Origin of the sequence: Streptomyces sp. NPDC048612, from assembly GCF_043199295.1 — a bacterium.
In the GTDB taxonomy this organism is placed as follows: Bacteria; Actinomycetota; Actinomycetes; order Streptomycetales; family Streptomycetaceae; genus Streptomyces.
On record NZ_JBICVV010000001.1, the window covers coordinates 10,861 to 68,531 of the forward strand.

Genomic DNA, 57,671 nt, shown 5'->3' on the forward strand with positions numbered 1-57,671 from the left:
CCCCGGGGCCCCCGCCCCCCCCCGGGGGGGGGGGGGGGGGGGCGGGGGGGGGGGGGGGGGGGCCCCCCCCCCGCCCCCCCCGGCCCCCCCCGCCCGACGAGCCCGTGGCGATCGTCTCCATGAGCTGCCGCTACCCCGGTGGTGTGGAGAACCCCGAGCAGCTGTGGGACCTGGTGGCCTCCGGCGCGGACGCGATCGGGAACTTCCCGACCGACCGCGGCTGGCCCATCGAGCAGCTGATGGTCGCAGGCGCCTCCGCGACCGCGCGCGGCGGGTTCCTGTACGACGCCGCCGCGTTCGACCCGGATTTCTTCGGGATCTCGCCGCGCGAGGCCCTGGCCATGGACCCGCAACAGCGGCTCCTCCTGGAGATCTCCTGGGAGGCGTTCGAGCGGGCCGGACTGCGGCCGGACTCGATGCGGGGCACGCGTACGGGCGTCTTCGCCGGCGTCATGTACCAGGACTACGCCACCACCCTCGGCTCCGTGCCCGAGGGCGTGGAGGGCTACATCGGCACCGGCAGCTCCGCCAGCGTGGTGTCCGGCCGCGTCGGGTACACCTTCGGCCTCGAAGGCCCGGCGGTCACCATCGACACGGCCTGCTCGTCCTCCCTCGTCGCGCTGCACCTGGCCGCGCAGGCCCTGCGGCAGGGCGAATGCGACATGGCCCTCGCGGGCGGCGTCACCGTCCTTGCCACGCCCGGTTTGTTCACCGAGTTCACCCGCCAGCGGGGTCTGGCCACCGACGGCCGCTGCAAGTCCTTCGCGGGTGCGGCCGACGGCTCCGGCTTCAGCGAGGGCGCGGGCATGGTGCTCCTGGAACGCCTGTCCGACGCCCGGCGCAACGGTCACCAGGTGCTCGCCGTGATCAAGGGCTCCGCCGTCAACCAGGACGGCGCCTCCAACGGCCTCACGGCACCCAACGGACCCTCCCAGCAGCGGGTCATCGGCCAGGCACTGGACGCGGCCGGACTCACGCCCGTCGAGGTGGACGTGGTCGAGGCACACGGCACCGGCACGACGCTCGGCGACCCGATCGAGGCACAGGCCGTCCTCGAGGCGTACGGCCAAGGGCGCGGCGTCGACCGGCCGTTGCGGCTCGGTTCGGTGAAGTCCAACATTGGGCACACGCAGGCCGCCGCCGGTGTAGCGGGCGTTATCAAGATGGTCGAGGCCATGCGCCACGGCGTGCTGCCCAAGACCCTGCACGTCGACGAGCCGACCCCGCACGTCGACTGGACCGCCGGCGCCGTCGACCTCCTCACGGAGCAGGCCGTCTGGTCCCGCGAGGACGGCCGTACGCGCCGGGCCGGCGTGTCGTCGTTCGGCATCAGCGGCACCAACGCGCACGTCATAATCGAGGAGCCAGCCGCCGCGCCCGGCCTTCCCGCGGCCGAGGTCCCCTCCACCGAAGGCACCCCGGAGACCGAATCCCCGCTATCCACGCTTCCCTGGATCCTCAGCGGACGCACCGAACCCGCGCTGCGGGCCCAGGCTGCCCGCCTGCGCGACCACCTGGCGCGCCACCCCGGCCTCGCCCCCGCCGACGTGGCACTCTCCCTGGCCACCACACGGACCGCGTTCGCCCACCGTGCCGTCCTCACCGGGCGCACCGCCGACGACCTGACCGCGGCGCTCGACGACCTCGCAGCGGGCGCCCCCGGCGCCGTCACCGGGCGCTCGGGGCCGGCCCGCAAGGCCGCCTTCCTCTTCTCCGGCCAGGGCAGCCAGCGCCCCGGCGCGAGCCGCGAGCTGTACGCGGCAGAACCCGCCTTCGCGGCGCGGCTCGACGAGGTGTGCGCCCGGTTCGACGGGCTCCTCGACCGGCCGCTGCGCGACGTGCTGTTCGCGGAACCCGGCACCGACGACGCCCGGCTGCTCGACCGCACCCGCTACACCCAGCCTGCCCTGTTCGCCGTCGAGGTCGCACTCTTCGGACTCCTGGAGCACTGGGGCGTACGGCCCGACGCGCTCATCGGCCACTCGGTCGGCGAACTCGCCGCCGCTCACGCCGCGGGCGTCCTGTCGCTGACCGACGCCTGCACGCTGGTGGCGGCCCGGGGCCGTCTGATGGAGGCCCTGCCCGACGACGGCGCGATGCTCGCCGTGGGCGCCGCCGAATCCGACGTACAGGCCCTGGTGGAACCGTTCGGTGACCGCCTCGACATCGCCGCCGTCAACGGCCCCCGCTCCACCGTGGTCTCCGGCGACGCCGACGCCGTGGCGGAGCTCGCCGAACAGTGCGCGGCGGAGGGCCACCGCACCAAGCGCCTCAACGTCAGCCACGCGTTCCACTCGGCGCACATGGACGCGATGCTGGACGAGTTCGAGAGCATCGCCGCCTCGCTGACATACCACCCGGCGCGCATCCCGGTCGTGTCAAACGTGACCGGCAAGATCCTGGACGCCGACGCGCGCATGGACGCCGCCTACTGGGTGCGGCATGTGCGCGGCAGCGTCCGCTTCCTCGACGGCGTGCGCGCCCTGGACGCCCTGGGCACCAACACCTACCTGGAGCTCGGGCCCGACGGGGTACTCGCCGGCATGACCGCCGACTGCCTGCCGGACGACGCCGAGGACGAGCCCGGCCGCACCCTTGCCGAGCCACTGCTGCGCCCCGGCCGCGACGAGGCACGGTCCCTGCTGACCGCGCTCGGCCGGGCCTGGAGCCGGGGCCTGCCCGTCGACTGGGCCGCCGTCCTGGCAGGCCGCGCCGCGCGCACCGTCGCCCTGCCGACGTACGCCTTCCAGCGCGAGCACTTCTGGCCGGCCCCCGCCCCCGCGACGCCCGGCGACGTCACCGCGGCCGGCCTGTCGGCCGCCGGGCACCCGTTGTTCGGCGCCGCCGTAGACCTGGCCGACGGGTCCCTGGTCGCCACAGCCGTCCTGTCCGCCGACACCCACCCGTGGCTCGCGGAGCACGCCGTACTCGGCTCCGTCCTGCTGCCCGGCACGGCCTTCCTCGAACTCGCCCTGTGGGCGGGGCGCAGGACCGGCTGCGCCACCGTCGAAGAGATCACCCTCGAAGCCCCACTGGTCCTCGCCGAGGACACCCCGGTGGTCCTCCAGCTCGCCGTGGAGGCTCCAGGCCCGGACGGCCGACGCACCTTCACGGTGCACACCCGCCCGCCGAGCACGGACGAGGCCGACGCGACGTGGGTGTGCCACGCGCGGGGCGCCCTCGAACCCGCGGCAGCGGCCGGCCCCACGGACGCGGGCCCGGCCACCTGGCCGCCCGCGAGTGCCGAACCGCTGCCCGTGGAGGGGCTGTACACGGGGCTCGCCGACGCGGGCTTCCACTACGGGCCCACCTTCCGGGGCGTGCGCGCCGCCTGGCGCGACGGCGGCGCCGTCCTCGCCGAAGTCGCCCTGCCCGACGGGGCAGTGGAGCAGGCGGCGGCCTACACCGTGCACCCGGCCCTGCTCGACGCGGCCCTGCACACGGTCGCCCTCGGCGATCTGCTCGGCTCCGCCACAGGCAGCCTGCCCTTCGCCTTCACCGGCGTACGTGTCCACCGCGAGGGCACGGACACCCTGCGGGTGCGCGTGACGCCCACCGGGAACGACACCGTGCGCCTGGAGATCGCCGACACCGCCGGGACCCCGGTCGCCACCGTGGGCTCCCTGGTGCTGCGTCCGCTGTCCACCGAGCAGCTGACCGCCTCCCGGCGTGCCGCCGGAACCCACTCGATGTACCACCAGGAATGGGCCCCGGCCACCCCCGCCGGCACCGACCCCGGCCCCGCCACGTGGGCCTACCTCGGTGCCGAGCCCGGCACCGGGTCCGCCTACCCGGACCTGGCCGCCCTCACGAGCGAACTGGACGCGGGCTTCCCCGCCCCCGACGCCGTACTCGTGGTCAAGGACGGCCTCGCGGACGCCGATGCCGAGCTGCCCACCCACCCGGGCCGCGAACTTCACGACACCCTGGACCTGTTGCAGGGCTGGCTCGCCGACGAGCGGCTGTCCGGCACTCGCCTGGTCGTCGTCACGCGCGGGGCTGTGGCCGTCACCGACACCGACCCCGTCGTGCCCGCGCTCGCCGCCGTGGGCGGCCTGGTCCGCTCCGGCCAGTCGGAGAACCCGGGCCAGTTCCTGCTCGTCGACACCGACGAGCCCGGCAGCGCCCACCTGCTGCTGCCGGCCCTGTGGCGGCTCGGCGCCGCCGAGACGGCCGTACGCGCCGACAGGCCGCACACCCCGCGGCTCACCCGCGTCCCCGCGCCCAAGGTCACCGGCCAGGACGCCGCCCGCCCGCTCGCCGACACCGACGGCCGGGGTACCGTCCTGATCACCGGCGCCACCGGCTCGCTCGGCGGCCTGATCGCCCGCCACTTGGTCGCCGAACACGGCGTACGCAGGCTCCTGTTGGCCAGCCGCAGCGGCGCCGCCGCGCCCGGCGCCGAGAGCCTCGCCGACGACCTGCGCGCCCTGGGCGCCCACGTCGACCTGGCCGCCTGCGACCTGGCCGACCGTACCGCTGTGCGCGACCTGCTGGACGACGTGCCCGCAGCACACCCGCTGACCGCCGTGGTGCACGCGGCAGGCGTTCTGGAGGACACCGTCGTCACCTCGCTCACCCCCGAGCGTGTCAACAAGGTCCTGCGCCCCAAGGCCGACGCGGCGCTGCACCTGCACGAGCTGACCCGGCACCTGGACCTCGCCGCGTTCGTCCTGTTCTCCTCGGCCGCCTCCGCGTTCGGCGCGGCCGGGCAGGCCAACTACGCCGCCGCCAACGCCTTTCTCGACGCGATGGCCCGCACCCGACGCGCCCAGGGCCTGCCCGCCGTCGCACTGGCCTGGGGCTCCTGGGAGCCCGATGGAGGCATGACCGCCGCGCTCAGCGAGCGCGATACCCGGCGCATGAACCGCTCGGGCATCCTGCCGCTCTCGACACAGGAGGGCCTGGCCCTGTTCGACAGCGCCCTGGACCCGGCGGCCGCCCCCGTGCTGCTGCCCGTCCACGTCGACCTGGCGACCGTGCGCGCCCAGGTCGCTGCCGGCACCGTCCACCCGCTGCTCGGCTGCCTCGTCGCCGCCCCGGACCAGGCCGGGGCGGCCCGGCCCGGGGCGGCCGAACGCCTGCGCACCAGGCTCGCCGCACTCGACGAAGCCGAGCGCGGCAAGGAGATCCTGCGCCTGATCCGTGCCGAGGCCGCGGCCGTCCTCGGCCACACCGGGGGGGCCGAGGCCGTCGAGGCGGACCGGGGCTTCCTCGACATGGGCTTCGACTCACTGACCGCCGTCGAGCTGCGCAACCGGCTCGGTGCCCTCACTGGCATCCGGCTGCCCTCCACACTGGTCTTCGACCACCCCACGCCCGAGGCCCTGGCGCGGCACCTTGCCGACGACCTGGACCGACCCGACGAAGGCAGGGGAGTGGCCCTTCTCGCCGAGCTCGACCGGATCGAACGCGACCTCGGGGAAGCCGAGTTGGACCCGGTCACCCGGCTCGGCGTCACCGCCCGCCTGCAGAACCTGCTGGCGCGCTACGAGGACACGGCCGACGACACCGGGACCACCGACCTCGCAACGAAGATCGACGGCGCGTCCGACGACGAGATCTTCGACTTCATCGATAACGACCTGGGAGCGGTCTGAACATGCCCGCCCTCACTCCGCCGGGCGCCGCGGCCCTGCCCGCACCGGCCCCACGACCTCCGCACACCGCAGACTGGCGAGGACCTCATGGCGACGAATGAACAGAAGCTGCGCGAGTACCTCAAGCGCGTCACGACGGACCTGGCCCAGACCCGTGAGCGGCTCAAGGAAGCGGAGAGCGCGGCCAGTGAACCCATCGCCATCGTCGGCATGGGCTGCCGCTTCCCGGGCGGCGTGAGCTCGCCCGAGGAGCTGTGGCGGCTCGTCGCCTCGGGCGGCGACGCCATCACCGAGTTCCCCACCAACCGCGGCTGGGACGTCGGAGCCCTGCACGACCCGGACCCGGAGAATCCCGGCACCTCGTACACCACCGAGGGCGGGTTCCTGCACGACGCGGGCGACTTCGACCCGGTGTTCTTCAACATCTCGCCGCGTGAGGCGCTGGCGATGGACCCGCAGCAGCGGCTGCTCCTGGAGACGTCCTGGGAAGCGTTCGAGCGGGCCGGGATCGACCCGACGACCCTGCGCGGCAGCCGCACCGGCGTCTTCGCCGGCGTCATGTACCAGGACTACGCGTCCCGGCTGCACCTGATGCCCCAGGGCAGCGAGGCCTACCTGGGCACCAGCAGTTCCGGCAGTGTCGCCTCCGGCCGCATCTCGTACACCCTCGGCCTCGAAGGCCCCGCAGTCACCGTCGACACCGCCTGCTCCTCCTCCCTTGTCTCCCTTCATCTGGCCTCCTACGCCCTGCGTAGCGGCGAGTGCTCGCTCGCCCTGGCCGGCGGCGTTGCCGTGATGGCCACCCCCGGCACGTTCATTGCCTTCAGCCGCCAGCGCGGCCTGGCCTCCGACGGCCGCTGCAAGGCCTTCGCGGGCGCGGCGGACGGCACCGGCTGGTCCGAGGGCGCGGGCATGCTCCTCCTGGAGCGCCTGTCCGACGCCCGGCGCAACGGTCACCCCGTCCTCGCGGTGATCCGCGGCTCGGCGATCAACCAGGACGGCGCCAGCAGCGGCCTCACGGCCCCCAACGGCCCCTCCCAGCAGCGCGTCATCCTCCAGGCCTTGCGCAGCGGCGGACTCGGCCCGGCCGACGTGGACGTGGTGGAGGCGCACGGTACGGGAACGAAGCTGGGCGACCCGATCGAGGCGCAGGCGCTGCTCGCCACGTACGGGCGGGACCGTGACGCGAACCGGCCGCTGTGGCTGGGCTCCATCAAGTCGAACATCGGTCACACGCAGGCCGCCGCCGGTGTCGCGGGCATCATCAAGATGATCGAGGCCATGCGCCACGGAGTCCTGCCGCAGACCCTGCACGTCGACGAGCCCACGCCCCAGGTGGAATGGGACGCTGGTGACGTGCGCCTGCTGACGGACGAGCAGGCATGGCCCAAGCCCGACAGCCGCCCGCGCCGGGCCGGCATTTCGTCGTTCGGTATCAGCGGCACGAACGCCCACGTGATCCTGGAACAGGGACCGACGCAGGAAGAGGCCCGGACGCCGGACGGCGGTCCGGTGCCGTGGGCGTTGTCGGGCCGGACGCCGGAGGCGTTGCGGGCGCAGGCGGCGAAGCTCCTCGCCACTGTCACGGACGAGTCGCCGGCGGACATCGGCTTCTCGTTGGCGACGACGCGGGCGCAGCTGCCGTATCGGGCTGTGGTGGTGGGTGGGTCGCGGGATGAGCTGGTGGTGGGGCTTGAGGCTGTTGCTGAGGGTCGTGGTGTGGCTGGTGTGGTTGAGGGTGTTGCCTCGGATGCGGGTCGGGTGGTTTTTGTGTTCCCGGGTCAGGGTTCGCAGTGGCAGGGCATGGCGTTGGAGTTGATGGAGTCTTCGCCGGTGTTCGCGGCGCGGATGGCTGAGTGTGGTGAGGCTCTGGCTGCGTTTACGGATTGGTCGTTTGAGGACGCTCTTCATGGCCGGGTGGATGTTGAGCGGGTGGATGTGGTTCAGCCGTTGCTGTTTGCGGTGATGGTGTCTTTGGCGGCGGTGTGGCGGGACTGGGGTGTTCGTCCGTCGGCGGTGATGGGTCACTCGCAGGGGGAGATCGCGGCTGCGTGTGTCGCGGGCGCATTGTCTCTGGAGGATGCGGCGCGTGTCGTCGCGCTCCGGTCGAAGGCGATTGTGGCGTTGGCGGGCAAGGGCGGCATGGTGTCGGTGCCGTTGCCGGTGGGCCGGGTGCGTGAGGAGTTGTCCGGTTTGGAGGGCCGGGTCTCGGTCGCGGCTGTCAACGGGCCGCACTCCGTGGTGATCTCGGGCGATGTGGAGGGTCTGGACGAGCTTCTTGCCCGCTGGTCCGGGACGGATGTGCGGGCGCGGCGTATCGCGGTCGATTACGCGTCCCACTCGGCGCATGTGGAGGAGCTGCGTGATGAGCTCCTGGACGTACTGTCGCCGGTCCGCCCCCGGGCGGGTGAGATACCGGTGTATTCCACGGTGACGGGCCAGGTTGAGGACGGTTCTGCTTTCGATGCGGAGTACTGGCACGCGAATCTGCGTCAGACGGTGGAGTTCGAGACTGCGACGCGCATGCTGATCGACGACGGCTTTGGCGTGTTCGTCGAGTCCAGCCCTCACCCGGTCGTCAGTATCGGTGTTCAGGAGACCATTGAGGACGCGGGCTCCCCGGCGGTCACGGTCGGTTCGCTGCGGCGTAACGACGGGGACCTCGACCGTCTCCTGACCTCCCTGGCCGAGCTGCACGTCCACGGCGTCACACCGGACTGGTCCAAGGTCTTCCCGTCCGGCGCCCGCCGCGTCGACCTGCCCACCTACGCCTTCCAACACCAGCACTACTGGCCCGAGGAGACCGACCCGGCCGCCCTCCCCTCGCCCTCGGCGCTCGATGACGCTTTCTGGACCACTGTGGAGCGCGAGGACCTGCAAGCCCTCGCCGACAGCCTGCAGGTCGACGCCTCGGCGCCGCTGAGCGACGTACTGCCCGCCCTCTCGGCCTGGCGCCGGCGCCGGCGGGACCGTTCCACCGTCGACTCATGGCGCTACCGCATCGCCTGGAAGCCGCAGACCGGTGTCGTGCCCCAGCGCCTCACCGGTCGCTGGGCCCTCGTCGTTCCGGCCGGGCACGAGGACGACACTCTGTTCGCCACCTGCGCCGACGCCCTGCACGCGGACGGGGCCGAGACCGTCACCGTGCCGCTCGACGTGAGCGCTCCGGACCGGTCCGGTGTACGGGACGGGCTGCGCGAGCACCTCGACGGCACGGAACCACTCGCGGGCGTGCTGTCCTTCCTCGCCCTGGCCGCCGGCCGTGTCGACGGCCTGCCCGGCGCGACGCGCGGTCACACCGGCACCGTCGTGCTCGTCCAGGCCCTCGGAGACCTGGGCCTGACCGCACCCCTGTGGTGTGTCACCCGGGGAGCCGTCTCCACCGGCCCCAAGGACACCCTCGACAACCCGGAGCATGCCCTGGTCTGGGGCCTTGGCCGGGTCGCCGCGCAGGAGTACCCGCAGCGCTGGGGTGGCCTGCTCGACCTGCCCGCCGGGGCTGACGGCCGGTTCGCCGAGTTGCTGCGTACGGCGCTGTCCGGGGCGACCGGCGAGGACCAGCTCGCGCTGCGGCCCTCCGGGCTGCTCGCCCGCCGCATCGTCCGGGCGAACCCGGCTGCCGAGGGCACGACACCGTGGCGGCCCACGGGCACAGTGCTCGTCACCGGCGGCACCGGCGCGCTCGGTGCGCAGACCGCCCGCTGGCTGGCCCGGCAGGGCGCCGAGCACCTGCTTCTGGTGAGCCGACGTGGCGCCGCCGCACCAGGCGCGGCCGAACTCGAAGCCGACCTGGTCGAGGCCGGCACTCGCGTCACCGTCGCCGCCTGCGACATCTCGGACCGGGTCGCCCTGGCCGAACTCCTCGGCGGAATCCCCGAGGAGTACCCGCTGACGGCCGTGGTGCACACCGCGGCCGTCCTCGACGACGGCGTCGTCGACTCGCTCACGCCCGAGCAGCTGGAGCGGGTGCTGCGGCTCAAGATGGACGCCACACTCCACCTGCACGAGCTGACGAGCGGCCTCGACCTGTCGGCGTTCGTGCTCTTCTCCTCCATGGCGGGCTCCTTCGGAGCCTCCGGCCAGGGCAATTACGCCCCCGGCAACGCCTTCCTCGACGCCTTCACACACCGGCGCCGCGACCTCGGCCTGCCCGCCACCTCCATCGCCTGGGGCCCCTGGGCCGAGGGCGGCATGGCGGAGGGCGGCATCGGTGAGCTCGCCCGCCGCCACGGCCTGCCCGAGATGGCCCCCGAGATGGCCGCCGCCGCGATGGGCCAGGCCGTCGAGCAGGGCGACACGTTCGTGGCGATCGCGGACATCGACTGGGAGCGCTTCTTCGTCGCCATGACGGCCACCCGCGCCTCCCGCGTCCTGGAGGACGTGCCCGAGGTGAAGGCGCTGCTGGCTGAACAGGCGACGCGGCCCGCCGAGCCGGGCGCCACCTCCGCGTTCGTGAGCAGCCTCGCGGGCCAGTCACGCGACGAGACCCTGCGCACCCTCCTCGACCTGGTACGTACCCAGGTCGCCGCCGTCCTCGGTTACGGCTCGGCCGACGAGATCGAGGCCGACCGTGCCTTCCGTGACATAGGCTTCGACTCGGTGACCGCGGTCGAACTGCGCAACCGCCTGGGCGCAGTGACCGAGCTGAGGCTGCCGGTCACCCTCACCTTCGACCACCCCACGCCCCGCGCGCTCGCCGAGCAGCTGTGCGGCGAGCTGTCCGGCGGCCTTTCGTCGGCCGGGACCGATCCCGCGGGCGCGGCGCCCGCCGTACGGACCGCCGCCGCTGCCGACGACCCCATCGCGATCGTCGGTATGGCCTGCCGCTTCCCCGGCGACGTCAACTCCCCGGCAGAGCTGTGGCAGTTGCTGCTCACAGAGGGCGACGCGATCGCGCCGTTCCCCGAGGACCGTGGCTGGGACAAGGACTCGGTGTACGTCGCGGACGCGGACGGCGCCTTGCACACCGTGACTGCCGAGGGCGGATTCCTCGCGGACGCGGGCGCGTTCGACCCGGCGTTCTTCGGGATCTCGCCGCGTGAGGCGCTGGCGATGGACCCGCAGCAGCGGCTGCTCCTGGAGACGTCCTGGGAGGCTTTCGAGCGGGCCGGAATCGACCCGACGCGCCTGCGCGGCAGCCGTACGGGCGTGTACGCGGGCACCAACAGCCAGGCGTACACCTCGCTGCTGATGAGCCGGCCGGGAAGCCTCGACGGGCCCGTCGCCACAGTGAACACCGCGAGCGTCATCTCCGGCCGCATCTCGTACACCTTCGGGCTCGAGGGTCCGGCGGTGACGGTGGACACGGCGTGCTCGTCGTCGCTTGTGGCCCTGCATCTGGCGGCGCAGTCGCTGCGGCAGGGCGAGTGCGACATGGCGCTCGCGGGCGGCGTCACCGTCATGCCCACACCCGGGCTCTTCACCGAACTGGGGCTGCAGGGCGGCCTCGCGGCGGACGGCCGCTGCAAGGCGTTCGCGGGCGCGGCCGACGGCGCCGGGTTCTCCGAGGGTGTCGGCATGCTCCTGGTCGAGCGCCTGTCGGACGCGCGGGCCAAGGGGCACCCCGTGCTCGCGGTCGTCCGTGGCTCGGCGGTCAACCAGGACGGCGCCTCCAACGGGCTCACGGCCCCGAACGGCCCGGCCCAGCAGCGCGTGATCCTCCAGGCCCTCAACAGCGCGGGCCTGGAGGCTTCCGATGTGGACGCGGTCGAGGCCCACGGCACGGGCACCCGGCTCGGCGACCCTATCGAGGCCGGCGCGCTGCTCGCCACGTACGGGCAGGACCGGCCGGGGGACCGGCCGCTGTGGCTGGGCTCGGTGAAGTCGAACATCGGGCACACGCAAGCCGCTGCGGGTGTGGCCGGTGTGATCAAGATGGTCGAGGCCATGCGGCACGGCGTGCTGCCGAAGACTCTGCACGTGGACGAGCCGACCTCGCACGTCGACTGGACCGCCGGGAACATCGCTCTGACCATGGGCACCCGTGACTGGCCGGAGACGGGCCGCGCGCGCCGGGCGGGTGTGTCGTCGTTCGGCATCAGCGGGACGAACGCGCATGTGGTGCTGGAGCAGGCGCCTGAGGTGGCCGCCGCCGAGACTGTTGAGCCGGTGGACGGTGTGCCGGTGCCGTGGGTGGTGTCGGGTAAGTCGGCGGCGGCGTTGCGGGGGCAGGCTGCGCGGCTGGCGGCTTCGCTGACGGATGAGTCGCTGGCGGATGTGGGTTTCTCGTTGGTGACGTCGCGGGCGGCGTTGGAGCATCGGGCTGTGGTGGTCGGTGGGTCGCGCGATGAGCTGGTGGCGGGGCTTGAGGCTGTTGCCGATGGGCGTTCGGCTACTGGTGTGGTCGAGGGTGTGGCCACGGATGCGGGTCGGGTGGCTTTTGTCTTCCCGGGTCAGGGTTCGCAGTGGCAGGGCATGGCGTTGGAGTTGATGGAGTCTTCGCCGGTGTTCGCGGCGCGGATGGCTGAGTGTGGTGAGGCTCTGGCTGCGTTTACGGATTGGTCGTTTGAGGACGCTCTTCATGGCCGGGTGGATGTTGAGCGGGTGGATGTGGTTCAGCCGTTGCTGTTTGCGGTGATGGTGTCTTTGGCGGCGGTGTGGCGGGACTGGGGTGTTCGTCCGTCGGCGGTGATGGGTCACTCGCAGGGGGAGATCGCGGCTGCGTGTGTGGCGGGTGCTTTGTCGTTGGAGGATGCGGCGCGGGTTGTCGCTTTGCGGTCGAAGGCGATTGTGGCGCTGGCGGGGCGGGGTGGCATGGTGTCCGTGTCACTTCCTGTTGATCGTGTCCGTGAGGAGTTGTCCGGTTTTGAGGGCCGGGTCTCGGTCGCGGCTGTCAATGGGCCGAATTCCGTGGTGATCTCGGGCGATGTGGAGGGTCTGGACGAGCTTCTTGCCCGCTGGTCCGGGACGGATGTGCGGGCGCGGCGTATCGCGGTCGACTACGCCTCGCACTCCGCGCATGTCGAGGAACTGCGCGACGAGCTCCTGGACGTACTGTCGCCGATCCGCCCGCAAGCGGGTGAGATACCCGTCTACTCCACGGTGACCGGGCGTATCGAGGACGGCTCTGCCTTCGATGCGGAGTACTGGTTCACGAGCCTGCGTCAGACGGTGGAGTTCGAGACTGCGACGCGCATGCTGATCGACGACGGCTTTGGCGTGTTCGTCGAGTCCAGCCCCCACCCGCTGGTCAATATCGGGGTTCAGGAGACCGTCGAGGATGCTGGTTCTTCGGCGGTCACGGTCGGTTCGCTGCGCCGTAACGACGGCGGCCTCGACCGTCTCCTGACCTCCCTGGCCGAACTGCACGTCCACGGCGTCACACCGGACTGGCCCAAGGTCTTCCCGCCCGGTGTCCGCCGGGTCGACCTGCCCACCTACGCCTTCCAACACCAGCACTACTGGCCCGAGGAGACCGAGCCTGCCACCCCTGCGTCCGAAGCCCTCCCCGCCGACCCCGAGGAGGCGCGGTTCTGGGAGACCGTGGACCGTGAGGACCTGGAGGCCGTGGCCGGGGCCCTCGACCTGGCGCCCGACGCCCTGCTCTCCGACGTACTGCCCGCCCTGACCCGGTGGCGCAGCCGCCGCAGGCGCGCCAGCCTCATCGATGCGTGGCGCTACCACGAGACCTGGCAGCCGATGGCCGGTCCCACCGGCCCCGAGTCGGCCGGGAACTGGCTGGTCGTCCTGCCCGCCGGGCACGCCCAGGAGCCGTGGGCCGAAGCGGCGCTGCGAGCGATCGGCCGCCACGGAGGAGAGGCAGTTCCGGTCGAGCTGCCCTCCGGTACCGATCGGTTCGAGACAGCCCGGCTCCTGAGGGAGGCCCTGGCCGCGCATGGAGCCGACGGCGAGCCGCTGTCGGGCGGGGTGCTCTCGCTGCTCGCCCTCACCTACGAGCCGCTGGCCGACGAGGCCCCCGTTCCGGGTTTCCTCGCCTCGACTCTCGTACTGCATCAGGCTCTTGGGGAGGTGGCCCCGGAGCTCGCGCTGTGGTGCGCGACGCAGGGTGCCGTCTCCACCGGGCGTTCCGACGCAGTCGCCCGTCCCGCGCAGGCCGCGCTGTGGGGCTTCGGCCGGGTGGCGGCACTGGAGACCCCGGAGCGCTGGGGCGGGCTCGTGGATCTGCCGTCGGTGCCGGACGACCGGGCCGGGACCCGGCTCGCCCGGGTGCTCGGTGGTCTGGACGGCGAGGACCAGCTCGCGCTGCGCTCGTCCGGCGTGTTCGGGCGGCGCCTGGTGCCCGCGCCGGCCCCCGCCGGGGCCGAGGCCGTCGTGTGGCCGGGCTCGGGCACCGTACTGATCACCGGTGGCACCGGCGGCCTCGGCGGCGACCTGGCGCTGTCGCTGGCGGCTCGGGGCGCCCGACGGCTGCTGCTCGTCTCGCGGCGGGGAGCCGACGCGCCCGGTGCCGGTGAACTCCTCTCTCGCATACGGGATGTGGGTGCCGCTGCCGAGGCGGTCGCCTGCGACGTGGGCGACCGCGCCGCGCTCGCCGAACTGCTGGCCGCCCAGCCCGCGGACCTCCCGGTGACGGCGGTGGTGCACGCGGCAGCCGTACTCGACGACGGCGTGCTCGACGGGCTCACCCCCGAGCGACTGGCGCCCGTGCTGCGGGCCAAGGCCCTCGCCGCGCAGCACCTGCACGAGCTGACGCGGGAGTCGGACCTGACGGCGTTCGTGCTGTTCTCGTCGGCCGCCGGCAGCCTCGGCAACGCGGGGCAGGCCAACTACGCGGCCGCCAACGCCTTCCTGGACGCGCTGGCCGAGCAGCGCCGGGCCCAGGGCCTACCCGCCACCTCGGTGGCGTGGGGAGCCTGGGGCGAGAGCGGTCTCGCGGCCGGGGACGAGCGTCTGTCCGCCGGCGGTGTCGTACCGATGGCGTCGGAGTCGGCGCTGACCGCCCTGGACCGCGCGGTGGCCGGTGGCGACGCCGCGCTGACCGTCGCCGACGTCGACTGGACCCGCTTCCTGCCCCGGTTCACGGCCGTCCGTCCGGCCCGGCTCTTCGACCAGTTGCCCCAGTCCCGCGCGCTGCGCGAGGCCGAGGCCGAGGGCGCGGGCGGTGCCGAAGAGGATGCCGCGACATCGCTCCGCACCACCCTCGCGGGCCTGCCCGCTGCCGAACAGGCGTACACCATACTGGAGTTGATCCGTGAGCTCGTCGCGCTCGTGCTGCGGCACGCCTCCGCCGACGAGGTCGGGCCGGGCAGATCGTTCCGCGACATCGGCTTCGACTCGCTGACCGCCGTCGAGTTCTGCAACCTGCTCGAGGCGGCAACTGGCCTGAGCCTGTCCGCCACCCTCGTCTTCGACCACCCGACCCCGCTGGTGCTCGCCGAGCATCTGGTGGCCGAGCTGACCGACGGCACCGCCGAGGCAGCCGCGCCCGTGGCCGACGCCCCGGTCGCGCTCGACGACGACCCCGTGGCCGTCGTCGGCATGGGCTGCCGTTTCCCGGGCGGCGTCGGCGGACCCGACGACCTGTGGGAGCTCCTGGAGGCCGAGCGTGACGCGGTGGCCGTGTTGCCCGCCGACCGCGGCTGGGACCTGGAGCGGCTGTACCACCCGGACCCGGACAACCCGGGGACCTCGTACGCCAAGGAGGGCGCGTTCATCTACGACGCCGCCGACTTCGACCCGGCGCTGTTCGGCATCTCGCCGCGCGAGGCCCTGGCCATGGACCCGCAGCAGCGCCTCCTCCTCGAGACGTCCTGGCAGGCGACCGAGCGGGCGGGCATCGACCCGCTGGCGCTGCGCGGCACCCGCACAGGCGTCTTCGCGGGCATCAACTACCAGGACTACGGGGTGGTGGGCGCCACCCAGGACGGCGCCGAGGGTCACCTGATGACCGGTAATGCCGCCAGCGTCCTGTCCGGCAGGATCGCCTACTGCTTCGGTCTCGAAGGCCCGGCCGTCACCGTCGACACGGCCTGCTCGTCGTCCCTCGTCGCGCTGCACCTGGCCGCGCAGGCCCTGCGGCAGGGCGAATGCGACCTGGCGTTCGCGGGCGGCGCGACCGTCATGTGCACCCCCGGCATGTTCATCAGCTTCAGTCGCCAGCGCGGGCTCGCCGAGGATGGCCGCTGCAAGCCGTTCGCCGACGCCGCCGACGGCACCGGCTGGGGCGAGGGCGTCGGTGTCATCCTTCTGGAGCGTCTCTCGGACGCCGAGCGCAACGGCCACGAGGTCCTCGCGGTCCTGCGCGGCTCCGCCGTCAACCAGGACGGCGCCTCCAACGGCCTGTCCGCGCCCAGCGGTCCGGCGCAGCAGCGCGTCATCCGCCAGGCGCTCGCCAACGCGGACCTGACGGCGGCCGACGTCGACGCGGTCGAGGCACACGGCACCGGCACCAAGCTCGGCGACCCGATCGAGGCGCAGGCACTGCTCGCCACCTACGGACAGGAGCGTGACACCGACCGGCCGCTGCTGCTGGGCGCCCTGAAGTCCAACATCGGGCACACGCAAGCCGCCGCCGGTGTCGCCGGCGTCATCAAGACGGTTCTCGCCCTGCGGCACGGCGTCCTGCCCAGAACCCTGCACACCGACCGGCCCTCCGGCCACGTCGACTGGACCTCGGGCGCGGTGCGCCTGCTCACCGAGCGCACCGAGTGGCCCGCCACCGGGCGCCCGCGCCGGGCCGGCGTGTCCGCGTTCGGGATCAGCGGCACCAACGTCCACGCGATCCTGGAGCAGGCCCCGGCCACGGCCTGCGCCGAGCACCGCACGGCACCAGCCGCCGACCGGCCGCTGCTGTGGCCGGTGTCCGGGCACACCCCCGAGGCGCTGCGCGCCCAGGCCGCCCGGCTCGCCGACCACCTGCGGCGCTTCCCCGCCCCGCCGGCGGACGTGGCCCGTTCCCTGGCGCTGACCCGCTCCGCACTCGACCACCGCGCCGCCGTCCACGGCACCGGCACCGAGGAGCTGCTCGCCGGCCTGGACGCGCTCGCCGCGGCCGACGACGGCGGCCCGGTCCGCGCGAACCGGGCGCGCACGGCCTTCCTGTTCTCCGGACAGGGCTCCCAGCGCGCCGGCATGGGCCGGGAGTTGTACGAGACCCACCCGGTCTTCGCGGAGGCCTTCGACGCCGTCGCCTCCCGGCTCGACCCGGAGCTCGAACTCCCACTGCACCGCGTGCTGTTCGAGCGGCAGGACGAGACGGGCGCCACACCCCTCGACCGTACCGACTTCACCCAGGCCGGCCTGTTCGCCCTGGAAGTCGCCCTGTTCGCGCTCCTGGAGTCCTGGGGAGTGCGCCCTGACCTGGTCATCGGCCACTCCATCGGCGAGATCGCCGCAGCCCACGTCGCCGGAGTACTGGACCTCAACGACGCCTGCACCATGGTCGCCGCGCGCGGCCGGCTCATGCGACGGCTCCCCGAGGGTGGCGCCATGGTGGCGGTCGAGGCCGACGAGGAGACGGCCCGCGCCGCGATCGAGGGCATGGACCTGGTGTCCCTCGCGGCCGTCAACGGCCCCTCGTCCGTGGTGATTTCGGGCGTCGAGGGCCCGGTGTCCGAGGTCGCCGCGCGCTTCGTCGCCGAGGGCCGCAGGGCCAAGCGGCTCACCGTGAGCCACGCCTTCCACTCGCCGCTGATGGAGCCCATGCTGGAGGAGTTCCGGGCGGTCGCGGCGACGCTGACGTACCACCCGGCGCGTACCCCCGTCGTCTCCAATCTCACCGGCACGGTCGCCGGCGACGAACTAGCCACGCCCGAGTACTGGGTGACGCACGTGCGCGAGGCCGTCCGGTTCGCCGACGGCATGGCGGCCCTGCGCGAGGCGGGTGTCACACGGTACGTCGAGCTGGGCCCCGACAGCGTCCTCACCGCCCTGGCCAAGGGGGCGCTGCCGTACGACGAGCAGACCCTGGTCGTCCCCACGCTGCGCGGCGACGAGCCCGAGCCGCAGGCCCTGGTCGCCGCGCTCGGCGAGCTGTATGTGCACGGGGCCGAGCCCGACTGGGAGGCGTTCCACGCGGGCACCGGCGCCCGCACGGTCGCCCTGCCCACGTATGCCTTCCAGCGCCGCCGCTTCTGGCCACAGGCCCCCGCCGCACCGGCTGCCCCCACGCCTGGAGCCGGGGAGGCGTCCGGGTTCTGGGCCGCCGTCGAGGGCCGCGGCACTGCCGAGCTGGCCGCCGAACTCGGCGTACAGGAAGCCCACCTGGACACCGTGCTGCCCGCCCTGACGTCCTGGCGCCGCCGCTTCGACGAGAGCACCGTGCTGGACGCTTGGCGGTACGGCGTCGCCTGGCGCCCGGCCTCCAGCGCCGCCGCCCCGGGCACCCTGCGCGGCGACTGGATCGCCGTCCTGCCCGAGACCGAGACCGACGGCGCCTGGACGCGCACCGTGCTCGACACTCTCGCCGCGGCCGGCGCCCGCATCACACCGCTACGGATCGACACCGCGACCGCCACGCGCGAGGACACCGCCCGCCGGCTGCGCGAACTGCCGCCCGCCGACGGCGTCGTTTCCCTGCTCGCCCTCGACACCGCGCCCCACCCCAGCCACCAGGGCCTGACCAGCGGCCTGGCCGCCATGCTCGCACTCACCCAGGCACTCGGCGACACGGAGACGGAGGCCCCGCTGTGGCTGCTCACGCGTGGCGCGGTCTCCGTCGGCCCCGGTGACCCGCTGCACGACGCGGACCAGGCACAGGTGTGGGGCCTGGGCCGGGTCGTCGGCCTGGAGTCGCCCCGCCGCTGGGGCGGCGCCGTCGACTTGCCCGTCGAGCTCGACGCGCGCGTGCTGCGGGCGCTGCCCGGGGCCCTCGCTCCGGGCGGGAGCGAGGACCAGACGGCCCTGCGTGCCACTGGCACGTTCGTCCGCCGCCTCGTGCGCACCCCGCTGCCCGCCGGCGACGAACGTCCGGGCTGGCAGCCGCAGGGCACGGTCCTGGTGACCGGCGGCACCGGCGCCCTCGGCGCCCACGTCGCCCGCATGCTCGCCGAGCAGGGAGCCGAACACCTCGTCCTGACCAGCCGCCGCGGCCCGGACGCACCCGGTGCCGAGGAGCTGGTCGCCGAACTCGCCGCCCTCGGCACCGCCGCCACCGTCGAGGCCTGCGACGTCTCCGACCGGGCCCAGGTCACTGCCCTGGTCGCCCGCCTTGACGCGGCCGGGCACGGTCCGCGCACCGTGGTGCACGCCGCCGGCGTCGGCCAGCTCACGCCCACCGGCTACCTCACACCCGAGGCGGCCGCCGCGATCGTCCACGGCAAGGTCTCCGGGGCGCGCAACCTCCATGAGGCACTGGGCGACCGCCCGCTCGACGCGTTCGTACTCTTCTCGTCGATCTCCGCCACCTGGGGCGGCGCGGGTCAGGTCGCCTACGCCGCCGCCAACGCCTACCTCGACGCACTCGCCGAACTGCGGCGCGCCCGCGGCCTCGCCGCGACCTCCGTCGCCTGGGGCCCCTGGGCCGACGGCGGCATGGCCGCCCAGGACGGCGCCGAGGACCTGCTCGCCCGCCAGGGTGTCCAGGCCATGGCGCCCCGGCTCGCCGTCGCCGCACTCGGTCAGGCTGTCGGAGCCGGGGACACCGTGCTCGCGGTCGCCGATGTGGACTGGGCCATGTTCGCCCCCGCCTACAACGCCACCCGCCCCCGCCCGCTGTTCGACGAGGTGCCCGAGGCCCGCACGGCCCTGGACACGCACACCGTGAGCGCCGCACCTGGCGACGCGGCCGTCGCGCTGAAGGCCGAGCTGGCCGGAGCCACCCGGCAGGAGCAGCACGCCCGGCTCGTCCACCTGGTGCGCGCCGAGGCCGCCCAGGTGCTCGGCCATGACTCGGCGGACGCTGTCGGCGCGGAACGGGCCTTCTCCGACCTGGGCATCGACTCCCTCACAGCCGTCGAACTGCGCAACCGGCTCGGCGCGGCCACCGGAGCCGTACTGTCGGCGGCTGTCGTCTTCGACCACCCGACTGCCGCGGACCTGGCCGACCACCTGCTCCACCTGCTCGCCGGGCCGGCCGTCGACGGCATCGAGGCGCTGCTCGATCGGCTCGAAGCGGCCGTGTCGGACGGCCTGGACGACGAGGACCGGCTGCGGTTGAACGCCCGGGCACAGCGCCTGCTCGCCGCCCTGAACGGCCGGAGCACGCCGGACGAGGCCGCCGCCGCACACCTCGACGACGCCACCGACGAGGAACTGTTCGGCCTCGTCGACGGGGACCTGGCGGTGTCGTGAGCAAAGGGTCCGACAGACAGACGTACATGACGCGAGGGGGACACGGACAGATGGCCAGTGAAGACAAGCTCCGCGAATACCTCAAGCGGGTGATCGCCGAACTGCAGCAGACCAAGCGGCGCCTGCACGAGGTGGAGTCGGCCGTGCCCGAGCCCGTCGCCGTCGTCGGCATGGGCTGCCGCTACCCGGGCGGAGTGCGCTCCCCGGAACAGCTGTGGAACCTGGTCGCCGACGGCACCGACGCGGTGTCCCTCACCCCGACCAACCGGGGCTGGGACATGGACGCCCACTACGACACCGACGCCGCCCGGGCCGGCACCACCTACACAAAGGAGGGCGGCTTCCTCCACGACGTCGCCGACTTCGACGCGGCCTTCTTCGGGATCTCGCCGCGCGAGGCCTTGGCGATGGATCCGCAACAGCGTCTCCTCCTGGAGAGCACGTGGGAGGCCGTCGAGCGGGCCGGCATCGACCCGCAGTCCCTGCGGCACAGCCGCACCGGCGTCTTCGTCGGATGTAGCGGCCAGGACTACACGCCCCTGCTGCTCGGCGCGGCCGAGCCGGTCGAGGGCCACTTGGCCACGGGCAACGCGGGCAGCGTGGTCTCCGGCCGGATCTCCTACACCTTCGGCCTCGAGGGCCCAGCCGTCACCGTCGACACCGCCTGCTCGTCGTCGCTGGTCGCGGTCCACCTCGCGATGCGCTCACTGCGTCAGGGGGAAAGCTCCCTCGCCCTGGCCGGCGGGGTGACCGTGATGGCGACGCCGGGCGCGTTCATCGAGTTCAGCCGCCAGCGGGCGCTTGCGGCGGACGGCCGCTGCAAATCCTTCGCGGCCGCCGCCGACGGCACCGGCTGGTCCGAAGGAGCGGGCCTGCTCCTGCTGGAGCGCCTGTCCGACGCCCGCCGCAACGGCCACCCCGTTCTCGCGGTACTGCGCGGCTCGGCCGTCAACCAGGACGGCGCGTCCAACGGCCTCACCGCCCCCAACGGCCCCGCCCAACGCCGCGTCATCCGCCAGGCCCTCGCCGACGCGGGCCTGGACACCACGGACGTCGACGCCGTGGAGGCGCACGGCACAGGAACGAGGCTCGGCGACCCGATCGAGGCTCAGGCCCTCCTGGAGACCTTCGGCACGGGCCGTGACTCCGAACGGCCTTTGTGGCTCGGCTCGCTGAAGTCCAACATCGGTCACACGCAGGCCGCATCCGGCGTCGCCGGGATCATCAAGATGGTCGAGGCCATGCGGCACGGCGTCCTGCCGAAGACCCTGCACGTGGACGAGCCGACGCCGCACGTCGATTGGTCGGCGGGCGCGGTGGAGCTGCTCACGGAGGCGCGTGACTGGCCGCGCTCGGAGGGCCGGCCCCGCCGGGTGGGCGTGTCGTCGTTCGGCGTGAGCGGCACGAACGCGCATGTGATCGTGGAGGAGGCACCGGAGAAGGCGGGGGAGGAGCTCGCCGAGGGCGAGCCCGCGCCGGGGAAGCCGGCCGTGAGCGGTGGCACGGGTGTGTCCGCCGTGACTGCCTGGCCGATGTCGGCCCGTTCGGCGACGGCCCTCGCCGAGCAGGCCGCCCGCCTCAAGGGCCATGTGCAGGCCCGCCCCGAGCTGTCGCCGGTGGATGTGGGGTTCTCGCTGGTGACGACGCGGGCGCAGTTGGAGCACCGGGCTGTGGTCGTCGGTGCGTCGCGGGACGAGCTGCTAGCGGGGCTGGAGCCGCTGGAGCAGCGGGGGCCGGTGTCCACGGGTGGTCTTGGCCTGCTGTTTACGGGGCAGGGTGCTCAGCGTGTGGGTATGGGGCGGGAGTTGTATGCCGCGTATCCGGTGTTCGCGGAGGCCTTCAACGAGGTCTGTGCCCGGCTCGACGGTGAGCTGGGGCGGTCGCTGAAGGGCGTGGTCTTCGACGGGGACGGGGACGGGCTGCTGGATCGTACGCGGTTCACACAGGCTGCTCTGTTCGCGGTCGAGGTCGCCCTGTATCGCCTCGTCGAGTCGTGGGGCGTACGCCCTGACGCTCTGCTCGGTCACTCGGTTGGAGAGATCGCGGCCGCGCACGTGGCCGGGGTGCTCTCCCTCGACGGCGCCTGCGCTCTGGTCGCCGCCCGCGGACGCCTGATGGACGCCCTGCCCGAGAGCGGGGCCATGGTGGCCGTCGAAGCCTCTGAGGGCGAGGTCCGTGCGGCTCTGGTCGAGGGTGTCTCGGTCGCGGCGGTGAACGGTCCGCGTGCCGTGGTCATCTCCGGGGACGAGGTCCCGGTGGAGAAGGTCGCTACCGCACTCGCCGAACATGGCTCACGTACGAAGAAGTTGTCGGTCAGTCATGCGTTCCACTCGGCTCGTATGGAGCCGATGCTGGAGGAGTTTCGTGCGGTCGCGGCCACGCTGTCGTACGAGACCGCCCGCATCCCGGTCGTCTCCAACCTCACGGGCGAGATCGCAGGACCGGAGCTGTCCACCCCCGACTACTGGGTGAGGCACGTCCGCGAGGCGGTCCGTTTCGCCGACGGCGTCCACACCCTCCACGCCCAGGGCGTCACCCGTTTCGTCGAGCTGGGCCCGGACGGCGTCCTGACCGCCATGGCGCAGAGCGTGCCCACCGACGCCGAGAACACCCTGTTCGTGCCGGTCCTGCGCAAGGGCCGCGACGAGGCCCACAGCCTTGTCGCGGCGCTCGGTCAACTCCACGCCCACGGCGCCGAGATCGACTGGCCGGCCTTCTTCGCCGGCACCGGCGCCCAGCCCGTCGACCTGCCCACCTACGCCTTCCAACACCAGCGCTACTGGCCCACCGTCGCCGCCCCTCGGGCCCTCGCCGACCCCTTGAGCTACCAGGTCTCCTGGGCCCCGGTCGAGACGCGTTCCGTGTCCGGCGGGCCCACGGCGTGGCTGGTCGCCGTGCCCGCCGGCGGTGTCGCCGACCCGTGGGTGCGTGAGGTCGAGGCGGGGCAGCGGGAGAGCGGCCACCGGGTCGACGTCGTGGAGGTGCCGCACGACGCCGATCGTGAGCTGGTCGCCGCGATGATCGGTCAACTGCCGCAGAGCGACGCTGTCTTCCAGGTGGTCTCGTTCCTTGCGGCGGCCGACGGCGACGTTCCCCGTACCGGTCCGACCCTCGCCCTCGTACAGGCCCTCGCCGACACCGGACGGGCGGCCCGGCTGTGGTGCGTCACCCGGCAGGGCGTCTCCCCGGGCGACAGCGAAGCGCCCGCCGATCCCGGGCAGGCGTGGTTGTGGGGCCTGGGGCGCAGTGCCGCGTTGGAGTTCCCGCAGTGGTGGGGAGGCCTGGTCGACCTGCCCGAGCACGTCGACTCCGCGTCCCGCTCCCGGCTCTTCGCCGTACTGGCCGGGGCCTGCGGTGACGAGGACCAGATGGCTGTGCGCCCATGGGGCCTGCTGGCCCGCCGCGTGAACCGCGCACCCGCGGCCGGTGACGCACCGGATGACTGGCGCCCACGGGACACCGTCCTGCTCACGGACGCCGCCTCCACGCGCGGCCGACACGTGGCACGCTGGCTGGCGGAGGCCGGAGCCGCGCACCTCGCGGTCGTCGGCCCGAAGCCGCCCGCGCCCGGCCTCGACGCCGAACTGGCCGAACAGGGCACCCGGTTGACGTACGTGCCGGTGTCGCTCGCGGACCCCGCCGCGCTCGCCGCTGCCGTCGCGGCCGTCGAGGCGGACGGCGACACTGTGCGGGCCGTGGTCCACGGGGCGGGCGACAAGCCCATCGCACCACTGTCGGAGCTGGCGGCGCAGGACCTCGCCGCGGCCCTGGCGGACAAGGCACTGGGCGCACTCCACCTGCACCGGATCCTGGGCGACCGTCCACTTGACGCCTTCGTGGTCCTGTCCTCGGTCGCCGCCACCTGGGGTGCCGGGGGACAGGCAGCGTACGCGGCCGCCAACGCCTGCGCCGAGGCTGTGGTCGGGCAACGCCGGTACCAGGGGCCGGCCGCGACCACGCTCGCCTGGGGGCACTGGCCCGCGAGCGATGAGGACCGCACCGCCGACCAAGAGCTGCGGCGGCGCGGACTGCTGCCAATGGACCCGGCCTCCGCACTCGCGGCCCTGCGCCGGGCCACGGCGGGGCAGCCCGCCCAGCAGGTGTGCGCGGACGTCGACTGGCCGCGCTTCGTCGCCGCGTTCACGGCTGCCCGCCCGGCCCCACTGTTCGCCGAACTCGCCGACGTTCAGGAAACGGTGGAGCGCACACGACGGAACGAGGACGCGGAGAACAACGCGCAGGAACGGCTGCGTGCCCGGCTCGCCGGGCTCGGGCCGCAGGAGCGCACCATCCTTGTGGACGAGCTGGTGCGGGCGGAGGCCGCAGCAGTACTCGGGCACCGGGGCCCCGACGACATCGAACCGGACCGGCCCTTCCTGGAGTCCGGCTTCGACTCGCTCACCGCGCTCGAACTGCGCAACCGGCTCGCCACGACAACAGGCCTCCACCTGCCCGGCACCCTGCTCTTCGAGTTTCCGACGGCGGCCGCGCTGGCCGCGCACCTGTGCGACGCACTCGCCGGAAGAGGCGCCGCCTCGGCGCCGGGCGGCGCCCGCGCCCGCGGCATCCTCGCCGACCTCTACCGGCAGGCGATGACCGACCGGCGCATCGACGACTTCCTGCCCGCCGTCCGCAGCCTCGCACACTTCCGGGCCACCTTCGACGACCCGGCCGAACTCGGCACCCTCACACCGCCGGTGCGCCTGGCGCGGGGCACGGCCGCCCCGGCCCTGGTGTGTTGCAGCGGCCTGTCACCCATCGCCGGGCCGCACGAGTACGCACGGTTCGCGGCCGGCTTCCGCGGCCTGCGCGAAGTGTCCGCACTGGCCCTGCCGGGCTTCGTCGAGGACGAGTTGCTGCCGTCCGGACAGGACGTCGTCCTCCGGCTGCTGGCGCAGAAGCTGCGTGCCCACACCGAGGGCCCGTTCGCACTCGTCGGCCACTCGGCGGGCGCGATGGTCGCCCACGCACTCGCCCGTCATCTGGAGGAGGAGGGATCCCCCGCCGCTGGACTCGTCCTGCTCGACCTCTACACCTGGGACAACCTGGCACCCATGGCCGCATGGCGCTACGAGCTCGTCGGCGGCGTCCTGGACCGGCAGGAGACGTACGTGCCCGTCGACGACCAGGGCCTGACCGCGTCCTCCCATTACTACGACCACTTCGCGCACTGGAAGCCCAGCGCCCTCGCCACGCCGACCCTGCTCGTGCGGGCTTCGGAGCCGATGGGCGCCTGGGACGGCGAGGACGGCGACTGGCGAACGGCCTGGCAGTTCGACCACAGCCTCGCCGACGCACCCGGCGACCACTTCACGATGATGGGCGAGCACGCCTCCGCGACGGCCAAAGCCGTCGAACGGTGGCTGACCACCCTTCCCGGCCATACCCCCGGCCCCCACCCCTCGTAACGCAGCTCAGAAAGGAACGGCCCTACTGTGACCGGACAGAATGAAGACAACGGCCTGTGGATCCGACGGTTCAACCCCCGTGACGACGCCGGATTCCGGCTCGCCTGCCTGCCACACGCGGGCGGCTCAGCCCCCTTCTACTTCCCGATGGCGAACGCCCTGCCCGAGGACGTCGATGTCCTGGCCGTGCAGTATCCCGGCCGCCAGGACCGCAGGACCGAACCTGCCGTCACCGATTTGCAGACCCTGGCCGACCGGGTCGCAACGGCGCTGGAACCGTGGACGGACCGGCCCCTGGCCCTCTTCGGACACAGCATGGGCGCCACCCTCGCCTTCGAGGTGGCCCGCCGCCTGGAGAGCCGCAACGGCACGGTGCCGGCGGCCCTGTTCGCCTCCGGGCGCCGCGCCCCGTCCCGGCACCGCCACGAGACCGTCCATCTGCGCGACGATGACGGCATCATCGCCGAGCTGAAGCAGCTGAGCGGCACCAACCCCCAGGTCCTCGGCGACGAGGAGCTGCTGCGTATGGTGCTGCCCGCCATCCGCGCAGACTACCGGGCCGCCGAGACGTACACATACGAACCATGCGCGCCGCTGCACTGCCCGGTCGTCGGCCTGACCGGCGACGACGACCCCAAGGTCACGCTGGACGAGGTCCGCGCTTGGGGCGAACACACGGAAGGCCCCTTCGACTTCCAGGTCTTCCCCGGCGGCCACTTCTACCTGGCCGACCACCAGAGCGACATCATCGCGCTCGTCCTGGACCGCCTGCTCGGCGACCGCGTCGGCTGAAGGTCACCCCGACCGCACGCGACCTTACGCAAGACTATTCGGAAAGGGGCGAACCGAGCCGATGGGCCGTTCCACCCACGCCGTGGTGCTCGGCGGCGGACACTCGGGCATGCTGGCGGCCACCGCGCTCGCCCACCACGCCGACACCGTCACCGTACTCGACCGCGACCAGCTGCTCCTGGACGCCGCGGCACCCAGGAAAGGCGTTCCACAGGCCCGCCACCTGCACGTGCTGATGTCCGGAGGGGCGCGGGCGATCGACGCGCTCCTGCCCGGCACCATTGACCGGCTGCGCGGCCTGGGCGCCCACCGCATCGGCGTCCCCGAGGACGTGGTGACGCTCTCCGCCGACGGCTGGCAGCACCGCTTCCCGCAGACCCAGTTCATGATCACCGCAAGCCGTGACCTGACCGACTGGGTGGTGCGCGACCAGGCCTTGCGCGACGACCGCGTCCACCTGCTCCAGGGCTGTGAGATCCAGGCTCTGCTCGGCGGACCCGACCGGGTCACCGGAGTGCGAGTCGCAGTGGCGCAGGACGGGCCGAACTCCACCCGTGACCTGCCCGCCGACATCGTCGTCGACTGCACCGGCCGCGCCGGCAGGCTGCGCCGGTGGCTCGCCGAACTCGGCGTCCCGGCTGTCCCGGAGGAGATCGTCGACTCGGGCCTGGCCTATGCCACCAGGATCTACGAGGCGCCGCGCGGCACACGCGAGCACTTCCCGGTCGTCAACATCTTCTCCGACTACCGGGAACCCGTCCCCGGCCGCTCCGCGAGCCTCGTGCCGATCGAGCACGGCCGCTGGATGATCAGCCTGACCGGGACGCGCGGCGGACGGCCCCCGCGCGACGAGGAGGCGTTCGACGCGTTCGCACGCACCCTGCGCGACCCGCTGATCTCCCGGCTGATGGCAGTGGCGCGCCCGCTGACCGAGGTGCGCGGTTCCAGCACCGCCGCCAACCGCAGGCTCTACTGCGAGCGCGCGACAGCTTGGCCGGCGGGCCTGGTGGTGCTCGGCGACGCCCTCGTCGCCTTCAACCCGGTCTACGGCACCGGCATGAGCTCCGCGGCCCGCAGCGCCCTCGTCCTTGCCCACGCCTTGGACGACACGGGCATCGACGAGGGGTGTGCCCGCCGAGCCCAGCAGGCCATCGGCGAGGTTGTGGACGACCCGTGGGTCATGGCGACCACACAGGACATCTGCTACCCCGACGTCCGCACCACCGTCGTCGACCCGCGCTTGGTGCGCCGCACGCCCGAGGCGGACCGCGCCTCCCGGTACTTCGGCCGAATGGCACTGCGCCACCCGGTCGTCAACGAGGCCCTCACCGACGTCATCACCCTCAGCGCACCGATGCGCGACCTCGGCGCCCCCCACGTCGCCGCCGCGCTCGACGGCGTGGGCGCGCGCCCCGAACTGACCGGCCCGCCACTGCGGCCCGCAGAAATCGCCCTGCTGGAGGGCGCGTTGGTGCCCACGGACAGGCCCTAAGCCGAACGGCGCGAAGGGGCGGCCCCGGAATCTCCGGGCCCCCCTTCGCGCCGTCGTACTGGGCAGTGTCACTCCCAGCGGAAGTACTTCGCGGAGATCGCCGCGAACGCCACGCTGTACCCGGCCATGAGCAGCAGCAGCCACGGCTGGACCGGATCACCGCCCCAACTGTCGCGCAGGGCCTGGAGCACGGCGCCCATCGGGGTCGCCCTGCCGACCGCGCCGAGGGCGCCCGGCAGCATCTCCACCGGCGTCCACACCCCGGCCAGGAACATCAGTGGGAACATCAGGATGAGGCCGATCGCGGTGGCGGCCTTACTGCTCGGCGCGAAGGCGGCCACCAGCATGCCGAGCGAGAGCAGCGTCGTGGTGCCCAGCACGAAAGCGAGCAGGAAGCCGCCCAGGTCGGCGGGAGGGCTCACGTCGAAGGCGGCCCCGGCGAAGGCGACCAGCAGGACCACCGCGGCGATCGCCATCAACGTGTTCACCGCGATCTGGGCGGCGAGCAGCTTCACCGGGTGCACCGGGCTCGCGGACAGCCGGCGCAGCACCCCGCGCTCGCGGTAGGTCGCCAAGTACACCGGCATCACGCTCAGCGCCAGGATCGACAGGACCACCAGAACCACGACCGACGGCACGAACGTGTCGATGACCGCCTGGCCGTTGAAACCGTCAAAGGGTTTACGGAACCCCGGGATGATCCCGAAGATCGTCATCAGGAACAGCGGAAACGCCAGGGTCATGATGGCCGAAGCCGGGTCGCGCAGCAACAGCTTGGCCTCGACGTACGTCATCTTGGCAAGGGCGGGCACGGTCGTCTCCTCAGTTGTCGGGGGGAAAGAGCGGCGGTCAGGTGGTCACGCGCTGGGAATCGCTGGTCAGGGCGACGAAGGCGTCTTCCAGGCTCGCCGACTCCACGCTCAGATCCCTGGGAATGACGTCCCGGCGGGCCAGCGCCGATGTGACGACCTGGAGGAGGTCGCCGTCGCCCGACACCTCCACGACGTCATCCGTGCGCCGGACCGCGGTCACTCCGGTGAGCCCGGCCAGGAACGCGTCCTCGACCGGCGCCGACGGCTTGAACTGCAGCCGCTGCCCCGCCCCCACGCGGGCCACCAGGCCCTCAGGGGTGTCGACGGCCGCGACGGAGCCCCGGGCGATGACCGCGACGCGGTCGCACAGGCGCTCCGCCTCCTCCATGAAGTGCGTGACCAGGAGCACCGTCACTCCCTTGTCCTTGATGCCCTCGATCAACGACCAGGTCTCCTGCCGGGCCTGCGGGTCGAGCCCCGTGGTCAGCTCGTCGAGGACGGCGATCTCCGGCTTGCCCACCAGGGCCAACGCGATGAACAGGCGTTGCTTCTGACCGCCGGACAGTTTGCCGAACCGGGCGTTGCGCTTCTCGGCCAGGCCCCACTCGTCCAGCAGCTGCCGCCAGTCGGCCGGGTCGTCGTAGAACGAGCTGTACAGGTCCAGGGCCTCCCAGACCTTCATGTTGTCGGGCAGGGCGCTCTCCTGGAGCTGGATGCCGACCTTCTGGCGCACCAGCGCGCGGTCGCGCTGTGGGTCGTGCCCCAGCACCGAGACGGAGCCGCCATCGGGCTTGCGCAGCCCCTCGATGCACTCGACGATCGTCGTCTTGCCGGCCCCGTTGGGGCCGAGAATGCCAAAGACTTCGCCGCGTTCCACCGCGAAGGACACGTCCTTCAGAGCGACATGATCGCCATACTGCTTCCGTACGTGGGTGGCCTCGATCACCGGCATGGTGGCCCTTTCCTCACAAGTGGTTCGCTGCTGCTGACAAGGACCCTACGAACGGCCGGGCGAGGCCGGAATCCGCCTGGTCCCACACCTGGGGTGGGTCTGGACCCACCCCTCGCGCACGGTCGCACGTGATCACCGGGCGACGGAGCGCACCGGAGGAAGAGGACGCCGGCTCTCGGAGCGGGCGGTGCGGCGGTGGCGCGGGTGACCGTGTGCAGCCGGACGGCCGGGTCCGGGCAAACTGGAGGGGCGAAACCCTTGCGGCGACGGGCGCCCTCACGGCGTGATCTGCACCTTGCTGTGGTCGCCCACGACGAAACGATGGGCCCGGGGAGTCCGGTCGGCGTGCGCGACGCGGGACTGCCTGCCGATCAGCGAGGCCTCGATGCGGCCGACCCCCTCGATGCTCGCCCCCTCCAGGACGATCGAGAACTCGATCTCGCTGGAGTCGATCACGCAGTCCTCGGCGACGGACGTCGAAGGGCCGATGTAGGAGTTGGTCACGGTCGTCCCCGCACCGATGACCACCGGGCCCACGATCCGGGAGCCCGAGACCTCGGCGCCCCGCTCGATCCGCACACGGCCGATGATCTCGCTGTCCGCGTCGACCCTCCCGTCCGCGCACGGCTCGAGTGTCTCCAGGACCGACCGGTTGACCTCCAGCATGTCGCTGACGTTGCCGGTGTCCTTCCAGTAGCCGGTGACCAGCGTGGACCGTACTGTGCGGTCCCGGTCGATGAGCCACTGAAGCGCATCGGTGATCTCCAGCTCACCGCGCGCGGACGGCTCGATGCCCCGCACCGCCTCGTGCACCACCGGGGTGAACAGATACACCCCGACCACGGCGAGATCGCTGACCGGGTTCTTGGGCTTCTCCTCGATGCGTACGACCCTGCCCGCCGAGTCCAGTTCAGCCACGCCGAAGGCGCTCGGATTGTCCACCCGCGTCAGCAGGATGTCGGCGTCCGGCCGCTCGGTGTGGAAGCTGCTGACCAACTCGCTGATGCCGCCGACGATGAAGTTGTCGCCCAGGTACATGACGAAGTCGTCGTCGCCCAGATAGTCACGGGCCACCAACACCGCGTGGGCCAAGCCGAGCGGTTTGTCCTGCTGGATGTACGTGACCTTGGCCCCGAAGGCACTGCCATCGCCGACCGCCGCACGGATCTCGTCGGCCGTATGGCCCACGATGATCCCGATGTCGGTGATTCCCGCGGCCACCACGGACTCGATTCCGTAGAAGAGCACGGGTTTGTTGGCCACCGGGACTAGCTGTTTGGGGGCGGTGTGTGTGATCGGCAGCAGCCTGCTGCCCGTTCCGCCCGCGAGTACGAGTGCTTTCATGCCGTGATGTCCTCGCCCGGCCTCGGCCCCGTCGTGACGGGGCAGCAGTGCCCGGGCCGCGACGGGGGACTGCGCGGCCCGGGCCGATAGCAGGCTCGATGCCGTGCCGGATGGAAATCCACAGCCGGTTGCACGGTGAGCCGCATCGGAACCTACGTATGCCGAAGTCCCATGCGAACCCCTATCGGCCACACACCACCCCCTTGCCCCACCCCGTCTTCGACTCAGGTCGTGAGGAGCGCGCTCCCCGACCGGCCCCCGAGCCGGAACCCGCACAAAATGGCGCCCGGCCGCGGGGGCTTGTGGTCGCGCGGCCGCTGCGGGCCGGGCACGGTCCAGGTACCGGCCTGCAGGGTGGGGGAACGGCGGTCGGCGCAGCGGCGGAGCAAGACGTAGAGCAGCGGGATACCCAGGCGCTTGAGCCGATCGCGGTAGAAGAGGCGCGCGCCCTTGCGGTCGTATGAGGGCGGGGTGAAGTACCCGGCGACCATGAAGAGGAAGCCCATGAAGAATGCCTGGTTGAACGTGACGAAGGCGCCCAGGGCCTGCCTGGATCCGTCCTGGGTGGGCTCGGTGTAGTACCAGGCCGGGAAGTTGCTGTAGGTAATGGCGGTGTGGTGCAGTACCACGAGTGCGGTCAGCGTGATGCGCAGGTTGTCGACGTATTGCAACCGCTCGCGCTCCGGGCGCATGGCGTCGGGCGAGGCTTTCGCGCGCCCCCTGAGGGTGTGTGCTGGACATCGTTCGTTGTCATCGGTGATCCCGCCAATCGTCTCGGCGGCTGTACTCAGCCGCAGCGAAGTTGTCAGTGGCCGCGCGCCCGGTGTTCCGGTGCGGGCGAACGCTCGGCGCGGGTAGCATGCTCGAAGAGGTCGGCGAGTTCGCGGGCGTGTGCGGCCAGGCGTGCTCGGGGTAGGCGTTCCAGTACGCGAACATCGCATCGATCCCGGACTGGAGGCTGACGGCCATCATCCGCGCGTCGAACGGCCGGAAGTCACCGCGCTTCTGGCCCTCGCGAAACACCTGCTCCAGCGTGGCGTAGATCGGCTCGCTGATGACGACGCCGTGGCGGGGAGCCCCGTCCCTCTGGCGGAAGTTGCTGAAGATCTCGCCGAGCGCGGTGAGCTGAGTGCGGTGGTCTGCCATGTACTCGGCGACGGACTGGATGCAGGCACGCAGCCATCCGCCCGCCCTCTCCCGTTCGTCCTGCTTCTGGAGCCTGGGAGCCATAAAGGCGGCGAGCCGATCGAGCTGCTCGACGACCAGCTCGATCGGCTCGTCCGTGCCGGTGAAGTGGAACGAGATGACGCCCTTGCTGATCCCGGCCCGCTCGGCGATCTGCGCCAGCGATGCCTTCGCGAACCCCCGTGCTGCGATGGTCTCGACGGCGGCGTTGACGATCTGGCCACGGCGGGCCTCCTGGGTCCCGGCGGCCCGGGGAGCCGCGGGCGGTGTGGCGGGGAGGAGCCGGGGGACGGCGATGGTCGTGACGATAAGCCCGGCACGCACCAGCCATCGGCCGCCGAATCCCGGCAGTCGGGTTCCGTTCATCTCGGGTCCAGGCACCACTAGTTGGGCGCGGAAGGTGTCAGCTGCGGGATCGATCCGGATCTCGCCTTCTTCGAAGTCCAGCCATCGGTGGGTCAGCGGGAACCACGCCTTGTAGACGCTCTCCTTGGCGCCGAAGATGAGCCGACCCCAATGGACGTCTCTCCGGTCCGCGACCAGTTGCGCGACGTGGGCCCGTTCTGTGACGTCGTTACGGTTGCCTCCGGTCAGACTGGCGAGCGGGATGCCGGTGGCGTCCGTGATCAGGTGGTGTTTGCTGCCCGTCCTGCCCCGTCGACGGGGCTTCGTCCGGTTCTGGTTCAGTGACGCGGACATCGGCGCGCCGCTATCGCGAGCCCACGCGCCGGGGAGGCCGACCGAAAGGTGAACCTGTGAGCTTTCTGTGAGCTGTGCGGCTTCTGGGGTGGAAAAGCGCTAGAGGAGCGCTTGAGGGTGGTCCATCGTCCCGCCAGATTCGGACTAGTTTGCGAATGGCGGTGAATTGATTCGCAGCCGGGGGATCACCGAGAAGGCACGGAGGGAATATGAGGATTCAAGTTCTGGGGCCGTTGGCTGTCGAAGTCAGTGGGGAATCGGTCATTCCGACGGCGAGCAAGCCGAGGCAGATCCTGTCACTCCTCGCCCTCTACCCGGGGCGTGCGGTTCCCATGCAGACGCTGATGGAGGAGATTTGGGGGATGCGTCCGCCGCAGAGCGCGATCACTACGCTCCAGTCGTACATCCTCCAGCTGCGCCGGCGGATCGGAAGGGCCATGGGGCCCGATGCGCCGGGTGATGCCAAGGAAGTGCTCGCCACCCGGCACGGCGGCTACCTGCTCCAGGTCCCCGAGGCCTGCGTCGACATGCACGAGTACGAGCTGCTGGTCGCGGAGGGGCGGGCCGCGTTCGAAGCGGGCGACAACGAACGTTCCTCCCAGCGGTTACGCAAGGCGCTGGATCTGTGGAGGGGCCCCGCGCTGGTGGACCTGAAGGTCGGACCGATTCTGGAGATCGAGGTCATGCGCCTGGAGGAGAGTCGGCTGCTGGCTGTGGAGCGGCGGATCGACGCCGACCTGCGGCTCGGTCGGCACGCCGAACTCATCGTGGATCTGACTGAATTGACGGCGCGACACCCGCACCATGAGGGACTGCACTCGCAGGCTATGGTGGCGCTCTACCGCTCAGGCAGACAGGGCTCGGCGCTCGGCATCTATCAACGGCTGCGGACGCGGCTCGTCGAGGACCTGGGCGTGGAGCCGTCGCCCCAGCTCCAGCGGCTGCACCAGGCGATGCTCACGGTGGACCCGCTGCTGAACGTGGCCTCGGGCCCCCAGCGGACCTCGACCTTCGACTTGTTTGCGGCGTGACCCGCCAGGAGGCGCAATCCGCCAAGACGCCACCGCGCGTCGGGCGGTGAACCGGCCCGGGATCCTCGTGCACAGCACGCGGACCCCGGGCCGGTTCTTTTGCGCGGGTCCCTCCGTACGGCTCTCTCCGGCCTTCCGTACGGAGCTCCTGTACGGGGCCACTCGTACGGTTTCGCGCCGCTCAGGCGGACTGGAGCGAGGTCGGCAGCAGGGTGAGCAGGCCGCGCCGTCCGCTCACACCGAGCTTCCGGTAGACGCGTGTCAGGTGCTGCTCGACGGTGCTCACCGTGATGAACAGCTGCTGGCCGATGTCGCGGTTGCTGAAGCCGCGCGCCGCCAGCAGCGCGACCCGGTCCTCCGCGTCGCTGAGGAGGAAGTTCTCGGTGCTCTCGGACGATCCCGGACCGGAGGCGGCCGGGACGGGGATGCTGGAGCGCGTGCGCGTGAGCGGGTTCTGCTCGGGGAGAGCGGACGCTTCCGGGCGGATGGTGGCGGACCGGCAGAGCTTGGTCTCCTGGGCAGCACGCCAGGACGCCGCTCGGGCTTCGTCGAGTTCACCGATGTCCCGCAGAACCACGCTCAGATCAGCTAGGGAGCAGGCCAGTTCCATGCGGTCGCCCGAGGCTTCGAGCAGGTTGACGGACTTGCGCAGCAACCTGGGCTGCTGCGGCGGTTCGGCCGTGGCGGCCAGCAGTCGCAGGGAGACGCCCTGGGTGCGCAGGCTCGTGCCCCGGTCGCGGCCGAGCTGCTGCTTGGCCAGGTCGCGGGCGATGACGGTGTGGCCGAGCCGCAGGTTCACCTCCGCGAGACCGTTGCGCCACGGGACGAGTTCAGGGGAGTCGAGGTCCCATTCCTGGGCGAGGCCGCCGCAGTTCCGGAAGTCCTTGGCCGCCGCCAGGATCCGTCCGGCGGACAGGTGGTGGCGGCCGCGGGCGTACAGGAAGGTCAGGCTCCACACCGTGGGGGGCAAGGAGTCGGACGGCATCTGCCGTACCGCTTCCTCGGCTGCGTCCGCGTCGTCGAGGGCGGTGAGCGCGGCGACGAGGGTGCCGAGCGGGTAGCCGCGCAGCGCCCCCCAGCTCTGCGGTGCCAGCAGGTCCAGGGCGGTACGGGCGTGGGCCACGGCTGTGCCCGGTTCGCCGTGCCGCAGGGCGATGTCGGCGCGTACGGCGCCGAGTGCGGCCTGCCAGGTGTGCCCGCCGCGCCGCACCGCCTCGGCGTATAGCTTGTCGCTCCACTCGGCGGCCCGTCCCAGGCCGTTGCCGCGGATCAGGGTGAGCAGGGCGGCGAGGACGACCTCCAGGAGGGTCTCGCCCATCCGGCAACTCTTGAGGATGTGCTCGGCGCTGGCCGCGGCGTTCTTCGCCGGGCTTCCCGGGGTTCCGTCGCACACCGCGTCGACGGCGCGGGTCCACGGATCCTCGGTGTGTGGTCCGCGGGCGCACCACTTCTCGCGGTAGTCCTGTGCGCCGGGGCTGCGGATGAAGGTGTCACCGTAGAACCAGCGCTGCGCGAGGCGTAGTTCGGCCTCCGCGTAACCGTCGCGCTCGTCGACGGCGGCCTGCTGGGTGTACGTGCGGAACGCGCCCCGTGCCGTGTCGAGGTCGCCCTGCCAGAGGGCCTGCTTGAGGAGCGGCAGGGCGTCACGCACAGCCAGGTCGTCGCGCTCCAGTGCCGCGCGGGCGGCGGCGTGGTGGCGGGTGGCGGCGGCCGGGTCGACGCGCCAGATCGTGCGGGCCAGGGTGTGGCGCAGGTCGGCGCGGCCGGCCGGGTCGGAGCAGCTGTCTATGGCGAGTTCGAGACAGCGGGTGGCCAGTTCCACGTTGTCGTAGGCGGTGGCGCGGGCAGCGGCAGCGCGCAGCACGCCGGTCGCCCAGGAGCCCGCGGAGCCGGCGGTGATGAGGTGTTCGGCAACGGCGACGGGGTCGGCGCCCCGGTGCTGAAGCAACTCTGCCGCTGTGCGGTGGATCCGGGCCCGCTCAGTGGCCGGGAGGGGGCTCAAGGCGACGGCGCGGGCTGCGGGGTGGCGTAGCCGCGAGCCGTCCAGGAGCCCGGCGGCGGTCAGGACGTTGAGCGTCCTGCCGACCCGGTCGGCGGGCAGGGACATCAGCTCCGCGACGAGCGGCGCCGAGGCGTGCTCGTCGAGGACGGCGATGCCCTGGGCGACGCCGAGCAGGTCGCCGTCCCAGCGGTAGAAGCAGTTCAGCACGGCCTGGGTGAACGCGGGACCGGCCTCGGCGCAGGAGACGGAGGGGAGGGGACGGCCCCTGCGCAGATCCTCCGTGAGGGCTTGCACGAGGAGGGGGTTGCCGCCTGCGAGCCGGTGGACGTGCTCCGCGTGGTCCTGGGCCTGCTGCGGGGTGGTCCGCTCAGCGAGCGCCGCTGCGACGGCAGCCACGGGCAGTGCCGTGAGCTCGACGAGCTGGTACGGCTGCCGGGAGAGGTCGGCGTGGAACTGCGACAGGGCGGGCAGCCCCCAGTCCCATTCGGTCAGCACGACCAGCACGGGCGCGGCGGCCATGCGCTGGCGCAGGTGCAGGACCAGCCGCAGGGAGAAGGCGTCGGCGAACTGGATGTCGTCCACACTGATGACCAGAGGGCGCTGCCGGGCCAGTTCGAGAAGTTCGAGGCAGAGCGTGTGCCGGACGCGGGCCTCGGTGAGCGGCGGGGCGGTGCCAGGGCTGGTATCGGCGTCGGCGAGTTCGGAGAGGAGCCGGGTGACGCGGGCGGCGGCCGCAGCGGGGACGCTGCTGCTGCGGAAGAGCTGGTCGACGACCCCGCCGGGGAGGTCGCGTTCGGGGCGGGAGCCGGTCGCCATAAGGTGCAGAGCGCCGTTCTGCGTCGTGTGGCGCGCGAAGGCGTGCATCAGATGGGTCTTACCGCTTGCCAACCCGCCGGTCACCAGGGTGAGCTGACCGCCACCACCCTCGGTGCAGACGTCAAGCTGCCCGACGAGATCCTGCAGTGCGTCGCTGTACTCGCGCTCCACCATGCCCCCTTCTGATCGGCTGCCGCCATGGCCGGCCGTGTGGCCGATGTGACCACTCCTCACTGCGCTTCAAGGGTTGCTGGCGCTGCCACAGTGGGACCCCTAGCCGAACCGGCAGCGGGCCTGCAGTCCCGCTGGAGTGGAGAGGGAGCGCCGGCGGAGGGAGGCTGTCGCGGGGGAGGGCCCCGTTAGGGAATTACGGGGTGCCCGGGGAGGGAAGGAGCGGCTCCGGCGTGCCTCACTGTCAGTACGCCAGTCCCGCATCGCGGAGTTCGTCCAACCAGATGCCCATGTCGGCACGGGTGTCGGTCGGTGCGGTGGCCCACGGCCACAGAGTGACTGTTTGGCCCGCTCTTCCTGTCTGAAACCGCTCCTATCGTGCAGGTGAATGAGCGATTTGCGCATGTCGACAAGCTACTTGTACTCTTTCCAGCCGACGCTGGAAGAGCGCTACCACTGACCAGGGAGCGCCGACAGCGGATGGGGGAAACAGTGTGGACATTGACGTACTCGGCACGCTCGCTGTACGCGAGCACGGTGTATCTATTACACCGACCGCGCCCAAACCGCGACAGGTTCTCGCCCTGCTTGCGCTGAATGCGGACCAGGTGGTGCCGTTCGGCACGCTGACCGAGGAGCTCTGGGGCGCGGAGCCACCGCGCAGCGCGCGCCCCACGCTCCAGACTTACATCCTGCAGCTGCGCGAACTGATCGGCGGGGCACTGAAGCGGGACGACGAGGCGGGGCGGCGCTCCGCCAAGGACGTACTGATGACGGTCCCGGGCGGTTACCTGCTTAGGAGCGGAGAAGGGGCCAGCGACGTCCGGGAGTTCGAGCGGCTCGCCGGAGCCGGGTACCGGGCCATGGACGCCGAGGACCACCCCGAGGCCACCCGCCGGCTGCGTGAGGCACTCGCCCTGTGGACCGGGTCGGCCCTCGCCGACGTTCAGACGGGACCCCATCTGGAGCCCCAGGTCAAGCGGCTCGAGGAGAGTCGGCTGTGCGTCCTGGACCAGCGCATCGAGGCCGACCTCAAGCTCGGTCGGCACCGTGAGCTGCTCGCCGAACTGACCGTGCTCGTCAGCAAATACCCCACCCACGAGAGCCTGTGCGGCCAGTACATGCTGGCCCTGCACCGCTCCGGTCGCCGGGGCGAGGCGCTCAACGTCTACCAGCGGCTGCGTACGACGCTGGTGCGCACCCTCGGCCTGGAGCCGTCGGCCGCGCTCGCCAAGCTGCAGCGCTCCATCCTCGCCTCCGGATCGGTCAACGCCCCCGCCACCAGCTCCGGCCTTGCCGGGACGTCCGCCGCCAGGGGCCTGACGCCGATTGGCTGACGCCCGGTTCGGCCGTCACGGACCGGGGCCGGGCCAGACCTCCGGGGCAGCCCCTCCGCCCGGACTCGAGCGCCGCTCCAGACACACGGCGCAGCCTTGACGCACTTGCGCACAACCTGGAGGGGGTCACCCATGCCTTCGCAGCGGGTGCACTCCACCCGGCACACCGTCTCCGTGGCTGCTCCCGCCCCGGTCGTCTACGGCATGCTCGCCGACGCCCCCCGTTGGCCGCTGTTCATGCCCTCCTGCGTCCACGTCGAACGCATGGACTTCGACGGGGCCGTGGAGCATCTGTGGGTGTGGGACGTCGAAGGTGACCGTGTCCGCTCCTCGCGTCTCCGGCGCGTGCTTTGGCCGCGCACACGGTCCATCGACTTCGAGGAGTCCGAGGACGTCGCGGGGGGACGCGACCCCCTGGCCGGCCGCGGCGGCGGCCGGCGCCTGGAGCGTCGAGCCCGAGGGCGACACGAGGTCGTCACTGACCCTGCAGTACGAGGAGCCGAGCACGGGCCGGGCCGGGACCCCGGACGCTCTCGAGACGGATGTGCGCCTGCGGCTCGACCGGATACGAGAGGCGGCCGAACAGCGAGACAGGCTCGACGAGTTGCTCCTCGCCTTCGAGGACGGCACGCGCGTCGACGGTTCCCCCGAGCTCGTCTACGACTTCCTCTACCGCGTGGAGGACTGGGCCGATGTGGTCCCGCGCGTCGAGCGGGTCCGGGTGACCGAGGAGCGGCCCGGCGTCCAGATCACCGCGCTCGACACCTGCGTCGCGCGCACTGGACTGACGGTCACCACCGAGGCCGTACGACTGTGCTTCCCGCACGCGGGACGCATCGTCCACAAGGCGACGGCGCCCCCCGACCTGATCGCTGCACACACCGGTGAATGGTCCCTCGTGCCGGACGAGTCGGGGCTGACCGTGGTCTCCGCCCACCAGGCGCTGCTCCGCCAGGAGGCCATCGGACCGGTCCTGGGGGAGGGGGCCTGCCCGGCGGACGCCCGGCTGTACGTGCGCGAGTGGCTTGGCCGCGCCGACCAGGAGGCGCTCGGCCTGGCCGGGTGGCACGCGCAGAGCCCCGTACGCCGACTGCGATGACGACGACCGAGGACGAGACAACGACCGAGGACGAGGGGAGGCCCGCGATGATCCGCACGCCGTCGGTGGACGTGGCGCGGCGTGCGCTGCGCCCGTGCCCTCGTGGCCGTGCTGCCGGATACGGCCGCACACCTGGCCGCGGCGGTGCTGGGAGTCGCTCGGGCGGCCGACGACACCGGCGCGGGCGTCCTCGGCGGCCCCGACTGGGCCCTGCCCGAGCAACGCGGCTTCGGGGAGGAACCGCACCTGAGCCTCGTCCACACAGAGGAGCTGATCGTCGCCGCCGGCCGCTGCGGCCCCATCGGCGTGGACACCGAATCCGTCACCCGGCAGGTCTCCTACGACCTGCTGCGGATGCAGGTGTGCACCCCCGAGGAGGCCGAGGTGCTCGACGCGCTGCCCGAGGCCGAGCGCACGGCGCGCTTCCTGCGACTGTGGACGCTCAAGGAGGCGTACACCAAGGCCCTCGGGCAGGGGATGCGGCGCAGCTTCAGCGCCGTGGGATTCTGCTGGGACTTCGGCGGACGTCCTGCCCTGGCCAAGAACTCCGCTTCGGCCCGGGCCCGGTCCTTCGCCACGAACCTGGTCCAGGACCGCTATCTGGTGAGCGAGGCCCACTGCCGGGTCGAGGCCGAGCCCCGCGTACTCAGCGCTCCGGACGAACTCGCGGACCCCGGGCCGCCGCGTGGGGCGAGTACTGGAGTTTCCGGGGCCGGGACACTCCATCGGACGATGAGGGCCGGCCGGTCCGCCGCCGCAGGTGGCGGGTTTCGCAAGGGTTTCTCCAGCGGAGCGAGAGCGTTCGTCGAGCGGGGTGTCCGACGGTGTCCGAGACGCTGGAGGAGGGGGCATGGGCGATTCGGGTCACGGGGAGCTCGCACTACGCGTCGAGCGGGGCCGGGTCACCGACGAGCTCCCTGCTGGAATCACGGGCCGGATGGTCTGTAGGGGGACTGCCAGGATCTACAGGGGTGCAACGGGTTGTCTGGGGTAGCGGGAGCAGTGGATCCGGTGTGGCATTGATCTGGCGGACGCTGGAGAGCGCCGGACGCACCGGCGCCCGGTTCGAGGCGCTCACCGCGGCGGACGGGGAGCCCCGGGCTGTCGGCGTCCACGTCGCTCACGGCCCGGCCGGCCACGCACTGTCCGCCGCCGAACAGCCCGACGGCCCAACCGCCGTGGCGCGGGCGCGGCGCCTAGAGGCGCTCGCCGGGCTGTGGCCGGCCGGTGTCGATGTGACGCGCGGCTATGCGCACGGAGCCCACGCGGTGGTGGCGCTGCCCGGCACCGCGATGCTGCGCCGGCCGGTGGGAACCGGCCTTCCGACGAGCGGCGGTCCTGCCCGATGACCACGGCCGAGCAGCCGCACAGCCCCGAGGCCGCGCCGTACCCGGGGCCTGCCGCCGAGCAGGCGGCGGCCGCACAGGTGAAGGTGTGGCTGTGCCCGAACGACGCCCTCGCGCCCGAACTCGCGAGTGTGCTGGCGACGCACTGGCTCGACGAGCAGGAGCAAGAGACCGCGCGCCAGTTCCTCTTCGAGCGCGACCGCAGGCAGTATCGGGTCGCCCACACCCTGGTACGGCGGGCGCTGGCACTGGAAGCCGGGCTCGTCGAGGCGGAGCTGGTCATCCGGCGCTCGCAGCGCGGGCGCCCCTTCCTCCAGCCGATGCCCGGCGGCCTGCCCCGCGGCGGGGCGCACCTGGACTTCAACCTGTCGCACACGGGTGGCTACAACCTGCTCGGCATCGTCCGCCGGCACCGCATCGGCGTGGACGTCGAACGCCTCGACCGGAACGCGCAGGCCATCGAGGCCATCACGGCCACCTTCGCGCCCGAGGAGCAGGAGTGGATCGCGCGCAGCGCGCCGGGCCGCTCGCGCGGTCGGCGGGCGCTGCGGCTGTGGACGTTGAAGGAGGCCTACTCCAAGGCGCGCGGCCTCGGACTCGGGCTGCCCTTCGATGAGTTCGCCTTCACCCTGGCCGACGACCGCGGGGTGACGGGTTTCCGCCCGCCCGCGGACGACCAGTTCACCCGGTGGCGGTTCGTGGAACTGGAGCCGGTGCCCGACGTTCTGGCTGCGGTCGCCATATCGGCCGACGACCAGCAGTCGCCAGTGCTCCAGCTCCACCACGGATTTCCCTGGGCACGGACGGCCCCGCACCGCATCACCCTGCCCGATCCGGTGGGCACGGCCCTGCCCTGATCATCCGAAACGGCAGGGGTTCTTGGGCGTTGATCCGTGCGTGCCTGAACCGGTGGGGACTGTGCGGCGCAGGCTGTGTTGGACTATCGGCTGCCCCCCCCGACGAGCCGGTGAACGCCGCCCGCAAGCGGAGCCTGCCGCAGGGGGTGTCTTCCCCTGGAGAAAAGCCCTGCGGCAGAGCACGCGTGACGTCGGAATGGTCATCGGCCGGGGGCCGGAGCGGAATATCAAGTTCAATTCCAGCGCCTGTTCATGCGTTCTTTAATCCGTCATGCGGTGGCGCAACACCGCACTTGGACATTGGCTAGAGAGCCGCTATAGGAAAACGCTCGGGGGGCACGGCCCCGGGTAGCGTGCGCAAGGACGCGGGTTTCTGGCCACCGAAAGGAATCGGACCAGGAGATCGACGAGGGCGGAGGATGCCGTGCAGATCAAGATTCTGGGTCCGTTGAGTGCCGAGGCCAACGGGAACTCGATCGTTCCGACGGCTGGCAAGCCGCGGCAGGTCCTGTCCCTCATGGCTCTGCACCCGGGACGGGTCATACCTGTGCCCACCCTCATGGAGGAGCTGTGGGACACCGCGCCCCCGGTGAGCGCGCTGACGACGTTGCAGACCTACATACAGCAGCTGCGCAGGAAGCTCGGTACGGCGATGGGGCCGGCCTCTCCGGCGGGCGCGAGGGACGTCCTGGCCACCCGGTACGGCGGCTATCTGCTGCAGATCGACGACGACTGCGTCGATGTGCACCAGTACGAGAAGCTGCTGCGGGAAGGACAGAGCGCCTTCGAGGCCGGCGACAACGAGGTGTCCGCTGCCAGGTTCCGCGCCGCTCTCGACCTGTGGACCGGGGCGCCGCTGGTGGACGTGAAGGCGGGGCCGGTCCTCGGTATAGAGGTCAGGCGGCTGCAGGAGAGCCGCTTGGTCGCCGTGGAGCGGCGCATCGACGCCGATCTGCGCCTCGGCCGCCACGCCGAACTCATCGCCGAACTCACCGATCTGACAGCTCGGCACCCCCATCACGAGGGGCTGTATTCGCAGGCCATGCTGGCCCTGTATCGCTCGGGACGGCAGGCGTCCGCCCTCGAGACTTACCGCAGGCTGCAGAGGGGGCTGGTCGAGGCACTCGGCGTCGAGCCCTCGCCGCAGCTGCAGCGCATGCACCAGGCCATTCTCTCGGCTGACCCGCTTCTTGACGTGCTGTCGGGCCCCTGCAACGCCTCGACCTTCGACCTGTTCGCGGCGTGAGAAGGCGCCCGTGACGGCACGGGCGCCGGTGGTCTCGTTGGAGGAGGCGTGAAGGGGGAATGTCCGTTCGGGGCTTCCCCCGGGATGGTAGGCACCGGTTTGTGTGGTTATGCGGTGTTTTCCATCCTATCTGGGGCGAGTGCGTGCTCGCGTTCGTAGTCGAGAGGGCAGAGCTGTCCGTTGGTCGAGTGCCTGCGCCAGGTGTTGTACCTGTTCGGCCAGTGGAAGACGGCGCGTCGGCAGTCCGTGGCCCCGGGCCAGCGCCGGGCGCCCTTGAGGAGCTCTCGTTTCAGGGAGGCGTGGAAACTCTCGCAGGCGGCGTTGTCTGCGCTCGTCCCGACGGCCCCCATGGACTTGTTTCACGCCCAACTCGCCGCACAGATCGGCAAATTCCTTCGATGTGTACTGGGCTCCGTGATCGCTATGGAAGATCGCGCCGTCCAGGCTGCCGCGGGTGACTGCGGCCATTTTCAGCGCGTCGGCGACCAGCTCGGTGCGCATGTGAGAGGCGATCGACCAGCCGACCACGCGCCGGCTAAAGCAGTCGATCACCGTCGCGAGGTAGCGGAACTCGCCGTCCCCGACCGGGAGATATGTGATACCGCCCATGTACTTCAGGTTCGGCGCGGGCGCTGTGAAGTCCCGCTTGAACAGGTCGGGCACCGGCGTCGCGGAGGGCTCGGGCACGGTCGTGGTGACCTTCTTGCGCAGGTGCGTGCCGACGATGCTGAACTTGCGCATCACGCGGGCGACCCGCTTCTCGTTCACCCGCTCGCCCGCCCTCGCGCCCGCGTTCAGCTCTGCGGTGATCCGCGGCGAGCCATAGGCGGCACCGGACTCCTCGTGGACCTTCTTGATCCGCCGGGCCAGCGCGGCGTCCGCGCGCTCCCGCGCCGCACGGGCCTCGGCGCCGGCCCGCCACTTGTAAAAGCTCGACCGGACGACACCGAGAAGGGAACACAGCCGCGTGACCTCATGGTCTTCCTGGTGATCCTCAACGAACTGAAAGCGGCGGCTCACCAGCTCGTCTCCGACGCGAAATGCTTCGTCGCCTTCCGCAGGATGACCCGCTCCTCCGCCAGGACCTCACGGTCCTTGCGCAGGCCGACGTTCTCCTGCCGCAGAGCGGCGTTCTCGGCCTCCAGCCGCGCGATGCGCTCCTCGGCCGTTCGCCCGGCCTGCTCCGGCCCGACCGCCGAAGGGAGATCCGCCCATCCGGCCCCGGGGCGGCTCCGGCCGCCTTCACCCACTGCCGCAGCTTCTCGGCATGGACCCCGAGATCCGTCGCGACCTGCGAATACGTAAGTTTCGGATCGGACCGGTACAGGGCTGTCGCATCAGCCCGGAACTCCTCCGAAAACGGCTTGCGCCCCATCAGCGCCATCTCTTCCTCTGGATCCACAAGACCCAGTGTCCGTGATGTCTGCCATCCAGGGGGAATGTCCGTTCTTCATCGTCGAGCTGCATCCTTCGTACGTGCGCCCCGTGTCTGCTCCGCGTGACGTCCCAGGTCGAGAGTCATTGGCGATCGCGAGCGGGATGGCGCCGCACTCCTCCACCTTGTGCGAGTGAATGCCGGGGTCACCTCTTGCGGTGGTAGCTGCCTGGGTGCAGTCTCCCCGTAGAGGTGGGAATGCCCACCTCGGTTGTGGTTGACGGCGTGAATGGCCTACCCGACCGGCGGCTCCTGTTTCCATGTTCTGAGTGCCCTACCCAAGATTCCAACCGGTGGCTATGGCCATTGCGAGCTCGCCCCGCAACACCGGCATGTGCGTAAGGTGCGTGTCCCCCCTCGAACGCCAGCGAGACCCCTGCTGAGCAGGGGTTTTCTGCATTTCTGGGGCGGCGGGGCGAGAGGTGTCCAAAATGCCTGTTCCATTCCCCTTTGATTGGGAGTATCCTGAAGACCGGCCTACGGGGCGAGCGAGGGAGTTCGACCGGACTGGCCTCGGGGAAGGGAGTTCTGGCTCTCGCCGAGGACAAGAGGAAAGGTCGGGCTGAGAGGCCGGAAGGTCGTAAGACCGGACGGCGACCCCCAAGCACCTGATCCGGACAATGCCGGCGAAGGGAGCCCACCTCGTAGGTCTTTGGTGTGCGCGGGCCGGGTCAGCCGCCGCGGATCATCTCCGCGCACTTCTCCCCGATCATCATCGTCGTGATGCAGGGGTTCACCGCCGGCAGGAACGGCATCACCGAACCGTCGGCCACCCGCAGACCCGTGACGCCCTTGACGCGCAGCTGCGGGTCGAGCGGTGTCGCCCGGTCGTCGGCGGCGCCCATGCGGACCGTGCAGGCCGGGTGGTAGACGGTGTTGTGGGTGGTGCGGATGTAGTCGAGGAGTTCGGCGTCGGAACGGGCGGAGGGGCCCGGGGCGAGTTCGGTGCCGGCCCACGCGGCCATGGCGGGCTGGGAGACGATCTCGCGGGCGAGCCGGAGACCGTGGGTCATCACGCGGATGTCGTGTTCGTCGGTGAAGTAGCGCGGGTCGACCCTGGGCTTGTCGCGGAAGTCGCGGGTGCGCAGCCGCACGGTGCCCAGGGAGCGGGCGCGGGTGACGTTCGGGGTGAGGCAGAAGGCGTTCTCCGAGGTGGGGTAGCCGCGGCGGTAGGTGTTCATGTCGAAGGGCACCTGGCCGTAGTGGAACATCAGGTCCGGGCGGTCCAGCCCCGGCTCGGTGTCGGCGAAGATGCCGATCTCCCACCACTGGGTGGAGGAGCGGACCATGGGCTGCTTGGCGTCCCACATGATCACGCCCTCCGGGTGGTCCTGGAGGTTGGCGCCGACGCCGGGGGAGTCGACGAGCGGTTCGATGCCGGTGGCCCGCAGGTGGGTGGCCGGGCCGATGCCGGAGAGCATCAGGAGCTTCGGGGTGTCGATGGAGCCGCAGGAGACGACGGTCTCGCGGCGGGCGGTGACGGTGCGGGTGTGGATCAGGTCGGGGGCGAGGTAGTCGACGCCGGTACAGTGCCGTGCGGAGTCGAAGTTCAGCCGCCTGGCCTGGAGCCCGGTGCGGACCTCCAGGTTCTTGCGGGTGCCCATGACGGGGTGGAGGTAGGACACCGAGGCGGAGGAACGGGTGCCGTCGGGGCGGCAGTTGATCTGGAACCAGTTCGCGCCCCGGATCACGGTCCGGCCGGTGTTGAAGGCGGTGGTCGGGATGCCGGCCGCTGCGCAGGCCTCCAGGAGGGCGACCCCGCACGGGTCGTCCGCCGGGACGCTGCGCAGGACGACCGGGCCGGTGCGGCCGTGGTGGTCCCCGGGGCCGTCGTTGCTCTCCAGCCGTTGGAAGAGCGGGAAACAGTCGGCCGCGCCCCAGCCCGTACAGCCCATCGCCGCCCACTCGTCGAGGTCCTCGGCCGGGGTCCAGAAGGCGATGCAGGAGTTGTGCGAGGAGCAGCCGCCCAGCACCTTGGCGCGGGCGTGCCGCAGGAAGCTGTTGCCGTTCTCCTGCGGCTCGACCGGATAGTCCCAGTCGTAGCCGGACTCCAGCAGCCCCATCCAGCGGTCCAGGCGCAGCACGTTGTCGTCGCCGACGTCGGAGGGGCCGGCCTCCAGGAGGCAGACGGTGGCCGTCGGGTCCTCGCTGAGCCGGGCCGCCACGACGGAGCCGGCCGTACCGCCGCCGACCACGACGTAGTCGAACTCGTCCACAGGTGCCTCTTCGGACATCGTGCCGTCTCCAGGTTCAGGGGGTGGGGTTGCCGGTGTCGCCGGTGGTCCTGCTGTCCGGGTGGACGGCGGCGTGCATGGCGAGGACGCCGGTGCGCTTGCGCTGGACGAACCAGTAGTAGGTGAAGCCGCCGATCGCGACGACGCCGATGAACAGGAAGGCGCCCCAGCGCAGATACCAGTGCTGCGGGCCGGTCGCGTTGTAGACGGCGGCGCGCGGCCAGGCGAGGTTGAGGGACATTCCCAGGCCCCAGAGCACCGCCAGGATGTTCACCGGCAGGCCGAACTTGCCCAGGGAGAACTTCCCCTTGGCCGGTGTCCAGTTGCCCCGCAGCCGCTGGACCAGCATCGGCAGGGTGACCGACAGGTAGGCGAGGTAGATCATGATGATCGCGATGCTGGTGATCACCGAGAAGATCTGCGGCTGGTTGACGTTGATGACGAGGATGCCGATCGCCACCAGACCGATGATGACGGCCGGCAGCACCGGCGTCTGGAAGCGCGGGCTGACCTTGGCGAGCAGGGAAGCGGCGGGGAGGTTGTTGTCCCGGGCCATCGCGAACGCGAGGCGGATGCCGGCGGTGTGCACCGCCAGCTCGCAGACGGTGATCGCGATGACCACGCACCAGAGCACGATCTGCCCGATGGTCGAGCCGAGCGTGGAGAGCACCACGTACTGCAGCCCGTCCACCTTCAGCTGCTCGGCCTGCAGGTCGGGCACGGACAGCAGCGCGAACAGCAGGATCAGCCCGCCGATGAGGAAGGACGCGACCAGGGCCCGCAGGATCGCGCGGGGGGCGTTGCGGCCGGGGTCCTTGGACTCCTCACCGAGTGACGAGGCGGTGTCGAAGCCGTACATGACGTAGGCCGAGGCCAGGGACGCGGTGAGGAACGCGCCGAAGTAGCCGAGGTTCTCGCCCGCGCCCAGACCGAAGGTGTCGGTCACCACGTCGGGGCCGCGGGTGACATGCGCGGCGAGCAGCAGGATCAGCACGATGGCGGCGATCAGCTCGATCGCCACGCCCGCGGAGTTGATGCGTGCCATGAGCTTGACGCCGAAGGCGTTGACCAGTGTGGTGAAGGCGATCAGGACGGTGCCGAGCAGGACGGCGTTCTCGGCTGCGGACTTGCCGGTGCCGTCGCCGATGAACTGGAACCACGACGAGATCTGCGGCAGCGTCACCTGGTAGGCCAGCGCCACCGCGGACAGCGAGACCATGGTCGCGGTCAGCATCATCCAGCCGCCGAGCCAGCCGATGTGCGGGCCGCCGAGCTTCTTGGCCCAGTTGTAGACCGATCCGGCCACCGGGTAGCGGGCGGCCAGCTCACAGAAGCACAGCGCCACCATCAGCTGTCCGACGAAGACCATCGGCCAGGACCACCAGTACGCCGGGCCGCCGTGGGCGATGCCGAAGTAGAACAGCTGGAAGGTGCCGGTGAGGATGGAGATATAGCTGATACCGGCGGCGAAGGTGTGGAAGTTGCCCAGGGTGCGCTTGAGTTCCGGTTTGTAGCCGAGCTCGGCGAGCGAGTCGTCGTCGTGTGATCCGTCCGCCCGGGTGCCGGGGCGGGGGGACTCGGGGCCGGTCACTCGAACCACCTCTGGGGTCGTGGTGCGGTGTTGCGCCAGATGTGCTTGGCCTCCTGGTACTCGGCCAGCCCCGCGGGACCCAGCTCGCGGCCCACGCCGGACTGCTTCATGCCGCCCCACTCCGCCTGTGGCACATAGGGATGGAAGTCGTTGATCCACACCGTGCCCGCGCGCAGCCGGGCGGCGACCCGGTGGGCACGTTCGCTGTTCTGCGTCCACACCGCCCCGGCCAGCCCGTACACCGTGTCGTTGGCGAGCGAGACCGCCTCGTCCTCGTCACGGAAGCGCTCGACGGTCAGCACCGGTCCGAAGCTCTCGTCGCGGACGACGGACATGTCCGGGGTGCACTCGTCCAGCACGGTCGGCAGGTAGTAGAAGCCGTGGGACAGCGAGGGGTCGTCGGGCGGGGAGCCGCCGCAGAGCAGGACCGCCCCCTCGTCGAGCCCGGCCGCCACATACGCCTCGACCTTGGCGCGGTGCGCGGCCGAGATCAGCGGGCCGGTGCGGGCGTACGCGTCGAGCGGGCCGCCGAGCCGGATGCGCTGGGCGCGGGAGACCAGTTCGTCGACGAAGGCGTCGTGCAGCTCCTCCTGGACGAGCAGCCGGGCGCCCGCCGAGCAGACCTGCCCGGAGTGCAGGAAGACCGCCATCAGCGCGTAGTCCACCGCGGTGTCGAAGTCGGCGTCCGCGAAGACGATGTTGGGGTTCTTGCCGCCCAGCTCCAGCGCGATCTTCTTCACGGTGGGCGCCGCCGCGGCCATGATGCGGCGGCCGGTGACCAGACCGCCGGTGAACGAGACCATGTCCACCCGCGGGTCCTCGGTCAGCACCGCCCCGACGGACGGGCCGGTGCCCAGCACGAGATTGGCGGCGCCGTCGGGCAGCCCGGCCTCCGCCAGCAGCCGCATCAGATGGACGGCGGTGTGCGGGGTCAGTTCACTGGGCTTCAGGACGAAGGTGTTGCCCGCGACCAGACAGGGGGCGACCTTCCAGGCGGTCTGGAGCAGCGGGTAGTTCCAGGGGGTGATCAGCGCGCAGACGCCGACCGGCTCGTGGCGCACCGTGCTGTCGATCTCCGCGGCACCGGCGTCCACCACCCGGTCGGTGCCCCCGGCGGCGCCGAGGTTACCGAAGTGGCGGAAGCAGTTGGCGATGTCGTCCATGTCGTAGCCGCTCTCGACCAGCCGCTTGCCGGTGTCCAGCGACTCCGCCTTGGCCAGCACGTCGCGGTCGCGCTCCAGCAGCTCGGCGACGCGGAGCACCAGACGGCCACGCTCGGCCACCGGTGTGCGGGGCCAGGACCCGTCGTCGAAGGCCGTACGGGCCGCGGAGACCGCCGCTGCGGCGTCCTTCGGCCCGCCCTCGTCCACGGTCGCGACCAGCGTGCCGTCCGCGGGGCAGCGGATCTCGCGCACCTGCCCGTCGGCCGCTGCGGTCCACTGACCGCCGATGAACAGCTCCGGCATGGTGGTGCCTCCGGTCTCCGGGCTCGTACGAGGCGGCCGCGGTGGGCGCGGTGCCCCGGCCGACGGTGTCGGGCCGCCGGGCGGCCCGCCGCCACGCGGACCTTCGGTGACGATCACTGCACCGAGAGTAAGACGGCCGGTACGGCTCCGCACGGTGCGAGGGGCCGGGGGAGAGGGGAGCGGCGCCGGGTGGGGCCGACGGAGTGAGGCGTCAGGTCGGGCGGGAGAATGGGCGGATGGGCAGTGAGCTGGGCCGGGAGCGGCAGCCGGAGCGGGAGCGGGGCGAGCCGGCCGCGGGGCCGTACCCCGTCCCCGATGTGGCGGCGTACCTCACCGGCCGCTGGCGCATCGAGCGCACCGTGTCCGACCTGCGGACCGGCGCCGAGGGCAGCTTCCGCGGCACCGCCGAGTTCCGGCCGGGACCGGCGGGCGAGGGGCTGCTGCACCACGAGGAGGGGCAGCTCAGCTGGGGCGGGACGGTGCATCCGGCGTGCCGCACGCTGCGCTGGCGGCCCCGCCCGGACGGCACCGCCGCGATCGACTTCGCCGACGGCCGGCCCTTCCACGACCTCGACCTCAGGACCGGCCGGTGGACCGCCGTGCACCCCTGTGCCGCGGACCGGTACGAGGGGACCTTCACCGCCGTCGGGCCGGACACCTGGCGGCTGGAGTGGCGGGTCGGCGGACCGGCCAAGGAGCAGTTGCTGCGCTCGGTGTACCGGCGGCTGGGGTGACCCGCGGCCGGACCGGCCCGGCCGCCACAGCGCACGGCGCCCCCGGGGACGAGCTGTCCCCGGGGGCGCCGGTCAGGAGCGGGATCAGACGGGGGGCAGCTTTCCCCGTCCGAAGAGCTTCCGCTCGTCGTGCAGGGCGAACGGCGTGGTCCGCAGGTCCGCGACCTTGATGCCGAAGATCTTCAGTTGCAGCATCAGCTCGGTCTTCAGGTCGTAGCCCGCGCTGAGCGCCCACGCCGGGGCACCGCCGTCGGACGCCCCGGCGGCCCGCCCGGTGAGGTGGACGGACAGATCACCGCCGACGCCCGCGGTGTCGTAGAGGAACACCTCGGCATGCGCCCCGACACGGGCCGTCGCGGTGGCCGCGCCCTCGACCCGCGGAGCCCCGCCCTTCGTCTGCTGCCGCGCCTCGTGCAGCGGCTTCCACCCGCCGTGGTCGCGGTCGTACGTCGCGCCGACGGCGAACGAACCGGCGGTGCGCTGGTCGGCGTCGAGCACGATGCGGCCGTCCGCGGTGAAGCGGTAGGTGAAGGTGACCTCGGTGCTGACCACGACGGGAACCGGGCCCACCCAGAAGACATGCCGTCCGGTGACCGCCGCGAGCGGCACCGCGACCTGCCCGGTGTCCGCCTTGCCCCGGACCTTGCCGTGCACCTGCCAGCCGTAGCCGTAGGAGCCGCCCAGGCCGATGGCCGCGCGCTGCGGCAGCAGGTTCAGCCCGCCGCGCTTCTCGTACTGGAAGATCAGCTCGGGAGTGAACGAGACCTCGCCGGACAGCCGGGCGGGAGACTTGGCGGTCGCCTGCACGCCCTTGGGCAGCGGCACGTTGACGCCCAGCCGCAGGGTGGTGAGCGCCTTCCGCGCCTCGGGCGACAGCGTGCTGCCGGACGAGCCGGGGGTGGGGCGGGTCCCGGACGGGGTGAGCTGGGTGCGGACTCCGGAGGAGCCGGACGCCGAGGGGCTCGGGGAGCCGGAGGCGGTGGCGTCCGGGCTGCCGGACGGCGCGCCCGGACCGCCGGACGGAGTGGCCGGGCCGCCGCTCTCCGAACCGGCGCCGGAGGCGGGCGTCTTGACGGTGACACCCGAGGAGAGCGGCCTGACCGAGACCTCACCGGGCCGCAACGCCGCGCGCTGGTCCACCTTCTGATCGCCGAGCAGCTCCGAGAGCGTGGCGGGGGCGGTGGTCACCCGCACCTTGCCGTCGCGGGAGCCGGTGACCTTGCCGACCTTGAACAGCGCACCCGAGGGGGCGTGCCGGTTGGGCGCGGCGGCGATCACATCACCGGTCCGTACGGTCTTGCCGGCCGACGGCTTGAGTTCCGCCTGCTTGCGCTGCGCGTCGTACGACGAGAGCTGCACGGAGACCGAATTGCCGGAGCGGGTCGGTGCGTCGGACGGCCGGGCGACCGCGGCGGTGCCCTCCGGACCCGAGGCGCGGGCGTCGTCGGGCACGGCACCGGGGGCCGTCGGCCCGGCGGCGGGTATGCCGGCCGAGGACGTGCGCGGCTCGTCGGGGCCCGAGAGCAGGGCGTGGGTGCCGAGGGCGGCGGGGACGAGCACGCCGATCGCGGCGGCGGGCACCGCGATACGACGCCAGGAAACAGCCATGGAATTCCTCGATGGTGCGGGGGACGGGGGAGGACAGCGGGGCCGCGCACCGAACGCCGGGACGAGTCAGGACGGCTGGGGAAAAGTCATCCAACATCGAACATCTGTAGGGGTTCGGGCGGCTTCCTCGTAGCATGGCGACGAATGATCGCTTTCGCCATGGGGAAAGACACCGAGTCGGGAGGGGACGGGTGGAGACTTCCACAACGGTGCCGGATTCCGCCGCCGCGCTGCACGACGGCATCGACGCGCTCACCGACGAGGTCATCGACGGCCTGCGGGCCCAACTCCCCTCCTACGCGGCGGTGCCGGCGGACGTGCTGCGCCCCCGGGTGCTGGCCTCCCTGCGCAACGGCCTCTCGCTGGTGGAGCGCTGGGCCGAGGAGCGGCGGACCGCACGGGAGACCGGCCGCGACGACGTCCCGGCGAACGGCATCCCGGCGACCCACCTCGACGAGGTGAGCGCCCTGGCCCGCTCGTTGCCCGTCGAGGACATCATCTCGGCCTACCGGATCGGTACGGACATCGTCTGGCGGCGGTTCGGTGAGGAGATGACCGGCCGGGGCGGGACCGCCGAGGATCTGCTGCCGATCGCCGAGACCCTGCGCGCCTGGGTCGACGCCAACACGCTGCGGATCGTCCGCGGTTGCCGGGTCGGGCTCCAGGGCGACGACCCGGCGGCGGACCGCCGGCATGCGGCGATGGTGCGCGCCCTGCTGCTCGGTGAGGTGCGGTGGGACAAGTCCCCGGCCGGTCCCGGCGCCCCGGGCGCCGGGTTCACCGGTGACGGCCCGGACGCCGGATACCGGCCCGAGCGGCCCGCCGACGACGCGGCGGGGGACGGCGCCTACGGGCACCGCACCCTCCGCCTCCCGTTCCGTGCACAGCTGCCCGAGGTCTCCCCGCCCGGCGGGCCGGACGGGGCCGCCGCGGACCACGCCGGCCCCGGCGACGGTGCCTTCCACCGGATCGTCGGCCTGCTCCGTCCCTGGCTCGCCCTGGACGAGGCGGGCCGGCCCCTGGTCACGACCGTGGACGGGGATGTGGCCGGACTGCTGGTGGGGCGCCCGGCCGGGCTGTGCCGCAGTCTGATGCTGGGACTGGGTGCCCCGGTGCCCGCGTCCGGTGTGGCCACCGAATTCACCCGCGCTACCCAGGCGCTGCGGGCCGCCGCCGGATTCGGGCTCGTCGGGGCGTTCACCCGCGAGGAGCTGGGGCTGCGGGCCACGGTCGTGGCGCTGCCGGCCGTGGGGGAGCAGCTGGTACGGCTCCGGCTGGCGCCGCTGGCCGAACGGGGTGAGGACGGCGCCCAGCTGGAGGAGGCCGCGGCCGCCTATCTGCGGCAGGGGCTGCGTCTGGACGCAGCCGCGCGGACCCTCTACGTCCACCCCAACACCCTGCGCAACCGCCTCCGCCGCTTCGAGGAGATCACCGGCACCAGCCTCCGCGACCCGGCGGATCTGGCCGAGGTCTGGTGGGCGCTGACCCACCGCCGGTTCCACGGACCGACGGGCTGAGAACGGAGGTCCGGGGACCTCGCCGGTCCCGGTGCCCATGAGGCCCGGGACCGGCGAGGCGGTCCGCCGGCGTCTCAGCGCTTGACCGCCCGCAGCGCGTACAGCAGCGGGACGATCGGCTCCGACGGCGGCAGCCGCCACCAGCCGTTCTCGGCCGGGACCATGGTGTCGAACCGCTTCCAGGGCAGCAGTTCGGTCTCCCGCACCAGTTCGACGGTCAGCCCCGCGCCGATCACGGCGGAGATGACCTCCCCGAGGCCGTGCCGCCACTCATAGCTCGTCGTCGCGCCCTGCACCGGCGGCCCGTCGGTGTACGTGCACGGCGTATCGCTCCGGAGGGGACCACGGCCGCCTAAGTAGTCGTTCCGCAGCCGGAGATCCTGCTGGTCCGGGCCGCCGGCCGGGCCCAGCGAGTCCAGGAGCGGATGGAACTCGACCAGATAGAACGTCCCGCCGGGCCGCAGCAGCGAGCTGACGATCCCGGCCCAGGTGGGCAGATCCGGCAGATAGCAGAGCGCCCCCTTGCCGGTGTAGATCACATCGAACCGCCGCGCACCGAGCGCCTCCGGGGCCCGGTGCACATCCGCCTGGACGAACGCCATGCTCCGGCCGGCCTCCGCGGCGAGCCGCCGGGCCTCCGCGACCGCCGCCGCGGAGAAGTCCAGCCCCACCGTGTGTGCCGCGCCCCGTTCGGCGAACGCGGCCGTCTCGGTGCCCAGATGGCACTGCAGATGCAGCACGTCCCGCCCGGTCAGCTCGCCGAGATCGGTCCACTCGAAGGGCGCGAACCAGTCCTCGGCGGTGCGTGAGCCGTCCAGCCCGTAGAAGGCGCTGGCCACATGGACCGGGGTGCGGGCGTCCCAGTTGGCCTGGTTGGCCAGGACCATCTCCTCGGCGGTGGCCGGGATTCCCGGAAGGGGCGTCAGTTGACTCTCGTTCATGGTCATCCGTCCCTTCTACCCACCGGGCCGGGCCGCCCGCCAGTAGGGGACGGAGATCGGCTGCCCCTACCCCTCCCCGGCCGGCGTCGTCCACACCTCACCGTCGAGGACGTTGCGCATCCCGACCCACACCATGTTCATCAGCCGCAGGGTGATCCGCTCCGGGGGCTCCTCGGGATGGAGCGTCATCCAGTCGGTCAGCGAGTCCGCCGCCCCGACCAGGGTGTACGCCACGAAGTCGGCCTCGTCGTCGGGGCAGGCGGCCCCGGCGCCGTCCGCCCCGCAGGTCCGGACGAGCCCGGAGACCTCGCCGAGCAGCGCCCGCCGGGTCCGCGCCAGCTCCGCCGCTATCGCCGGGGTCAGCTCCGGCGCCTGGCGGTGCAGCACCACCCAGCTGTCCGGGTGGGCGGTGACGAAGGTGAAGAACGCCAGCAGCCCGGCCCGCAGGCGCAGTTCGGGGGAGGGCGCGGGGCCCGTGGTGGCCCGGAACGCGGCCACCAGGCGCTCGGCCTCACGACGCAGACAGGCGAGAAACAGCCCCTCCTTGGAGTCGAGATAGAGATAGACCATCGGCTTGGTGATCCCGGCGAGTTCCGCGATCTCGTCGACCGAGGAGGCGTGGTAGCCGCGCTTGGCGAAGACCCCGATCGCCGCGTCGATGATCAGCTGTTCCCGGACCGGCCGGGGGACGCGTCGCCTGCGTATATCGCTCATCCGTGGAGCTTATCCCAGCATTACTCACAAGTAAGTTTACGTCGGAGTCAGGTTGTTGGCGGACGGAACCGTCGGCCCGGGTCGTCTTCGGCAGGTGTAAAGCGGGGTGACGGTGGTAGGCGCCCTCATGCAACGCTCCATTCCGCAACGGCAGTTGTCCGGGTGGCTGCCGAGGCGGCCGGATGCGGCTGGGCCCGAGATGTTCCTGGGCGGGCCCGACCGCGCGGGGGCGTGCCCGGCGTTGGGTGTCGCCGGAAAAATGGAACGGGCCGCCGCCTGTGAGTGGCGTGGCGGCGGCCCGTACCCCCGCGCCGGCCGGACTCTCCTCCCCGTTCGGTGGCGCCCCATGACGTCTCGTCAGCTCTCGGCCGGCGCCGGGAAACACGGCCGCTCGTCTGCAACAACCGCCCTCCGCTAGGTATGTTGGGGACTGCGGGGCGTGGTCGTACAATCACGCAACGATCGGCCGCTGCCCCCTGGCTGAGGCTGCCGAAGCGACGGGAAAGTGTGGAATGAGCCAAGAAACGCGACCGCAGTCCAGCGCCGTCGACGTCAGCATCCCGAGTGTGGCGCGGATGTACGACTACTACCTCGGCGGCAAGGACAACTACGCCGTCGACCGCGAGGCCTGCGACGAGCTGAGCAAGGTCGTACCCAGCACCCAGGTGCTGGCGATCAACAACCGGCGCTTCCTGCAGCGGGTGGTCCGCTGGCTGGCCCGGGAGCACGGCATCCGGCAGTTCATCGACCACGGATCAGGCCTGCCGACCCAGGACAACGTCCACCAGGTCGCCCAGCAGGTCGACCCGCAGTCCCGGGTGGTCTACGTCGACAACGACCCCATCGTGCTGGCCCACGGCCGGGCCCTGCTGGAGGAGAACGCCCACACCGCCGTCATCCAGGCGGACATGCGGGACACCGACGGCATCTTCGGCAGTCCCGAGGTCGAGCGGCTGATCGACTTCGACCAGCCCGTCGCCGCGCTGTTCGTCTCCGTGCTCCACTGCATACCGGACGCCGACGATCCGGCCGGTCTGATCAAGCGGGTCGCCGACCGGCTGGCGCCGGGCAGCTTCCTGGTGGTGTGCCAGCTGGTCAGCGAGGACGCCGCGACCCGCGACTTCGTCACCGAGTTCATGCGGGTCTCCACCCACGGCCAGTGGGGCCGGGTGCGGCAGGCGCACGAACTGGCCGGCTTCCTGGACGGCCTGGAGGTCCTGGAGCCGGGCCTGGTGGAGGTCTCCACCTGGAAGCCGGACGCGGACATCGGCCCCAAGCAGCTCACCCAGGAGTGGATCGAGTACGGCGGAGTGGCCCGCAAGTCGTAGGCCCCGCCGGGCGGATGCCCCGTCACGTGCGAGCGGGGCGGGGCACCCCGGTGGGTGCCCCGCCCCGCTCGCCGCGTCGGCGCCGTGCGCTCAGCTCTCCTGCTTGAGCAGCCGCTCCAGGATCGTCACGGACTCGCGCGGCGACTCGGACTGTGCGCTGAGCCGGTCCATCACCGCGAGGTAGTGGTCCACATCATCGCGCTTGTCCAGATAGAGCGCGCTGGTGAGCTGCTCCAGATAGACGATGTCCGGCAGGTCCGGCTCCAGGAACCGCAGGATCGTGATCGGACCACCGGCCGCCGCCAGTCCGCCGAGGCTGAACGGAGCGATCTGCAGTGTGACGTTCGGCAGCTCGGTCATCTTCAGCAGATGCCTGAGCTGCCCCGTCATCACCTCGGGGCCGCCGAGCGGGCGGCGCAGTGAGGCCTCGTCGATCACCGCCCACACCCGCGGCGCGTCCGGAACGGTCAGCAGCTCCTGACGCTGGACCCGCAGCCGCACCCGGCGCTCGATCTCCTCGGGCGAGGAGCGCGGGTGGCCGAGCTGCGCCACCGCACGGGCGTAGTCCGCGGTCTGCAACAGGCCCGGCACGAACTGGACTTCGTAGGTGCGGATCACGGAGGCGGCCTCTTCGAGGCCGATGTGCGTCTCGAACCAGCCGGGCAGCACATCGCCGTACTGGTGCCACCAACCGGGGCTGCTGGTCCGGCGGGCCAGGTTCAGGAAGTCGGCGCGGACCGCCTCGTCCGTGACGTGGTAGAGCGTCAGCAGATCGGCGACATCGCGCTCCTTGCAGCTCACCCGGCCCAGTTCCAGCCGGCTGATCTTGGCGTGGGAGCCGCGGATGGCGTCCCCGGCGGCCTCCCGGGTGATGCCCGCCTCTTCCCGCAGCCGGCGGAGCTGGGTGCCCAGCACGATACGCAGGACGGTCGGGCCGCCCCGGGGGTGGTCGAGATAGCGGCGCAGGGACGGGCCGCTGCTGGGCTGCGCGGCACTCATGCCGAAACCTCGCTTCGCTCGGCCCCGCAATCGCGGGGCGCGCACCTCTTCACGTGTCTCCCCCGGCCTCCGGCCGAGGAGGTTCCCCTGCGGCGCTCGCTCATCCTGACTCCCCTGGGTGGTCGGGCGAGCGCCCAGTGTCCCATCGCGCCAACTCCCCGTACAGCCGGGGAGACTATCCGGTCGACATATGCGCCACTCGTGGCCGCGTCCGCGTCAGTCCGTGCCGACGAGATCGTCGAAGTCGCCGTCCTTGGCGCCCTGGACGAAGGCCACCATCTCGGCGCGGGTGTAGACGAGTGCCGGACCGGAGGCGAACCGGGAGTTGCGCACCGCCACTCCGCCGTCCGAAAGAACCGCCAGTTCAACGCAGTTGCCACTGGGGTTGCTGCGGCGGCTCTTGCGCCAGACGGCGCCTTCGATGCTGGTCGCCTGCATGCCGTTGCTCACCGACTCCATCACGACTGCTCCCTTGCTGGAGGGCATTCCTCCGACCGATGCCGGGCCCGCGCTCACCTTGGCGTGATCGAGCCCCTGGGGCGCCGTCCTTACCGATGTAATTGCAGATGCACTTGCACCGGGCGACGACTGCCGAGGATATTAGCCCTCCGAGGCAGTCCGGCCCACCCCGAAATCCCCTTCGCGGAGATGGTGATGACCACACATCCGGCAGAGACCGTGCACGACGCGCTTCGGGAGGAACCCTGTGAGGACGTGGGGTGGCT

Annotated in this window: 29 protein-coding genes and 4 pseudogenes (1 of these 33 running past the window's edge); 17 read left to right on the top strand and 16 right to left on the bottom strand. The window is 71.9% G+C overall.

The annotated features are described in order from the left end of the window. Positions 1 to 104: 104 nt before the first annotated feature. The 5 genes and pseudogenes from ACGFN2_RS00010 to ACGFN2_RS00030 all read left to right on the top strand — a co-directional run bounded on the left by ACGFN2_RS00010 (position 105) and on the right by ACGFN2_RS00030 (position 27,482). Positions 105 to 5,600, top strand: coding sequence for an SDR family NAD(P)-dependent oxidoreductase (locus ACGFN2_RS00010; protein WP_393356256.1), 5,496 nt, complete (start codon positions 105 to 107; stop codon positions 5,598 to 5,600). An 87-nt stretch (positions 5,601 to 5,687) separates the two neighbouring features. After that, positions 5,688 to 19,790, top strand: coding sequence for a type I polyketide synthase (locus ACGFN2_RS00015; RefSeq protein WP_393356258.1), 14,103 nt, complete (start codon positions 5,688 to 5,690; stop codon positions 19,788 to 19,790). A 68-nt stretch (positions 19,791 to 19,858) separates the two neighbouring features. Beyond that, a pseudogene (locus ACGFN2_RS00020) lies at positions 19,859 to 25,198 on the top strand (SDR family NAD(P)-dependent oxidoreductase); the annotation flags it as partial. 27 nt (positions 25,199 to 25,225) lie between these two features. Continuing rightward, positions 25,226 to 25,990, top strand: coding sequence for a thioesterase II family protein (locus tag ACGFN2_RS00025; protein ID WP_393356260.1), 765 nt, complete (start codon positions 25,226 to 25,228; stop codon positions 25,988 to 25,990). Positions 25,991 to 26,051: 61 nt separating this feature from the next. Further along, a complete protein-coding gene (locus tag ACGFN2_RS00030) occupies positions 26,052 to 27,482 on the top strand; it encodes an NAD(P)/FAD-dependent oxidoreductase (RefSeq protein ID WP_393356262.1) in 1,431 nt (476 codons plus the stop codon). Between the two features lie 68 nt (positions 27,483 to 27,550). On the opposite strand, the gene ACGFN2_RS00035 is transcribed toward ACGFN2_RS00030, so the two are convergent. The 6 genes and pseudogenes from ACGFN2_RS00035 to ACGFN2_RS00060 all read right to left on the bottom strand — a co-directional run. Further along, the gene (locus ACGFN2_RS00035; protein ID WP_393356264.1) at positions 27,551 to 28,294 is read right to left on the bottom strand and encodes an ABC transporter permease; all 744 of its coding nucleotides are present in this window, start codon (positions 28,292 to 28,294) and stop codon (positions 27,551 to 27,553) included. 37 nt (positions 28,295 to 28,331) lie between these two features. Further along, positions 28,332 to 29,246, bottom strand: coding sequence for an ABC transporter ATP-binding protein (locus tag ACGFN2_RS00040; protein WP_393356266.1), 915 nt, complete (start codon positions 29,244 to 29,246; stop codon positions 28,332 to 28,334). Between the two features lie 276 nt (positions 29,247 to 29,522). Next, complete coding sequence (locus tag ACGFN2_RS00045) at positions 29,523 to 30,590, bottom strand: glucose-1-phosphate thymidylyltransferase (RefSeq protein ID WP_393356268.1); 1,068 nt, start codon at positions 30,588 to 30,590, stop codon at positions 29,523 to 29,525. A gap of 224 nt (positions 30,591 to 30,814) precedes the next feature. Then, positions 30,815 to 31,282, bottom strand: a complete 468-nt coding sequence (locus tag ACGFN2_RS00050) for an acyltransferase (protein ID WP_393356270.1) — start codon at positions 31,280 to 31,282, stop codon at positions 30,815 to 30,817. A 58-nt stretch (positions 31,283 to 31,340) separates the two neighbouring features. Further along, positions 31,341 to 32,084, bottom strand: a complete 744-nt coding sequence (locus ACGFN2_RS00055; protein ID WP_393357139.1) for a TetR/AcrR family transcriptional regulator — start codon at positions 32,082 to 32,084, stop codon at positions 31,341 to 31,343. After that, a pseudogene (locus tag ACGFN2_RS00060) lies at positions 32,061 to 32,441 on the bottom strand (4'-phosphopantetheinyl transferase superfamily protein); the annotation flags it as partial. The gene ACGFN2_RS00055 and the pseudogene ACGFN2_RS00060, both read right to left, overlap by 24 nt. Before the next feature lie 242 nt (positions 32,442 to 32,683). On the opposite strand from ACGFN2_RS00060, the gene ACGFN2_RS00065 reads away from it, so the two are divergent. Beyond that, on the top strand, positions 32,684 to 33,505 hold the full coding sequence (locus ACGFN2_RS00065) for a BTAD domain-containing putative transcriptional regulator (RefSeq protein ID WP_393356272.1): 822 nt from the start codon (positions 32,684 to 32,686) through the stop codon (positions 33,503 to 33,505). A 181-nt stretch (positions 33,506 to 33,686) separates the two neighbouring features. On the opposite strand, the gene ACGFN2_RS00070 is transcribed toward ACGFN2_RS00065, so the two are convergent. Beyond that, entirely contained in the window at positions 33,687 to 36,497 is a 2,811-nt protein-coding gene (locus ACGFN2_RS00070) for an AAA family ATPase (RefSeq protein ID WP_393356274.1), read from the bottom strand. A 491-nt stretch (positions 36,498 to 36,988) separates the two neighbouring features. Between ACGFN2_RS00070 and ACGFN2_RS00075 the strand changes: the two genes are divergently transcribed. The 7 genes and pseudogenes from ACGFN2_RS00075 (at position 36,989) to ACGFN2_RS00105 (ending at position 42,379) form a co-directional block, all read left to right on the top strand. Beyond that, positions 36,989 to 37,831 carry a BTAD domain-containing putative transcriptional regulator gene (locus ACGFN2_RS00075; RefSeq protein WP_393356276.1) on the top strand — a complete coding sequence of 281 codons (843 nt, stop codon included), beginning with the start codon at positions 36,989 to 36,991 and terminating at the stop codon, positions 37,829 to 37,831. Between the two features lie 204 nt (positions 37,832 to 38,035). Continuing rightward, positions 38,036 to 38,155 (top strand): annotated as a pseudogene (locus tag ACGFN2_RS00080) (hypothetical protein); the annotation flags it as partial. A gap of 220 nt (positions 38,156 to 38,375) precedes the next feature. Continuing rightward, complete coding sequence (locus ACGFN2_RS00085) at positions 38,376 to 38,930, top strand: SRPBCC family protein (protein WP_393356278.1); 555 nt, start codon at positions 38,376 to 38,378, stop codon at positions 38,928 to 38,930. A 108-nt stretch (positions 38,931 to 39,038) separates the two neighbouring features. Continuing rightward, on the top strand, positions 39,039 to 39,878 hold the full coding sequence (locus ACGFN2_RS00090; RefSeq protein WP_393356280.1) for a 4'-phosphopantetheinyl transferase family protein: 840 nt from the start codon (positions 39,039 to 39,041) through the stop codon (positions 39,876 to 39,878). Positions 39,879 to 39,943: 65 nt separating this feature from the next. After that, complete coding sequence (locus ACGFN2_RS00095; protein WP_393356282.1) at positions 39,944 to 40,279, top strand: hypothetical protein; 336 nt, start codon at positions 39,944 to 39,946, stop codon at positions 40,277 to 40,279. Continuing rightward, positions 40,276 to 41,133, top strand: a complete 858-nt coding sequence (locus ACGFN2_RS00100) for a 4'-phosphopantetheinyl transferase family protein (RefSeq protein ID WP_393356284.1) — start codon at positions 40,276 to 40,278, stop codon at positions 41,131 to 41,133. The genes ACGFN2_RS00095 and ACGFN2_RS00100 overlap by 4 nt, the downstream gene beginning before the upstream one ends. A 424-nt stretch (positions 41,134 to 41,557) precedes the next feature. Then, positions 41,558 to 42,379: a BTAD domain-containing putative transcriptional regulator gene (locus tag ACGFN2_RS00105; protein WP_393356286.1), complete on the top strand. Its 822-nt coding sequence runs from the start codon at positions 41,558 to 41,560 to the stop codon at positions 42,377 to 42,379. Positions 42,380 to 42,486: 107 nt separating this feature from the next. Here ACGFN2_RS00105 and ACGFN2_RS00110 read toward each other — a convergent pair. The 4 genes and pseudogenes from ACGFN2_RS00110 to ACGFN2_RS00125 all read right to left on the bottom strand — a co-directional run bounded on the left by ACGFN2_RS00110 (position 42,487) and on the right by ACGFN2_RS00125 (position 49,105). After that, a pseudogene (locus tag ACGFN2_RS00110) lies at positions 42,487 to 43,754 on the bottom strand (IS3 family transposase). A gap of 731 nt (positions 43,755 to 44,485) precedes the next feature. Continuing rightward, the gene (locus ACGFN2_RS00115; RefSeq protein WP_362601094.1) at positions 44,486 to 46,048 is read right to left on the bottom strand and encodes a GMC family oxidoreductase N-terminal domain-containing protein; all 1,563 of its coding nucleotides are present in this window, start codon (positions 46,046 to 46,048) and stop codon (positions 44,486 to 44,488) included. Positions 46,049 to 46,064: 16 nt separating this feature from the next. Continuing rightward, positions 46,065 to 47,648 (bottom strand): APC family permease, encoded by a 1,584-nt coding sequence (locus ACGFN2_RS00120; RefSeq protein ID WP_393356289.1) that lies wholly within the window; start codon positions 47,646 to 47,648, stop codon positions 46,065 to 46,067. Next, the gene (locus tag ACGFN2_RS00125) at positions 47,636 to 49,105 is read right to left on the bottom strand and encodes an aldehyde dehydrogenase family protein (protein WP_393356291.1); all 1,470 of its coding nucleotides are present in this window, start codon (positions 49,103 to 49,105) and stop codon (positions 47,636 to 47,638) included. The genes ACGFN2_RS00120 and ACGFN2_RS00125 overlap by 13 nt, the downstream gene beginning before the upstream one ends. Positions 49,106 to 49,341: 236 nt before the next feature. Here ACGFN2_RS00125 and ACGFN2_RS00130 point away from each other — a divergent pair, with 236 nt between their 5' ends. Continuing rightward, on the top strand, positions 49,342 to 49,839 hold the full coding sequence (locus ACGFN2_RS00130) for a DUF6314 family protein (protein WP_393356293.1): 498 nt from the start codon (positions 49,342 to 49,344) through the stop codon (positions 49,837 to 49,839). Positions 49,840 to 49,923: 84 nt separating this feature from the next. Here the strand turns inward: ACGFN2_RS00130 and ACGFN2_RS00135 are convergent, their stop codons facing one another. Then, complete coding sequence (locus ACGFN2_RS00135) at positions 49,924 to 51,447, bottom strand: hypothetical protein (RefSeq protein ID WP_393356295.1); 1,524 nt, start codon at positions 51,445 to 51,447, stop codon at positions 49,924 to 49,926. A 191-nt stretch (positions 51,448 to 51,638) separates the two neighbouring features. On the opposite strand from ACGFN2_RS00135, the gene ACGFN2_RS00140 reads away from it, so the two are divergent. Next, positions 51,639 to 52,964, top strand: coding sequence for a PucR family transcriptional regulator (locus ACGFN2_RS00140; protein WP_393356297.1), 1,326 nt, complete (start codon positions 51,639 to 51,641; stop codon positions 52,962 to 52,964). A gap of 74 nt (positions 52,965 to 53,038) precedes the next feature. Here the strand turns inward: ACGFN2_RS00140 and ACGFN2_RS00145 are convergent, their stop codons facing one another. Continuing rightward, a complete protein-coding gene (locus ACGFN2_RS00145; RefSeq protein WP_393356299.1) occupies positions 53,039 to 53,911 on the bottom strand; it encodes a class I SAM-dependent methyltransferase in 873 nt (290 codons plus the stop codon). A gap of 60 nt (positions 53,912 to 53,971) precedes the next feature. Then, positions 53,972 to 54,619 (bottom strand): TetR/AcrR family transcriptional regulator, encoded by a 648-nt coding sequence (locus ACGFN2_RS00150; protein WP_393356301.1) that lies wholly within the window; start codon positions 54,617 to 54,619, stop codon positions 53,972 to 53,974. Positions 54,620 to 55,131: 512 nt separating this feature from the next. Here ACGFN2_RS00150 and ACGFN2_RS00155 point away from each other — a divergent pair. Then, the gene (locus ACGFN2_RS00155) at positions 55,132 to 55,947 is read left to right on the top strand and encodes an SAM-dependent methyltransferase (protein WP_362601072.1); all 816 of its coding nucleotides are present in this window, start codon (positions 55,132 to 55,134) and stop codon (positions 55,945 to 55,947) included. A 90-nt stretch (positions 55,948 to 56,037) separates the two neighbouring features. Here ACGFN2_RS00155 and ACGFN2_RS00160 read toward each other — a convergent pair whose 3' ends face one another. Together ACGFN2_RS00160 and ACGFN2_RS00165 are read right to left on the bottom strand one after the other, a co-directional pair. Continuing rightward, positions 56,038 to 56,946 (bottom strand): helix-turn-helix transcriptional regulator, encoded by a 909-nt coding sequence (locus tag ACGFN2_RS00160; RefSeq protein WP_362601069.1) that lies wholly within the window; start codon positions 56,944 to 56,946, stop codon positions 56,038 to 56,040. Positions 56,947 to 57,162: 216 nt separating this feature from the next. Next, positions 57,163 to 57,405: a DUF397 domain-containing protein gene (locus ACGFN2_RS00165; protein ID WP_393356303.1), complete on the bottom strand. Its 243-nt coding sequence runs from the start codon at positions 57,403 to 57,405 to the stop codon at positions 57,163 to 57,165. Positions 57,406 to 57,600: 195 nt separating this feature from the next. On the opposite strand from ACGFN2_RS00165, the gene ACGFN2_RS00170 reads away from it, so the two are divergent. Then, positions 57,601 to 57,671, top strand: the start of a protein-coding gene (locus tag ACGFN2_RS00170; RefSeq protein WP_393356305.1) for an ATP-binding protein. It continues 439 nt past the right edge of the window; only the first 71 of its 510 coding nucleotides appear in the window; its start codon is at positions 57,601 to 57,603; the stop codon falls past the right edge of the window.

Bases quoted from the DNA above. Each gene is read 5' to 3' on its own strand.
- ACGFN2_RS00155 (WP_362601072.1), top strand. From the start codon at position 55,132: ATGAGCCAAGAAACGCGACCGCAGTCCAGCGCCGTCGACGTCAGCATC.
- ACGFN2_RS00050 (WP_393356270.1), bottom strand. From the start codon at position 31,282: ATGCGCCCGGAGCGCGAGCGGTTGCAATACGTCGACAACCTGCGCATC.
- ACGFN2_RS00160 (WP_362601069.1), bottom strand. From the start codon at position 56,946: ATGAGTGCCGCGCAGCCCAGCAGCGGCCCGTCCCTGCGCCGCTATCTC.
- ACGFN2_RS00030 (WP_393356262.1), top strand. From the start codon at position 26,052: ATGGGCCGTTCCACCCACGCCGTGGTGCTCGGCGGCGGACACTCGGGC.
- ACGFN2_RS00150 (WP_393356301.1), bottom strand. From the start codon at position 54,619: ATGAGCGATATACGCAGGCGACGCGTCCCCCGGCCGGTCCGGGAACAG.
- ACGFN2_RS00070 (WP_393356274.1), bottom strand. From the start codon at position 36,497: ATGGTGGAGCGCGAGTACAGCGACGCACTGCAGGATCTCGTCGGGCAG.
- ACGFN2_RS00165 (WP_393356303.1), bottom strand. From the start codon at position 57,405: ATGGAGTCGGTGAGCAACGGCATGCAGGCGACCAGCATCGAAGGCGCC.
- ACGFN2_RS00065 (WP_393356272.1), top strand. From the start codon at position 32,684: ATGAGGATTCAAGTTCTGGGGCCGTTGGCTGTCGAAGTCAGTGGGGAA.
- ACGFN2_RS00135 (WP_393356295.1), bottom strand. From the start codon at position 51,447: ATGGCTGTTTCCTGGCGTCGTATCGCGGTGCCCGCCGCCGCGATCGGC.
- ACGFN2_RS00125 (WP_393356291.1), bottom strand. From the start codon at position 49,105: ATGCCGGAGCTGTTCATCGGCGGTCAGTGGACCGCAGCGGCCGACGGG.
- ACGFN2_RS00130 (WP_393356293.1), top strand. From the start codon at position 49,342: ATGGGCAGTGAGCTGGGCCGGGAGCGGCAGCCGGAGCGGGAGCGGGGC.
- ACGFN2_RS00100 (WP_393356284.1), top strand. From the start codon at position 40,276: ATGACCACGGCCGAGCAGCCGCACAGCCCCGAGGCCGCGCCGTACCCG.
- ACGFN2_RS00115 (WP_362601094.1), bottom strand. From the start codon at position 46,048: ATGTCCGAAGAGGCACCTGTGGACGAGTTCGACTACGTCGTGGTCGGC.
- ACGFN2_RS00015 (WP_393356258.1), top strand. From the start codon at position 5,688: ATGGCGACGAATGAACAGAAGCTGCGCGAGTACCTCAAGCGCGTCACG.
- ACGFN2_RS00045 (WP_393356268.1), bottom strand. From the start codon at position 30,590: ATGAAAGCACTCGTACTCGCGGGCGGAACGGGCAGCAGGCTGCTGCCG.
- ACGFN2_RS00040 (WP_393356266.1), bottom strand. From the start codon at position 29,246: ATGCCGGTGATCGAGGCCACCCACGTACGGAAGCAGTATGGCGATCAT.
- ACGFN2_RS00145 (WP_393356299.1), bottom strand. From the start codon at position 53,911: ATGACCATGAACGAGAGTCAACTGACGCCCCTTCCGGGAATCCCGGCC.